Annotated in this window: 58 protein-coding genes (2 of these 58 cut by a window edge); 21 read left to right on the forward strand and 37 right to left on the reverse strand. The window is 72.0% G+C overall.

Going from position 1 to position 56,312, the window contains the following annotated elements; translation table 11 throughout:
* From ACRAKI_RS24190 to ACRAKI_RS24200, 3 genes are all read right to left on the reverse strand, one after another.
* Positions 1-153, reverse strand: partial view of a diguanylate cyclase gene (locus ACRAKI_RS24190; RefSeq protein WP_447002803.1) — the 5' portion only. Its footprint begins 1,173 nt before the window's first position; the window shows 153 of its 1,326 coding nt (coding positions 1-153); it begins with the start codon at positions 151-153; its stop codon lies off the left edge, out of view.
* A gap of 438 nt (positions 154-591) precedes the next feature.
* Positions 592-1,770, reverse strand: coding sequence for an MFS transporter (locus tag ACRAKI_RS24195; protein ID WP_447002804.1), 1,179 nt, complete (start codon positions 1,768-1,770; stop codon positions 592-594).
* A 3-nt stretch (positions 1,771-1,773) separates the two neighbouring features.
* Entirely contained in the window at positions 1,774-2,970 is a 1,197-nt protein-coding gene (locus ACRAKI_RS24200; RefSeq protein ID WP_447002805.1) for an MFS transporter, read from the reverse strand.
* A 147-nt stretch (positions 2,971-3,117) separates the two neighbouring features.
* Between ACRAKI_RS24200 and ACRAKI_RS24205 the strand changes: the two genes are divergently transcribed.
* Complete coding sequence (locus ACRAKI_RS24205; protein ID WP_447002806.1) at positions 3,118-4,056, forward strand: RNA polymerase subunit sigma-70; 939 nt, start codon at positions 3,118-3,120, stop codon at positions 4,054-4,056.
* Positions 4,057-4,310: 254 nt separating this feature from the next.
* Here ACRAKI_RS24205 and ACRAKI_RS24210 read toward each other — a convergent pair whose 3' ends face one another.
* Positions 4,311-4,937 (reverse strand): DJ-1/PfpI family protein, encoded by a 627-nt coding sequence (locus tag ACRAKI_RS24210; protein ID WP_447002807.1) that lies wholly within the window; start codon positions 4,935-4,937, stop codon positions 4,311-4,313.
* A gap of 13 nt (positions 4,938-4,950) precedes the next feature.
* Entirely contained in the window at positions 4,951-5,919 is a 969-nt protein-coding gene (locus ACRAKI_RS24215; RefSeq protein WP_447002808.1) for a GlxA family transcriptional regulator, read from the reverse strand.
* 150 nt (positions 5,920-6,069) lie between these two features.
* Here ACRAKI_RS24215 and ACRAKI_RS24220 point away from each other — a divergent pair, with 150 nt between their 5' ends.
* Positions 6,070-6,822, forward strand: a complete 753-nt coding sequence (locus ACRAKI_RS24220; protein ID WP_447002809.1) for an aminotransferase class IV — start codon at positions 6,070-6,072, stop codon at positions 6,820-6,822.
* 151 nt (positions 6,823-6,973) lie between these two features.
* Here ACRAKI_RS24220 and ACRAKI_RS24225 read toward each other — a convergent pair whose 3' ends face one another.
* Both ACRAKI_RS24225 and ACRAKI_RS24230 read right to left on the reverse strand, forming a co-directional pair.
* Positions 6,974-7,429, reverse strand: a complete 456-nt coding sequence (locus tag ACRAKI_RS24225) for an Lrp/AsnC family transcriptional regulator (protein WP_447008494.1) — start codon at positions 7,427-7,429, stop codon at positions 6,974-6,976.
* Between the two features lie 5 nt (positions 7,430-7,434).
* The gene (locus ACRAKI_RS24230) at positions 7,435-8,562 is read right to left on the reverse strand and encodes a M24 family metallopeptidase (RefSeq protein ID WP_447002810.1); all 1,128 of its coding nucleotides are present in this window, start codon (positions 8,560-8,562) and stop codon (positions 7,435-7,437) included.
* 844 nt (positions 8,563-9,406) lie between these two features.
* On the opposite strand from ACRAKI_RS24230, the gene ACRAKI_RS24235 reads away from it, so the two are divergent.
* Positions 9,407-10,354 carry a 5'-3' exonuclease gene (locus tag ACRAKI_RS24235; RefSeq protein ID WP_447008495.1) on the forward strand — a complete coding sequence of 316 codons (948 nt, stop codon included), beginning with the start codon at positions 9,407-9,409 and terminating at the stop codon, positions 10,352-10,354.
* 101 nt (positions 10,355-10,455) lie between these two features.
* Here the strand turns inward: ACRAKI_RS24235 and ACRAKI_RS24240 are convergent, their stop codons facing one another.
* The 3 genes from ACRAKI_RS24240 to ACRAKI_RS24250 all read right to left on the reverse strand — a co-directional run bounded on the left by ACRAKI_RS24240 (position 10,456) and on the right by ACRAKI_RS24250 (position 15,448).
* Positions 10,456-11,706: a GNAT family N-acetyltransferase gene (locus ACRAKI_RS24240; RefSeq protein WP_447002811.1), complete on the reverse strand. Its 1,251-nt coding sequence runs from the start codon at positions 11,704-11,706 to the stop codon at positions 10,456-10,458.
* A 110-nt stretch (positions 11,707-11,816) separates the two neighbouring features.
* The gene (locus ACRAKI_RS24245) at positions 11,817-12,542 is read right to left on the reverse strand and encodes a DUF4333 domain-containing protein (RefSeq protein WP_447002812.1); all 726 of its coding nucleotides are present in this window, start codon (positions 12,540-12,542) and stop codon (positions 11,817-11,819) included.
* A 140-nt stretch (positions 12,543-12,682) separates the two neighbouring features.
* A complete protein-coding gene (locus tag ACRAKI_RS24250) occupies positions 12,683-15,448 on the reverse strand; it encodes a DEAD/DEAH box helicase (protein WP_447002813.1) in 2,766 nt (921 codons plus the stop codon).
* A 127-nt stretch (positions 15,449-15,575) separates the two neighbouring features.
* Between ACRAKI_RS24250 and ACRAKI_RS24255 the strand changes: the two genes are divergently transcribed.
* Positions 15,576-16,061, forward strand: coding sequence for a hypothetical protein (locus ACRAKI_RS24255; protein WP_447002814.1), 486 nt, complete (start codon positions 15,576-15,578; stop codon positions 16,059-16,061).
* On the opposite strand, the gene ACRAKI_RS24260 is transcribed toward ACRAKI_RS24255, so the two are convergent.
* The 10 genes from ACRAKI_RS24260 to pafA all read right to left on the reverse strand — a co-directional run bounded on the left by ACRAKI_RS24260 (position 16,045) and on the right by pafA (position 24,575).
* On the reverse strand, positions 16,045-16,929 hold the full coding sequence (locus ACRAKI_RS24260) for a diacylglycerol/lipid kinase family protein (RefSeq protein ID WP_447002815.1): 885 nt from the start codon (positions 16,927-16,929) through the stop codon (positions 16,045-16,047). The two genes, ACRAKI_RS24255 and ACRAKI_RS24260, sit on opposite strands and share 17 nt — an antisense overlap.
* Positions 16,930-16,987: 58 nt before the next feature.
* Complete coding sequence (gene tatC / locus ACRAKI_RS24265) at positions 16,988-17,935, reverse strand: twin-arginine translocase subunit TatC (RefSeq protein WP_447008496.1); 948 nt, start codon at positions 17,933-17,935, stop codon at positions 16,988-16,990.
* 120 nt (positions 17,936-18,055) lie between these two features.
* Positions 18,056-18,397, reverse strand: coding sequence for a twin-arginine translocase TatA/TatE family subunit (locus tag ACRAKI_RS24270; protein WP_447002816.1), 342 nt, complete (start codon positions 18,395-18,397; stop codon positions 18,056-18,058).
* A 34-nt stretch (positions 18,398-18,431) separates the two neighbouring features.
* Positions 18,432-18,698 carry a bacteriophage holin gene (locus ACRAKI_RS24275; protein WP_447002817.1) on the reverse strand — a complete coding sequence of 89 codons (267 nt, stop codon included), beginning with the start codon at positions 18,696-18,698 and terminating at the stop codon, positions 18,432-18,434.
* A gap of 18 nt (positions 18,699-18,716) precedes the next feature.
* Positions 18,717-19,688 (reverse strand): helix-turn-helix transcriptional regulator, encoded by a 972-nt coding sequence (locus ACRAKI_RS24280; protein WP_447002818.1) that lies wholly within the window; start codon positions 19,686-19,688, stop codon positions 18,717-18,719.
* Positions 19,685-20,671 carry a helix-turn-helix transcriptional regulator gene (locus ACRAKI_RS24285; RefSeq protein WP_447002819.1) on the reverse strand — a complete coding sequence of 329 codons (987 nt, stop codon included), beginning with the start codon at positions 20,669-20,671 and terminating at the stop codon, positions 19,685-19,687. Before ACRAKI_RS24285 ends, ACRAKI_RS24280 begins: the two co-directional genes overlap by 4 nt.
* A 92-nt stretch (positions 20,672-20,763) precedes the next feature.
* The gene (locus ACRAKI_RS24290) at positions 20,764-21,612 is read right to left on the reverse strand and encodes an alpha/beta fold hydrolase (protein ID WP_447002820.1); all 849 of its coding nucleotides are present in this window, start codon (positions 21,610-21,612) and stop codon (positions 20,764-20,766) included.
* A gap of 83 nt (positions 21,613-21,695) precedes the next feature.
* A complete protein-coding gene (locus ACRAKI_RS24295; protein WP_447002821.1) occupies positions 21,696-22,574 on the reverse strand; it encodes an SRPBCC domain-containing protein in 879 nt (292 codons plus the stop codon).
* Positions 22,567-23,127, reverse strand: coding sequence for a helix-turn-helix domain-containing protein (locus ACRAKI_RS24300; protein WP_447002822.1), 561 nt, complete (start codon positions 23,125-23,127; stop codon positions 22,567-22,569). Before ACRAKI_RS24300 ends, ACRAKI_RS24295 begins: the two co-directional genes overlap by 8 nt.
* An 89-nt stretch (positions 23,128-23,216) precedes the next feature.
* Positions 23,217-24,575 (reverse strand): Pup--protein ligase, encoded by a 1,359-nt coding sequence (gene pafA, locus ACRAKI_RS24305; protein WP_447002823.1) that lies wholly within the window; start codon positions 24,573-24,575, stop codon positions 23,217-23,219.
* A gap of 80 nt (positions 24,576-24,655) precedes the next feature.
* On the opposite strand from pafA, the gene ACRAKI_RS24310 reads away from it, so the two are divergent.
* From ACRAKI_RS24310 to ACRAKI_RS24335, 6 genes are all read left to right on the forward strand, one after another.
* Positions 24,656-26,104: a phosphatase PAP2 family protein gene (locus tag ACRAKI_RS24310; protein WP_447002824.1), complete on the forward strand. Its 1,449-nt coding sequence runs from the start codon at positions 24,656-24,658 to the stop codon at positions 26,102-26,104.
* A gap of 65 nt (positions 26,105-26,169) precedes the next feature.
* Positions 26,170-26,937: an IclR family transcriptional regulator gene (locus tag ACRAKI_RS24315; protein ID WP_447002825.1), complete on the forward strand. Its 768-nt coding sequence runs from the start codon at positions 26,170-26,172 to the stop codon at positions 26,935-26,937.
* A gap of 117 nt (positions 26,938-27,054) precedes the next feature.
* Entirely contained in the window at positions 27,055-27,765 is a 711-nt protein-coding gene (locus ACRAKI_RS24320) for an MIP/aquaporin family protein (protein ID WP_447002826.1), read from the forward strand.
* Between the two features lie 40 nt (positions 27,766-27,805).
* Positions 27,806-29,311, forward strand: coding sequence for a glycerol kinase GlpK (gene glpK, locus ACRAKI_RS24325; protein WP_447002827.1), 1,506 nt, complete (start codon positions 27,806-27,808; stop codon positions 29,309-29,311).
* Positions 29,304-30,845 (forward strand): FAD-dependent oxidoreductase, encoded by a 1,542-nt coding sequence (locus ACRAKI_RS24330; protein WP_447002828.1) that lies wholly within the window; start codon positions 29,304-29,306, stop codon positions 30,843-30,845. The genes glpK and ACRAKI_RS24330 overlap by 8 nt, the downstream gene beginning before the upstream one ends.
* Before the next feature lie 43 nt (positions 30,846-30,888).
* Complete coding sequence (locus ACRAKI_RS24335; protein ID WP_447002829.1) at positions 30,889-31,341, forward strand: acyl-CoA thioesterase; 453 nt, start codon at positions 30,889-30,891, stop codon at positions 31,339-31,341.
* Between the two features lie 106 nt (positions 31,342-31,447).
* Here ACRAKI_RS24335 and prcA read toward each other — a convergent pair whose 3' ends face one another.
* From prcA to ACRAKI_RS24360, 5 genes are all read right to left on the reverse strand, one after another.
* Complete coding sequence (prcA, locus tag ACRAKI_RS24340) at positions 31,448-32,260, reverse strand: proteasome subunit alpha (RefSeq protein ID WP_447002830.1); 813 nt, start codon at positions 32,258-32,260, stop codon at positions 31,448-31,450.
* A gap of 55 nt (positions 32,261-32,315) precedes the next feature.
* On the reverse strand, positions 32,316-33,164 hold the full coding sequence (gene prcB / locus ACRAKI_RS24345) for a proteasome subunit beta (protein WP_447002831.1): 849 nt from the start codon (positions 33,162-33,164) through the stop codon (positions 32,316-32,318).
* Positions 33,165-33,198: 34 nt separating this feature from the next.
* On the reverse strand, positions 33,199-33,393 hold the full coding sequence (locus ACRAKI_RS24350) for a ubiquitin-like protein Pup (protein ID WP_447002832.1): 195 nt from the start codon (positions 33,391-33,393) through the stop codon (positions 33,199-33,201).
* A gap of 84 nt (positions 33,394-33,477) precedes the next feature.
* Positions 33,478-34,971, reverse strand: coding sequence for a depupylase/deamidase Dop (gene dop / locus ACRAKI_RS24355; RefSeq protein WP_447002833.1), 1,494 nt, complete (start codon positions 34,969-34,971; stop codon positions 33,478-33,480).
* A gap of 52 nt (positions 34,972-35,023) precedes the next feature.
* Positions 35,024-37,510 carry an FtsX-like permease family protein gene (locus tag ACRAKI_RS24360; protein ID WP_447002834.1) on the reverse strand — a complete coding sequence of 829 codons (2,487 nt, stop codon included), beginning with the start codon at positions 37,508-37,510 and terminating at the stop codon, positions 35,024-35,026.
* 117 nt (positions 37,511-37,627) lie between these two features.
* Between ACRAKI_RS24360 and ACRAKI_RS24365 the strand changes: the two genes are divergently transcribed.
* Entirely contained in the window at positions 37,628-38,122 is a 495-nt protein-coding gene (locus ACRAKI_RS24365; protein WP_447002835.1) for an NUDIX hydrolase, read from the forward strand.
* Positions 38,113-38,412, forward strand: a complete 300-nt coding sequence (locus tag ACRAKI_RS24370) for a DUF6191 domain-containing protein (protein ID WP_447002836.1) — start codon at positions 38,113-38,115, stop codon at positions 38,410-38,412. The genes ACRAKI_RS24365 and ACRAKI_RS24370 overlap by 10 nt, the downstream gene beginning before the upstream one ends.
* Here the strand turns inward: ACRAKI_RS24370 and ACRAKI_RS24375 are convergent.
* From ACRAKI_RS24375 to ACRAKI_RS24385, 3 genes are all read right to left on the reverse strand, one after another.
* Positions 38,384-39,304, reverse strand: a complete 921-nt coding sequence (locus ACRAKI_RS24375; RefSeq protein WP_447002837.1) for an aldo/keto reductase — start codon at positions 39,302-39,304, stop codon at positions 38,384-38,386. The genes ACRAKI_RS24370 and ACRAKI_RS24375 overlap by 29 nt on opposite strands.
* A 132-nt stretch (positions 39,305-39,436) precedes the next feature.
* Complete coding sequence (locus ACRAKI_RS24380; protein ID WP_447002838.1) at positions 39,437-40,204, reverse strand: ABC transporter permease; 768 nt, start codon at positions 40,202-40,204, stop codon at positions 39,437-39,439.
* On the reverse strand, positions 40,201-41,199 hold the full coding sequence (locus ACRAKI_RS24385) for an ABC transporter ATP-binding protein (RefSeq protein WP_447002839.1): 999 nt from the start codon (positions 41,197-41,199) through the stop codon (positions 40,201-40,203). Before ACRAKI_RS24385 ends, ACRAKI_RS24380 begins: the two co-directional genes overlap by 4 nt.
* 120 nt (positions 41,200-41,319) lie before the next feature.
* Between ACRAKI_RS24385 and ACRAKI_RS24390 the strand changes: the two genes are divergently transcribed.
* On the forward strand, positions 41,320-42,426 hold the full coding sequence (locus ACRAKI_RS24390) for a sensor histidine kinase (RefSeq protein WP_447002840.1): 1,107 nt from the start codon (positions 41,320-41,322) through the stop codon (positions 42,424-42,426).
* Complete coding sequence (locus ACRAKI_RS24395) at positions 42,423-43,067, forward strand: response regulator (RefSeq protein WP_447002841.1); 645 nt, start codon at positions 42,423-42,425, stop codon at positions 43,065-43,067. The genes ACRAKI_RS24390 and ACRAKI_RS24395 overlap by 4 nt, the downstream gene beginning before the upstream one ends.
* A gap of 122 nt (positions 43,068-43,189) precedes the next feature.
* Here ACRAKI_RS24395 and arc read toward each other — a convergent pair whose 3' ends face one another.
* Positions 43,190-44,989, reverse strand: coding sequence for a proteasome ATPase (gene arc / locus ACRAKI_RS24400; RefSeq protein ID WP_447002842.1), 1,800 nt, complete (start codon positions 44,987-44,989; stop codon positions 43,190-43,192).
* 238 nt (positions 44,990-45,227) lie between these two features.
* On the opposite strand from arc, the gene ACRAKI_RS24405 reads away from it, so the two are divergent.
* Positions 45,228-46,043, forward strand: coding sequence for an Rv0361 family membrane protein (locus ACRAKI_RS24405; protein WP_447002843.1), 816 nt, complete (start codon positions 45,228-45,230; stop codon positions 46,041-46,043).
* Positions 46,044-46,112: 69 nt separating this feature from the next.
* Here the strand turns inward: ACRAKI_RS24405 and ACRAKI_RS24410 are convergent, their stop codons facing one another.
* Both ACRAKI_RS24410 and ACRAKI_RS24415 read right to left on the reverse strand, forming a co-directional pair.
* Positions 46,113-46,940, reverse strand: coding sequence for a tRNA (adenine-N1)-methyltransferase (locus tag ACRAKI_RS24410; protein WP_447002844.1), 828 nt, complete (start codon positions 46,938-46,940; stop codon positions 46,113-46,115).
* A gap of 68 nt (positions 46,941-47,008) precedes the next feature.
* On the reverse strand, positions 47,009-47,572 hold the full coding sequence (locus tag ACRAKI_RS24415) for a hypothetical protein (protein WP_447002845.1): 564 nt from the start codon (positions 47,570-47,572) through the stop codon (positions 47,009-47,011).
* 109 nt (positions 47,573-47,681) lie between these two features.
* Between ACRAKI_RS24415 and ACRAKI_RS24420 the strand changes: the two genes are divergently transcribed.
* The gene (locus ACRAKI_RS24420) at positions 47,682-48,803 is read left to right on the forward strand and encodes a sensor histidine kinase (protein ID WP_447002846.1); all 1,122 of its coding nucleotides are present in this window, start codon (positions 47,682-47,684) and stop codon (positions 48,801-48,803) included.
* A complete protein-coding gene (locus ACRAKI_RS24425; RefSeq protein WP_447002847.1) occupies positions 48,800-49,450 on the forward strand; it encodes a response regulator in 651 nt (216 codons plus the stop codon). Before ACRAKI_RS24420 ends, ACRAKI_RS24425 begins: the two co-directional genes overlap by 4 nt.
* On the opposite strand, the gene ACRAKI_RS24430 is transcribed toward ACRAKI_RS24425, so the two are convergent.
* On the reverse strand, positions 49,425-50,555 hold the full coding sequence (locus ACRAKI_RS24430; RefSeq protein ID WP_447002848.1) for a site-2 protease family protein: 1,131 nt from the start codon (positions 50,553-50,555) through the stop codon (positions 49,425-49,427). The two genes, ACRAKI_RS24425 and ACRAKI_RS24430, sit on opposite strands and share 26 nt — an antisense overlap.
* A gap of 267 nt (positions 50,556-50,822) precedes the next feature.
* On the opposite strand from ACRAKI_RS24430, the gene ACRAKI_RS24435 reads away from it, so the two are divergent.
* The 3 genes from ACRAKI_RS24435 to ACRAKI_RS24445 are packed head-to-tail and all read left to right on the forward strand — an operon-like array spanning position 50,823 to position 53,134.
* Positions 50,823-51,689: a RecB family exonuclease gene (locus tag ACRAKI_RS24435; protein WP_447002849.1), complete on the forward strand. Its 867-nt coding sequence runs from the start codon at positions 50,823-50,825 to the stop codon at positions 51,687-51,689.
* Complete coding sequence (locus ACRAKI_RS24440; RefSeq protein WP_447008497.1) at positions 51,686-52,465, forward strand: thioesterase family protein; 780 nt, start codon at positions 51,686-51,688, stop codon at positions 52,463-52,465. The genes ACRAKI_RS24435 and ACRAKI_RS24440 overlap by 4 nt, the downstream gene beginning before the upstream one ends.
* Before the next feature lie 45 nt (positions 52,466-52,510).
* Positions 52,511-53,134 (forward strand): phosphoribosyltransferase, encoded by a 624-nt coding sequence (locus ACRAKI_RS24445; protein WP_447002850.1) that lies wholly within the window; start codon positions 52,511-52,513, stop codon positions 53,132-53,134.
* Between the two features lie 7 nt (positions 53,135-53,141).
* Here the strand turns inward: ACRAKI_RS24445 and ACRAKI_RS24450 are convergent, their stop codons facing one another.
* From ACRAKI_RS24450 to ACRAKI_RS24460, 3 genes are all read right to left on the reverse strand, one after another.
* Positions 53,142-53,429: an antibiotic biosynthesis monooxygenase family protein gene (locus tag ACRAKI_RS24450; RefSeq protein WP_447002851.1), complete on the reverse strand. Its 288-nt coding sequence runs from the start codon at positions 53,427-53,429 to the stop codon at positions 53,142-53,144.
* Entirely contained in the window at positions 53,426-53,689 is a 264-nt protein-coding gene (locus ACRAKI_RS24455; protein ID WP_447002852.1) for a phosphoribosyl-ATP diphosphatase, read from the reverse strand. Before ACRAKI_RS24455 ends, ACRAKI_RS24450 begins: the two co-directional genes overlap by 4 nt.
* 85 nt (positions 53,690-53,774) lie before the next feature.
* Complete coding sequence (locus ACRAKI_RS24460; RefSeq protein ID WP_447002853.1) at positions 53,775-54,212, reverse strand: N-acetyltransferase; 438 nt, start codon at positions 54,210-54,212, stop codon at positions 53,775-53,777.
* 82 nt (positions 54,213-54,294) lie between these two features.
* Here ACRAKI_RS24460 and ACRAKI_RS24465 point away from each other — a divergent pair, with 82 nt between their 5' ends.
* Positions 54,295-55,470, forward strand: coding sequence for a GNAT family N-acetyltransferase (locus ACRAKI_RS24465; RefSeq protein ID WP_447002854.1), 1,176 nt, complete (start codon positions 54,295-54,297; stop codon positions 55,468-55,470).
* A gap of 10 nt (positions 55,471-55,480) precedes the next feature.
* Here ACRAKI_RS24465 and ACRAKI_RS24470 read toward each other — a convergent pair whose 3' ends face one another.
* Together ACRAKI_RS24470 and ACRAKI_RS24475 are read right to left on the reverse strand one after the other, a co-directional pair.
* Positions 55,481-55,672: a hypothetical protein gene (locus tag ACRAKI_RS24470; protein ID WP_447002855.1), complete on the reverse strand. Its 192-nt coding sequence runs from the start codon at positions 55,670-55,672 to the stop codon at positions 55,481-55,483.
* Positions 55,673-56,260: 588 nt separating this feature from the next.
* Positions 56,261-56,312 carry the 3' end of a hypothetical protein gene (locus tag ACRAKI_RS24475; RefSeq protein ID WP_447002856.1) on the reverse strand. The gene runs 455 nt beyond the window's last position, so the window shows 52 of its 507 coding nt (coding positions 456-507); the start codon falls outside the window, past its right edge; its stop codon occupies positions 56,261-56,263.

Below are 56,312 nucleotides of genomic sequence, written 5' to 3' on the forward strand. Positions count from 1 at the left end.
CCAGGACTCGGCCGGGACGGGCCACGCGGTGGTCGCCGCGATCGCGAGCACGGCGAGAAGATCCACCGACAGCACGTACACCAAGGCCTGCTTGGGCAGGGACCATAGTGACCAGCGTCGATCGCCCGACGACGCCGAACGCGCTCTGCCCATGGTTCCTCACGGCCGTCTACCCCGGACGGTCATCGTGTCCGGACGGAGGGTCACAGTATAGGTGACCTGGGCCGATGTCAGCCGCTAGCGGGGTGACCCAAACCACTGGAGGTGATTGCGGTGCGCGACAAGATCTGGTGAAACCGCTGGTCAGGACGCCCGGACGAGAAGGGCGGAGGTGTGGTCGTGCGCGACAAGATCTGGTGATCCCGAGGTGGACCGACTACCGACCGTGAGCCGTGAGGAGAGAGGTGTGCCGCCATGCGCGACAAGATCTGGTGAATCCCCGTGGTGACGGAGTGCGGACCGTGAGCCATGCCGAGGGGAGGTGCGCCGCCATGCGCGACAAGATCTGGTGATGCCCGGTGCGACAGAGAACGGGCGACGACACCCAGGGGCCGGGCCGCGGCGAGACCCCGACTCCCGCGGCCGGCGCGGTCAGCCCAGCCGTGACCGGACCAGCCACAGGCACGCCGTCGCGGCTCCCACGCCGCTGAGCACGAGCGTCGCCCCCAGGCCGACGACCTGGCCGAGCAGCCCGCCCACCAGCGCTCCGGCGGGCGCGGTGCCCCAGACCGCCGTGCGGATGGTCGCGTTGACACGACCGTGCAGGGCGGTCGGCGTGGCCTCGTACCGCACGGGCACCTGGTGCACGTTGTAGACCTGGAGCGCGAACCACATCACCGCCACCGCCGTGAACGGCTCGACCACCACCAGCGCCTGCCCGCCGCCGGTGACGAGGATCGCGGCGACCATGGTGCGGCGGCGGCCCCACCGTTCCCCCAGTCGGGCGGCGACGAGTGCGCCGACCAGCCCACCGACCGCCCCGACGGACAGCGTCAGCCCGGCCTGCGCGGCCGACAGGTCCCGCTCCGACACCAGGTACAGCAGGACCACCACGGTGAAGGCGTTGAACCAGAAGACGTGCGTCGCCGTGCACAGCGTGACGCGACGCAGCGCGTGGTGACCGAAGACGGCGCGGACGCCGTCCCACATCCCCCCGGTCGCCCGGGGCTGCTCCCCCACCACCCTCAGCCGGACGAGCGTCACCGCCGCGACGAGGAACGTGGCCGCGTCGGCCAGCAGCGCGCCGGCGGCCGTGATCACGCCGACCAGCCACCCGCCCAGCGCCGGCCCGGCGATCTGCGCCATGGCCTGACCGACCTCCACCGCGCCCTGCGCCCGCGTCAACTGACTCTGCCCCCCACCATGGGCAGGCACCACCATCGGCACCAACGCCAACCCGGCGATGTCCCCGACCACCGCGAACGCCCCCGCGACGAACGCCACCACCGCCAACAGCGCCACCGACAGCGCCCCGACCGCCGCCGCGACCGGCACCGCCGCCAGTGCCACCGCCTGCCCGACCGCGCACACCGCCGCCACCGCCCGCCGCGGCAGCCGGTCCGCCCACATCCCGGCCGGCAACCCGAACACCAGGTAGGGCAACCGCCCGCACGCCGCGACCACCCCGATCTCCCAGGGCCCGGCGCCCACCGCGAACGCGGCGACCAACGGCACCGCGATCACCGTCACCTGCGACCCGACGAGCGACACCGTGTGCCCGGCCCACAGCAACGCGAACGACCCGTTGCGCCACAGCGGGGTGTCGGGCACGCCTCAGCTCACCGCGGCGGGCGCGACGCGGGACCAGGCCGTGGTGGCGATCAACGCCAAGATCGTGCCCGCGATGCCCGCCACGGCGATCGCCGTGGCCGCGGAGCCCGTCATGGTGGCCAGCAGGCCGCCGCCGGCGACACCGATGCCCTGGGCCGCGACGAGGCCGCTGCGGGCGAAGCCCAACGCCTGCCCTCGCTGCTCGTCCGGCACCAGGCGGACGAACGTCGCTCCCGCCGTCACCTGGTACGCGCTGAACACGCCGCTCACCGCGAGCAGCGCCACCGCGCCGACCAGGTTCGGCGCGAGCAGGTAGCCGACCAGCGGCAGCGCCGTGGCCACCGCCAGCAGGCCGAGCAACCGCACCCGCAGCGACGTCGGCAGGAACCGCAGCAGCACCGTGCCCAGCACCATCCCGGCCGGGTCGGCGGCCAGCAGCAGGCCGACACCCGCCGCGCCCGTGCCGACCTCCGCCGAGAACGGCGCGGCCAACCCCTCCGGCACGACGGTGAACATCGCCAGCCACCCGAGCCCGACGAGCATCCGCAGCCGCCGGTCCCGCCACACCAGCGCCGCACCGGCCCGGATCCGCACGTGCGCGGCGGGCACGGACGCCGGCGCCGGCCGCTGCCGCAGGCCGAACCGCAGCAGCACCGCGGACAACGCGAACGTCACCCCGTCCGCCAGCAACGCCCCGGACGTGCCCAGCCACGCCACCACCAGGCCGCCGCCGGCGAACCCCAGCAGCAACCCGGCCTGGTGCGTGATCAGGTGCACGGACTGCCCGGCCTCGTACCGGTCGCCCAGCACGGACGGCAGCAGCGCGCCCTGCGCGGCGGCGAACGGCGGCTCCGCGAGCTGCGCGACCACCAGCAGCGCCGCCACCAGCGGCAACGGCACGCCCGGGATCGCCATCAAGGCCAGCAGCACGGCGCGGACCACGTCCGCGACCACCATCACGGTCCGCCGCGGGAACCGGTCGGCCAACCCGGTCAGCAGCACGCCCGACACCAGCGCGGGCAGCATCGTCAGCGCGTACGTCAACGCGGTCCACGCCGCCGACCCGGTGCGCTGGAACACCAGCACCGACAGCGCCACCCGGGCCAGCTGGTCACCCACGGTCGACAGCACGGCCGCCGACCACAGCACCCGGAACTCCGGCACCGCGAACACCGCGCGGAACCCAGTGCCCCCGACCACAACCACTACCCCCCAGTCCGACGCGCCACGCTCCGACGCGCCGGATCCGGCGGATCCCGACGCGACCGATGAGTTTCCCGGGCCGATCCGGTCACAAGTTGTGCGGCGTGCGACCGGCACGTCACCGTACAAGCCCGGAGGGTGACGATGAGCGGGGTTCCAGCGATGACGGTTGACTTCACGCGGGAAGCCGAGCGGTACCGGCACGAGCTGCGGGTGCACTGCTACCGGCTGCTCGGCTCGTTCGACGAGGCCGAGGACCTGGTGCAGGAGACGTTCCTCAAGGCGTGGCGGGCGCGGGACACGTTCGAAGGGCGGTCGTCGTTCCGGGCCTGGCTGTACCGGATCGCCACGAACGCGTGCCTCGACGTGATCAACCGCCGTCCTCAGCACGCCACCACCGACGAGATGCCGGCGGCGGACGTGCCGTGGCTCCAGCCGTTCCCGGACTCGCTGCTCGACGCCGAGCCGGACGCGGAGGTGGTGGCGCGGGAGACGATCGAGCTGGCGTTCCTGGCCGCGGTGCAGCACCTGCCGGCCAGGCAGCGGGCGGTGCTGGTGCTGCGGGACGTGCTGGGCTGGCCGGCGAGCGAGACGGCGGCGCTGCTGCACGAGACCGTGCCGGCGGTGAACAGCGCGCTGCAACGCGCCCGCGTCACCATGCGCAAGCACCTGCCGGAACGGCGTGCCGACTGGTCGGGTGGGCCGAACCCCCGGGAGAAGGCGGTGGTGCGGAAGTTCGTCGAGGCCACCGAGCGCTGCGACCTGGAGATGATGGCCGCCGCGCTGCGCGAGGACGCCACGTGGACCATGCCGCCGCAGCCCGAGTGGCACCGCGGCCGGGACGAGCTGGTCGCCCTCTGGGCGCCCGTCGTGGTCGGCCCGGACGCGTTCGGCGAGTGGAAGGTCGTGGTGACCAGCGCGAACCGGCAGCCCGCGCTGGCGAACTACGCCCGCAAGCCGGGCGAGGAGTTCTTCAAGCCGGTGGCGCTGGACGTGCTGCGCGTCGAGGACGACCTGATCGCCGAGGTCATCACGTTCGGGCCGGACCGGTTCCCGCTCTTCGGCCTGCCCGCGACGCTGTGAACTTCGACGTCCGCGTGGTCACCGTGGCGGGCTCGCTGCCCTACGACGCCGCCGAGTGGCGCGACGCGCTGGTGATCGTCCTCAGTGGCGTCCTGGACGTGGACGGCGAGCTGTTCCCTGAGGGGTCGGTGTTGGCGCTGACCGGGTTGGCGTCCAAGGGGCCGGCGCCGGCGGGGCTGCCGCTGACCAGGCTGCCGCTGGAAGTCCTGCGCCAGCACGGCGGACGGCCCGCCGTGCTGGTCGCGGTGACCCGGTCAGCCCGCGCTGAACACGCCGCGGGCCAGGGCGAGGAGTTCGGCGGACGGCTCCTCCGGGACCTCGACCTGGTAGGGCGGCTCGGGGTCGTACTCGATGAAGAGCTGGACCAACCGGGCCCGCTCCTCACCCCAGATCCACCCGGCGAGCGCGAGCGCCATGTCGATCCCGGCCGACACCCCGGCGGCGGTGACCACGGACCCGTCGACCACCACCCGATCCGTGCTGACCACCGCGCCGCACGCGGCCAACGCGTCGCGCAAGGCCCAGTGCGTGGTCGCCGGACGGCCGTCGAGGATGCCGGCCTGCGCCAGCAACGTCGACCCGCTGCACACCGACGTGGTCCACGTCGCGGTCGGGTGCGCTTTGCGCAACCAGTCCGCGACCACGCCCTCCTCCAACGCCTCCGCCCAGCCCCCGGCGCCGGGCACCACGATCACGTCGGCCCGGTCCAGCTCGGCGAACGTCGTCGTCGGCACGATCACCAGCCCGGCGTCGGTGACCACCGGTTCCCGTGACGCCGCGACGAAGTGCGAGGTCACCTCCGGCTGGTGGCCCAGCACCTCGTACGGCCCGACCAGGTCCAGCGCCGTCATCCGCGGGTAGAGCACAAAAGCGATGTCCATCCGATCCCCCTCCTCACGCCGCACCGGTGGTGCGGAACCTGTGGCGGTAGCCGCCCGGCGTCACGCCGAGCACCCGCAGGAAGGCCCGGCGCATCGTCTCCGCCGAGCCGAAACCAGTGCGTCGGGCGACGACGTCCAGCCCTTCGTCGCCCGACTCCAACAACCCGGCCGCCGCCTCCACCCGGACCTGCTCCACGTACCGGGCGGGCGGCACGCCGACCCGGCGCGGGAAGACGCGGGCGAAGTGCCGCGCGCTCATCGCGGCCCGCCGGGCCATCTCCTCGACCGTCCAGCCGGCGGCCGGGTCGTCGGAGATCGCGTCCAGCACGGCGCGCAGCCCGGGTTCCCGCACCGGCCGCACCCGTGACCGCACGCTGAACTGCGACTGGCCGCCCGGCCGCTGCAGGAACACCACCATCCAGCGGGCGACCAGCCGGGCCAGCGCGGCGTCGTGGTCCCGTTCCACGAGCGCCAGCGCCAGGTCGATGCCCGCCGTGACGCCGGCGGACGTGGCCACCCGCCCGTCCTGCACGAAGATCGCGTCCGGCACCACCCGCACCGACGGGTGTTCGTCGGCGAGCCGGTCGCAGTACGCCCAGTGCGTGGTGGCGCGGACGCCGTCGAGCAACCCGGCCCGCGCCAGCACGAACGCGCCCGTGCACACGCTCGCGACCCGCCGCGCGCCGTCGGCCACCCGGCGCACGTGGTGCAGCAGCTCGGCGTCACGCGCCGCCTCGGTGAACCCGAAACCCCCGACCACCAGGACCGTGTCCACCCCTCCGGACACGTCCCGCAGGTCCTCGGCCTCCATCCGCAGACCACCGGACACCTCGAACCCGCCGCCGACCGCCGCCAGCCGCACCCGGTACCCGTCACCCCGTTCGCCGCGCGCCGCGGTGGCCCCGGCGAACACGTCCACCGGGCCCGCGACATCGGTCATCGTCGTCCCCGCGTACCCGACGACCAGCACCTCTCGTTCCACACCGCCCACCTTCTCCGCCCGCCGCCGTGGCAGCAACGACCCATGACCCTCGATTCCTGCCACGCCCCGGTCGACTACGCCCCGGTCCGCCGCGTTCGGTCTGCCGCGTTCGGTCGGCCGCGCCACGGTCGGCCCGCTACGGTCGGCTCCGTGCTGAGGATCGAGATCGACGGCGAGCCGCCCACCACCGACCACTTCGTGCCCGGCTTGCTGGCGAACTACGGCCACTTCACCGCCATGCAGGTCCGCGACCGCCGGGTGAAGGGCCTCGACCTCCACCTGCGCCGGCTCGACGCGGCCAACCGCGAGCTGTACGGGAAGGACCTGCCCGGCGACCACGTCCGCGCCCTGATCTCCCGGGCGCTCCGCCACGACGTCCGCGACGCGGCCGTCCGGGTCGTCGTGTTCGGAATGGACACACCCTCCGTGATGGTGGTCGTCCGCCCGCCGACCACTCCCCCGGCGACGCCGCGACGCTTGATGTCCGTCGCCTACGCGCGCCCGCTGCCGCACGTGAAGCACATCGGCGGGTTCGGGCAGCTCCACTACGGCAAACTCGCCGAGCAGTCCGGTTACGACGACGCGCTGCTCACCGCCGACGGCCTGGTGGTGGAGAGCGCGATCGCCAACATCGCGTTCCTGGACGACGCCGGCGACGTGGTGTGGCCGCGAGCCGCCTGGCTGCACGGCATCACCATGCAGCTGCTGGAACGGGAACTGCCGGCCCGCCGGGAAGTGGTGCGGCTGACGGACCTCGGCCGATACCGACGCGCGCTCCTGACCAACTCGATCGGCGTGGTCCCGGTGTCCCGGATCGACGACGTCGAGTTCGCTGTGGACGGTCCGGCGCACGCGCGGGTGCGGGACGCCTACGACGCGATCCCCGCCGACCCGCTGGATTGAGCAGATCCGCCGATGCCCGCCGAGCCGGCCGCGCGGGACGTGCTCGGCCGCTTCGCCGGCACGTGGGCCCGTCCGGTGTAGCCCGCCGGGGTAGGCGGACCGGTGCGGGCCGGTCGGTGCAAGCCTGCCGGGGTGGTTCAAACCGGGTGGTTCAGACGGCGGGCGGACGGTCCTCGTACGGCGTGGACAGCACCACCGTCGTCGTCGTGGACAGCTTCCCCGCCTCACGGATCTGCCTCAGCAGCTCCTCCAACGCCGTCGGCGAGGCCACCCGGACGCGCACCAGGTACGAGGCGGCGCCGGCGACCGAGTAGCAGGCTTCGATCTGCGGCAGGTGCTCCAGGCGTTTCGGGTAGTCGTCCGGGGCCGCCGGGTCGATCGGGGTCAAGGAGATGAACGCGGTCAGCGGGAGGCCGATCTCGACGCCGTCCAGCCGTGCCGCGTAACCGCGGACCACGCCGCGCTGCTCCAGCCGCCGCACCCGTTGGTGCACGGCCGACACGCTCAGCCCGACCCGTTCGGCGAGGTCCGTGAAGCTGCACCGGCCGTCGGCGGCCAGTTCGCGCAGGATCGCCCGGTCGGTGGGCTCCAGGTTGGGGTGCGACAGGTTCGTCACGCGGGCAGCACCACCAGTTCGTGCGGCTGGTTGTTGACGCTCTCCACGCCGTCCTCTGTGGTCACCACGATGTCCTCGATGCGCGCGCCCCACCGGCCGGGGAGGTAGATGCCGGGTTCGACGCTGAACGCCATGCCCGGTTCCAGCGGCAGGTCGTTGCCGCCGACGATGTACGGCTCCTCGTGGACGTCCAGGCCGATGCCGTGACCGGTGCGGTGGACGAAGTACTCGCCGAAACCGGCGTCGGCGATGATCTCGCGTGCGGCGGCGTCGACCGCCTCGCACGTGACGCCGGGCCGGACCGCCTCGACCGCCTCGCGTTGCGCCGCCTGGAGGACCGCGTAGGTCTCCCACACGTCGGCGTCGCGCGGCTCGCCCAGGACGTAGGTGCGGGTGGAGTCGGAGTTGTAGCCCTCGGCGATCGGCCCACCGATGTCGATGACGACGACGTCACCGGCCTCGATCACCCGGTCGGACACGTCGTGGTGCGGTGACGCGCCGTTCGGTCCGGAGCCGACGATCACGAAGTCCGCTGCGGTGTGGCCCTCCGCGACGATGGCGGCGGCGATGTCCGCGCCCACCTCGGCCTCGGTCCGCCCGGTCCGCAGCCATTCGGCCATCCGAGCGTGCACCCGGTCGATGGCCGCGCCCGCCGTGCGCAACGCGGCGACCTCGGCAGCGTCCTTCCGCATCCGCAGTTCCCTCAGAACGGGTCCCGCCAACACCTGGTCCCCACCGACCACATCCCGCAACCGCAGGGTGTGCAGCGCGGGCATCATGTCCGAGACAGCCGTCCGAGAGCCCTTCACCGCCTGCTTGACCAGGGCGTACGGGTCTTCCCCGTCGACCCAGGTAGCGACCTCGACTCCCAGTTCACCGGTCGGGATGCCCGCGTACCCGGGCTGCTCCAACTTGGGCACCACCAACACAGGCGCGCCACCGACCGGAAGGACCAGACACGTCAACCGCTCGAACGACGTCCCACCCGCACCGATGAGATAGCGCAAATCCGAACCAGGCGCGATCAACAGCGCATCCACACCCGCGACGGACGCCGCAGCAGTGGCCCGATCAAGGCGCGCGCGCAACGCATCCACATCGACGGGCCCAACTTGGGTCGACATATCAGCCAGCCTAGTGGTCCCCACCCCACAGAACACGCCACGCCACACACACCGTTCCCACCTCTACTCCGCCCCTCCCCCACTCACCCCCTTTCCCACCCACTCGTCTCTCCACCCACGTCCCCGACTCCCCCACTCCGCCTAACCTCCCCCACTCCGCGCGCTTCCCCTCCCCCGCCCTCTCCTCCCGCAATACTGCCGATTTCCTCCAGCCCTGCGACACTCCTTCTCCACAGGCCCCACCTGCGAGGACGGCCTGCGAACACCTCCACAACCACCCCAGCGAGAGGCTCCGCACAACGACCCTCCGAGAAACACCATCGGGTGATCCTCACAATCCCACCTCAGAAAACACCGTTATACTCAACCTGAAACGTCGGTTGAAACAACGAGGCCGCGCCAACCACCCCGTACCCCAAACGGGCGAAAGGCGACCGGCCCGCAATGTCAGTAGCCCGGATGCCGGCGATCTACCACCACTGGCCCCCTGCACTCAGCGGCCCAAGCACTCAACGGCCGGCCGTCGGGTCCGTACAGACTGCGCGGCCCCGGCGTTGACAGCCGGCCGGTAGCCGGCCAGCCGTCAGTACCCGGTGATTGGTGGCCCGGCGATCGCCGCCGGCAGTCAGCGGGCCTGGCAGTCAGCGGGTCTGGCAGTGAGCGGGTGAGCCGTCAGTGGTCCCGCCCGGCCAGTGCGCAGCCATCACGTGGTCCCGCCCAGCCGGTGGCCCAGCCGTCAGTGGTCCTGGCCAGCCGTTGATCCTGCTGCCAGTGACCCGGCATCAGTCGCCCACGCCTCGCGGCGGTCTCCGGCATGTCGGTGGTCTCTGGCAAGCTGTCCAGGGTGAGCAACCCGCTGGTCCTGATGGACGCCGCCAGCCTGTACTTCCGGGCGTTCTACGCGCTGCCCGAGTCGATGACCGCGCCGGACGGAACGCCGGTGAACGCCGTGCGCGGGTTCGTGGACACGATCGCCAAGGTCATCACCGACCGGAAGGCCGGACGCGTGGTGGCGTGCCTGGACGCGGACTGGCGGCCGGAGTTCCGGGTCGCCGCGCTGCCGTCGTACAAGGCGCACCGCGTCGCCGAAGGCGCCGCCGAGGGTGAGGAGGAAGTCCCGGACACCCTCACGCCGCAGGTGCCGATCATCCTCGACGTCCTCGACGCGGTCGGGATCGCGACGGCCGAGGCGGCCGGGTACGAGGCCGATGACGTGATCGGCACCCTCGCCGCCCGCGAGACCACCGATCCGGTCGAGGTGATCACCGGGGACCGTGACCTGTTCCAGGTCGTGCGCGAGGAGCCCACGCCGGTGCGCGTCCTGTACTTGGGGCGCGGGTGGGCGAAGGCCGAGCTGCTCGGGCCGGAGGAGTTGGCCGCCAAGTACTCCCTGCCGGTGCACGACGCGGGCCGCGCGTACGCCGGGATGTCCGTGCTGCGCGGCGATCCGTCGGACGGGCTGCCGGGCGTGGCCGGGATCGGGGAGAAGACGGCGGCGAAGTTGATCAGCGAGTTCGGGTCGTTGCAGGCCGTGCTGGACGCGGTGCACGACGGCAGGGATCGCAAGCTCACCACGCGCGCTCGCACTGCGTTGCTCAACGCCCAGGACTACCTCGCCGTCGCACCTACGGTGGTCAACGTGGCGACCGACGCCGAGATCGTCATGGACCGCCCCGACGCGGTGCCCGCCGCGCCGGTCGATCCGGACCGGGTCGCCGAGCTGACCCGGCGTTGGGGGCTCGGCAGTTCGCTGCCCCGTCTGCTGGCCGCTATGGAACGCCGGGTCCACTAGAGCCGCGTCCACTGGAGCCGGACCCGGTCGGAGACGCCGGGTCCACTTAGGGCGGTAGCCGACCGGAGGTGCGGCCGCGAGAAGGCTGTGCGGGCGGGTGGTCAGAAGTACGAGCCGCACCAGGGGACTTCGGACACGGCGAACAGGGCGTCGGCACGGGCCAGTGCCGCGGGCTCGACCACGTCCAGTCGGCGAGCGGCGGCCAGCGTCGAGAAAGTCACGTCACCGAGGTACGCCGACGCGAGCACGTCCACGTCCAGCACCAACTCGGGCGCGGCCTCGACGCGCGTCACGCCGTCCGCCGCGACCCGGTACGACCCCGAGTTCTCCGGCAGGTACACGTCACGCACGCCGAGCACCACCGGCTCACCCTCGCGATAGGTGCGCGCGGCCAGGGCGGTGGGGACATCCAGCAGGCGCAGCCACGTCTCGTCGAACTCGTCCGGGACGCGGCACGCGCGCGGGTCGCCCAGCAGCCACTGCACCGGCTCGTCCATCGGACGTCCCACCGCCGACACCTCGTCCACCAGGTCGACGCCCAGCACGAACAGCCACAGGTCGGCCCACGCCTCCGCGTTCCCCGCCCACAGGTCCAGCACCGTCAGCTTGGTCTGCTTTCCCCGGCGCGGATCGTCCTCGCCGGGTTCGACCTTGTACACCACGTAGCCGTCGTCAACCGGAGCGACCGGAGCGACCGGAGCGGACGAAGAGGAAGCAGAGACGGCGGGTGAACGGACGGCGATCTTCAGGTTCTCCTCGGCCGCCACCCGCCGGACGTTCAACGTCCACCACGCCGGCCACCGCGAGATCGTGCCCGCACGCCGCAACGTCAGCTCGTCGAACAACTCCCGCGCGACCCGCTGCCCCGCCTCACCCTCCACGAACCGCACCCGACCCACCGGACGCGACCGCGGCACGGCCCGGCGCCGGTCGATGTCCAGGTACCGGAACCGCGTCGCCACCCCGTACCCGTACCGCCCGTAGATCACGGTCTCCGACGCGCGCAGCGACGCCACCACGTCACCCGCCGACCGCATCGCCCGCAGCTGCGCCCGCTGCAACGCGGTCAGCACACCCCGACGCGTCCAGTCCGCTCGCACCCCGACCCGGCTCACCGCCGCATGCTGCACGACCGCCCCACCCGGCACGGCGAACCGCGACGAGAACGACTGGACCGTCCCCACCATCTCCCCGTCGGCGAACGCACCCAGCGCACGCTCCGGCGAGTACGACTCCCGCGCGAACTCCCACTGCTCGTCGGGCGCCGGCGGGCTGTGCAGCGTGCCGCGGAACAGGGTGTGCGCGGTCCGGTACTGGGAGTCGTCCAACCCCCGGATGTCGTAGTCGGTCACCCCCGCATAGTGCCGGAGAGGTCGCTCGCCTCGTTAACGACTTTCCGTGAACACGCCGAGGCCGCCCCACCACAACATGCGGGGCGGCCTCGGGGAGCGGACGACGCGGATCAGCCGGCGGGCTGGCCGACCTCGTACTCGCCGTCGTCGGTCTTCACCGTGATCTTGACCGTCTTGTCCTCGCCGCCGACCTTCACCGTGCACTCGAAGGTCGTGTTCGGCTTGACCTCCTGGTCCGCGGGGCAGGTGGCGCTCTCCACGTCCTTGATCTTGTAGTCGTCCTTGAGGATGCCCACGACACCCTGCTGAACGGCCGCGTTGTCGAACACCTTCGTGGTGAACCAGCCCGGCGTCACGAAGCCCAGGATGCCCACCGCCGCCACCAGCAGCACGACCACGGCGACGACGACCCACACCATCGCGCTGGACTTCTTCGGCGGCGGCTGCTGCTGGCCGTACCCCGGCTGACCGAACTGGCCCGGCTGCTGCCCGTACTGACCGGGCTGGCCGTACTGGCCCGGCTGCCCGTACTGACCGGCCTGCGCCGGCTGCCCGTACGGGTTCGACTGCGGGTTGTTCGGGTCGTACCCGGCCGGGTACTGCTGCGGGTACGGCTGCTGCTGGGGCTGCTGCCCCCACTGCTGCTGCGACGGGTCGGGCTGCCCGTACGGGTTGGGCTGCTGCGACGGGTCCGGCTGCCCGTAGGGGTTGGGCTGCTGAGCGGGGAAACCACCCGACGGCGTGCCGGGGTACCCACCACCACCGTAGGGCTGTTGTTGCTGGCCCCACTGCGGCTGCGGGTCGTTCCCTCCGGACGGTCCGTACGGACTGGTCATGCTCGGCCTCCGACGGTCGGTCTGGAAACGGTCTCGAAAACGGTCTCGCGCTGTGCCGGCCCGAAAGCGGTGTTCAAGCCTTGCGGGCGCGATCAAACCACAGCCATGCGGACGGTACCCACCCACCCCGCAAAGCTTTGTCAAACGGTGGCCATCGCCACCACCCCGCGGCGCAACGCCTCCACCGCCTTCCGGGCGGCCGCGCCCACCGGGTCACCGCCGCCGACCACGTCCCGGATCTGGTCCAGGAAGTCGATCACCTGCCGGCACCAGCGGACGAAATCGCCCGCGCCCAGCTCGGCGCCGTTCTCCTCGGCCGCCGACAGCACCTTCTCCAACGACTCGCCGCGCGCCCACCGGTACACCGCCCACGCGAAACCCGGGTCGGGCTGACGGGTCCGGTCGAGCCGGTGCCGGCGCTCGTCGTCCTCCAGCTCGGCCCACAGCCGCGCCGTCTCCGTCAACGCGTCCCCGACCTTCCCCGGTGGCAGCCGCGCCTCCAGCGGACCGTCCCGCCGCGCCTCGTACACCAGCGCCGACACCACGGCGGCCAGCTCGGCCGGGTCGAGGCCACGCCACACGCCGTGCCGCAGGCACTCCGCCGCCAGCAGGTCCGACTCGCTGTACAGCCTGGTCAGCCGCTTGCCGTGCTCGGTGACCTCCTCGCCCGGACCGTTCTCCTCCACGTGCAGGTAACCGCGCTCCCGCAGCAGGCCGCGGATCCGGTCGAACTCGCGCGCCAACGAGTGCGTCGTCGCCGCGACCTTCCGCTCGACCTGCTCCGTCTCGGCCAGCAACCGGTGGTACCGCTCGCCCCACCGGGCGTGCTCCTCGCGCTTCTCGCAGCCGTGGCACGGGTGCGCCCGCAGCGCCCGCCGCAACGTCGCCAGCTCCGCGTCGTCGTCCGCCGTCGAACGGCGCTTGCGCATCGCCGGGGCCACGATCCCGGTGGCGCGCAGCGACGCCGCCAGGTCGCGCCGCGACTTCGGCGACCGCGTGTCCACCTGCTTCGGCAGCCGCATCGTGCCCAGCACCTCGACCGGCATCGGGAAGTCCGACGACGACAGCCGACCGGCCCACCGGTCCTCCGTCACCACGAACGGGCGCGCCTCGCCCAGCGGCTCCAGGCCCGGGTCGATCACCACCGCGATCCCGGACCGGCGCCCGGACGGCACCGCGATCACGTCGCCCTTGCGCAGCCGCTCCAACGACTGCGCCGCCTCGGCCCGCTTCGCCGAGGTGTTCTGCCGCGCCAACGCCTTCTCCCGCTCGGCGACCCGGCGGCGCAGCGCCGCGTACTCGGAGAAGTCGCCCAGGTGGCAGGTCATCGCCTCGGCGTAGCCGCCCAGGGCTTCGCGGTTGCGCTCGATCCGGCGGGCCAGGCCGACGACCGACCGGTCCGCCTGGAACTGCGCGAACGACTGCTCCAGGATGTCCCGGGCGGCCGACGCGCCCAGCTGGTTCACCAGGTTGACGGCCATGTTGTAGCCGGGCCGGAACGAGGAGCGCAGCGGGTACGTGCGGGTGGACGCCAGGCCGCCGACCGCCTTCGGGTCGACACCCGGCTGCCACACCACCACCGCGTGGCCCTCGACGTCGATGCCGCGACGCCCGGCACGGCCGGTGAGCTGCGTGTACTCGCCCGGCGTCAGGTCGACGTGCGCCTCGCCGTTGTACTTGACCAGCTTCTCCAGCACGACCGTGCGGGCGGGCATGTTGATGCCCAGCGCGAGCGTCTCGGTGGCGAACACGACCTTCACCAGACCGCGGACGAACAGCTCCTCCACGGTCTCCTTGAACGCGGGCAGCAGACCGGCGTGGTGGCTGGCGATGCCGCGTTCCAGCGCCTCGCGCCACTCCCAGTAGCCCAGCACCATCAGGTCGCCCTGGGGCAGGTCCTTGGTCTTCTCCTCGATGACCTCGCGGATCTGCTCGACCTCGTGGTTCGAGTTGAGCCGCAGTCCCGCCCGCACGCACTGCAGCACCGCCGCGTCGCAGCCCGCGCGGCTGAACACGAAGTCGATCGCGGGGAGCAGGCCCGCGCCGTCCAGCCGCTGCACGATGTCGACCCGTGACGGCGGCTTGAACCCCGAACCGCGCGGCGGCCGGCCCCGCTGGTCCTTGTTGTTGCGGTTCCGGCTCCACGGCACGTGGTAGCGGGACAGGTCCTCGGTGTGGCGCAGCAGCTGCGGGTTGATCCGGTTGTGCCCGTCGGGTCCTTCGCCCGCGAACAGGTCCATCATCCGGCCGCCGGCCATCATGTGCTGCCACAGCGGCACGGGTCGGTGCTCGTCAACCACGACCGTCGTGTCGCCGCGCACCTCGACCAGCCACTCGCCGAACTCCTCGGCGTTGCTGACGGTGGCGGACAGGCCGACGAGCCGCACCGACTCGGGCAGGTGCAGGATCACTTCCTCCCACACCGGGCCGCGGAACCGGTCGGCCAGGTAGTGGATCTCGTCCATGACCACGTAGGCGAGGCTCGTCAACGTCGAGGAGCCCGCGTACAGCATGTTGCGCAGCACCTCGGTGGTCATCACCACGATCGGCGCGTCGCCGTTGACGGACGTGTCGCCGGTGAGCAGGCCGACCTTCTGCTGGCCGTACCGGGCGACGAGGTCGGCGTACTTCTGGTTGGACAGCGCCTTGATCGGAGTGGTGTAGAAGCACTTGCGGCCCTCGGACAGGGCCAGGTGCACGGCGAACTCGCCGACCACCGTCTTGCCGGCGCCGGTGGGCGCGCAGACGAGCACGCCGTGCCCGTCCTCCAGCGCCTCGCACGCGCGTTGCTGGAACGGGTCGAGCTCGAACGAGAGGACCCCGAGGAAATCGGTCAGCTTGGGCCAGGTGGAGCGGCGGCGGGAATCCGCGTACGCCTCGGCCGGGGACCGCGAAGTGCTTGACACCTCTCCAGGCTGTCATACGGGACCGACAAAATCGCTCCGGATAGCGGGCGGACCGGCGAACACTTTGTTTAATCCACACTGAAGCTATAAAGACCACCGGGGCGGATCATGGGGCACACTCACGGTCGTGGAGGCGATTCCGTTGGCGGAGGGCGACCTCCGGTGGGTGTTCCCCGGCCTCATCGACGTGGACCCGGTGCTCGACGTGCTGCGGCAGGCCACCGCGCGGGTCGAGCGACTGGCCGGCCACCTGGGCAGACCGGGCCCCGGCCTGGTGTTCGACCACCTGCCCGGCGCGCCCTACGCGGGTCTGTCCGCCCTGGCCGAGATCGACGAGGTGGCGTTCCGCGTCCTGGTGTCACCGCCGCGCGACCCGCACCGCCACGTGCTCGCCCTGCCGCCCCCGTGGCAGGTGGAGGGCGAGATCTCGGTCCGCTGCGACGCGATCCGGGACTGCGGCAGGCACGAGATCGAGACGGTCGAGTCGGCGCACGGCACGCCGCTGGACGCCGCCGACGGCGTGCTGACCGTCGCGGGGTGGCTGTACGACCGGGGCACGACCGAGCCGCACCCCTCGTGGCGCAGGCGGGACGTGCTCAGCCGCCACCGCTGACGACCGTGAGCGCGCCCGGCACGCACGTCGTGGTCAACGGCACGTCGCTCATCCGCTCGCCGTCCGCGTAGGCCACCCAGGACGTCCCGGACAGCCGCACGGACCGCGCCCGCAGCGTGCGCACCGCCGGGTGCTCCACGTGCCGCCCGGTGCGCAGCGTGGGCAGCATCCGCAGCAGGGTGCGCCGCGGCGCGGCCCCCACCACGGTCAGGTCGAACAGGCCGTCGGCGGGCAGGGCGTCCGGGCACACCGGGATGCCGCCGCCGTAGCTGGTCGTGTTGCCGACCGCGACCAGCAGGGCGTCCAGTTCCAGCACGGCGTTCTCGGTCTCGACCACCAGCCGCTGGGGTCGGAGGGCGGCCAGTTCGGCGAGGATCGCGAGGTCGTAGCGCCGGGGACCGGCGGGCCAGCGCATCGAGTTGGCCCGCTCGTTGACCGCCGAGTCGAACCCGGAGCACAGCACGGTGGCGAACCACGGGCCGTTCTCGACCCGTCCCAGGTCGATGGTGCGGCGGCTGCCGTCGCGCAGCGCGCTCACCACGGTGTCCACCGACGTGGCGCCGAGCGCGGTGGCCAGGTCGTTCCCGGTGCCCGCGGGCACCACGGCCAGGGCGGTGGAGGACTGGGCGCACGCCTGCACGGCCAGGTGCGCGCCGCCGTCACCGCCGAGGACGACCAGCACGTCGACGCCATCGGCCACCGCTTGTCGCGCCATCTCGGCCGTGCCCGCCGCCGAGGAGGCCACGTGCAGGTCGAGGCGGTCGGCCACGTCCCGCAGCCGGGCCGCGACGGTGCCCGCCACGCGCCCGGCCCTGCCCTTGCCCGAGGTGGGGCACACCAGCAGGGCCACCCGCGTTGACGTCGACATGGTCGGGAAGCCTACAAACATGCCACCCGTTCAGGTGAGGCTGATCAGGTGACGCTGATCAGGTGACGTCGTCGTAACGGACGCGACCGGGCGGCTGCTGCCCGGCGTCGGGCGGCTGCTGCCCGGCGTCCGACGCCGAGGGCCCCGGGCCCGGCGTGGGCAGCGGCTCGGGTTCCTCCACGGCCGTCGGCGTGTACTCGAACGGGGCGGCCTCGTCGTCGGACAGGTCGTCCAGGCCCTCCGCCTTGCGCCGACGCTCGATCCGCCGGTCGTGGACGCGGGCGATCTGGATCGCCACCTCGAACAGCAGCACGAGCGCGATGGCCAGTGCGACCATCGAGATCGGATCGGTGCCCGGGGTCGCGACGGCGGCGAAGACGACCAGGGCGAACGTGAGGCCGCGGCGCCATCGGCGCAGCTTGTCGTAGGTGAGGATGCCGACCTGGTTGAGCATGACCACGATCAGCGGCAGCTCGAAGCTCACCCCGAAGATCAGCAGCAGCGCCATTACGAAGCTGATGTACTCGCCCGCCGTCAACGCGGTGATGAACTTCTCGTCACCGAAGCTGACCAGCACGGACAGGCCCTGGGGCACCACGTAGAAGGCGAGCGCCGCACCCGCCACGAACAGCGCCGACGCGAAGGCCACGAACACGACCGCGAACCGGCGTTCCTTGGCGTACAGGCCGGGCGCGATGAACCGCCACACCTGGTAGAGCCACAGCGGCGCGGTGAGGGCCATGCCCGCTCCCGCGCCGACCTTCAGCCGGATCATGAAGATCTCGAACGGCTTGGTCTGCAGCAGCTGGCAGCCCGCACCGCCCTGGGTGAGCCGCTGCTCGACCGGGATACCGCAGTAGGGGGCGATCACGATGTCGCCGAGGCTCGGCAGCCCGAAGATCCGCCAGCTCCACCAGAACCAGCCGAAGACCGCGCCGAACGCGATGATCAGCAGCGCCAGGCCGAGGCGGTGCCGGAGGTCGTAGAGGTGATCCTTCAACGACATGGTGCCGTCGGGGTTGCCCCTGCGGCTCGTGATCTTGCGGCGCTCCCGGCGCTGGGACCACCACCGGACCGGACTTGCCCCCACCGTGCGGACCGTCCTTCGGTTCTCGTTGACGCGGCTCTAGTTGGAGTTCTGCTTGTTCTCGAGGTTCTGCTGGGACTGCTCGATGGGCTGCGCCACCTGCGGCTGGGCGACCTGCGGCTGGGCGACCTGCGGCTGGACAGGCTGGACCGGCTGCACGGCGGGCTGCTGCACGGGCGGCTGGGCGACCTGCGGCTGAGCGGGCGGCAGCTGCTGCGCCGCGGGCATCTGCTGCGCGGTGGTGGCGCCCGGCTGAGCGGTCTGCTGCGGGTCGTCCTCGCTGCGCAGACCCTTGGTCTCGGCCTTGAGGATCTTCGCGGAACGGCCGATGGAGCGCGCCATGTCGGGCAGCTTCTTCGCGCCGAAGAGGAGAATGATCACCACGGCGATGATGATCAGTTCGGTTGGTCCGAGGTTACCCACGGTTGTCCTCCTGTCTCCCCCGGTCCACCGATGGTACGCGGGGCTCGCCCTCACGGGCCTGGTCCGGACGCCGTTCGGCGAAGGCCACCTCGAGCGCGGCGAACCGCGCCCGCAGCAGACCCGCGTCGTCACCGACCCTGTCACCCACCAGAGTGCTGGCGGCGCGGAAGCGGCGCAACGATCCGATGACTCGGAGTCCGGTCGCCACCAGCACGACCAGCCCGAACAGGACCAGCACCAGGATCGGGAAGTACGGCACGGCACCACCGTACTTGGCTCAGGTTGCCAGGAGGTGATCCGCCCGGCGCAACGCCGCTTCGGCCTGCCGGGCGACCGCCGCCACCAGGTCGGGCGGTTGCTCGACGTGCACGTCACCGCCGAGGCCGAGCAGCAACCGCACCATCCAGGGGGTGTCGGCGTACCGCATGAGCACCCGGGCGCGGCCTTCGGGGAGCTCTACCAGACCATCGGTCGGGTAGTACTCGGCCACCCAGCGGGCGTCCGGTTCCAGGACCAGCACGGCCGTCCGCTGCGACGGGTCCGGCTGGAACAACCCCTCCGACGTATCGGTGGGCGTGGCGTGCGGCGGCGGGGCCGCGGGCTCGTCCAGCACCCGCACGACGTCGATCCGGTCGAGCCGGAACAGCCGGACGCCGTCCGCGGCGCGGCACCACGCCTCCAGGTAGCCGCGGCCTTCGACCAGGAGCATCCGCATCGGGTCGACCACGCGGTCGGTGATCTCGTCCCGCGACGGCGTGTAGTAGCGCAGGTGCAGGGCACGGCCGCGCAGGACGCCGTCCGACACCGCGTCACGCACGCGAGCCGTCTCGGGCGCCTCCCGCATGGCCAGGCCGACGGCCACGCCGGCTGGCTGCGCCTGACCGACCGCGGCCTCGATCTTCGCCACCGCCCGCTGCACCGCGGCCTGGTCCGCGACGCCCGGCGTCTCCGCCAGCGCACGCAGCGCGACCAGCAGCGCTGTCGCCTCGGCCGCGGTCAGCCGAAGGGGGCGGCTCATGCCCGCGTCGAACGTGACGGTGACCGTGTCGCCCTCGAACGACAGGTCGATCAGGTCGCCGGGACCGTAGCCGGGCAGGCCGCACATCCACAGCAGTTCGAGGTCGCGGCGGATCTGCTTGGGCGACACCTCGAAGTCTTCCGCGACCTCGTCGATCGGCACGCCCGGCCGGGCCAGCAGGTACGGCACCAGGGCGAGCAGCCGGGGCAGCCGGTCGGTGGCGGCGTTCACGCGCGCACCCCCGCACCGCGCAGCGCGCCCAGCAGCTTCTCCCGCACGGTCTTGGCCAGCACTTCGGGCTCCAGCACCACCACGTCGGGGCCGAACCCCGCGATCCACGCGGCGGCCGAGTCGGGGAACCTCAGGTCGATCTCCAGCAGGTCGCCGGGCTCGCCGTCGAACTCCCGCGTGCCGACGATCCGCGCCCTCCGGCGCACGCCCTGCGCCCGGCCCTCGGCCACCCACAGCGTGGCGGTGGCCACCACCTGGTCGGCGGCGGGCTGGGTGCGGGTGACGAATGAGAGCAGGTCGAGCTGGTCGGGCCGCTGCACCGCGCCGGGCTTGCCGATCACGCGGACGTCGCCCGCGATGCGGGACAGCCGGAAGCAGCGCGGCGCGTTCCGGTCTCGGTCGTGGCCGACGAGGTACCACCGGCCGCGCCAGGCGACCACGCCCCACGGCTCGACGGTGCGGGTGCCCACCTGGGCCGGCACCGGGCGGCGGTAGTCGAACTCGACCACGCGCCCCTCCTGCACCGCCGCGAGCAGCGGCGGGAACGCCGGTTCGCTGGTGCGGACCTTCGGCTCGACCGGCACGTGCACGTCCTGGTCGACGTCGACCCCGGCCGCGCGGAGCTTGATCAGGGCGCCGTGCGCGGCGCCGGTGAACTGCGGCGAGTCCCACAGGCGGGCCGCCAGCGCGACCGCGGCGGCCTCGTCCGGCTCCAGGTCGATGTCACCGAGCTCGTAGTCGCGGCGGGCGATGCGGTAGCCGTCGATCGCGTCGAAGCCCGCGCTGCGGCCTGTCTCCAGCGGCACGCCGAGATCGCGCAACTCGGTCTTGTCGCGTTCGAACATGCGGAAGAACGCCTCGTCCGTCGCGGCGTCGGCATAGCCGGGGACGATGGCGCGGATGCGCTCGGCGGTCAGGTACTGCCGGGTCGAGAGCAGGCACAGCACCAGGTTGACGAGCCGTTCGGCACGTGCAATGGCCACCCCGGAACCCTAACCCCGGACGAACGCCCAGTGACGCCATCCCCGCCCGCAACGCGGATGAATGGACCATTCAGCCGATTGCGGACCCGGTGTCAGCCGGTCGCCGCGAAGAATCCGCGCAGCTCGGCGACCAGTTCCGCCGGAACCTCCTCCGCCAGGTGGTGCCCGCAGCGCAGCCCTCGACCGCGCAGGTCGTCCGCCCAGTCCCGCCACACGCCGAGCACGTCGCCGTAGAGGTCGGGCAGGTCGTCGCCCTCGGCCCAGAGGACGAGCACCGGGCACCGGACGCGCCGGCCGGCGGCCAGGTCCGCGTCGTCGTGCGCGCGGTCGACGCCGAGGCCGGCGCGGTAGTCCTCGACCATCGCGCGCACGGTCGCCGGGTCGTGCATCGCGCGCAGGGTGTCGTCGTCCACCGGTCTGGTGTCGGTGTGGTACCAGGCGTCGGGGTCGGCGCAGATGACCCGTTCCGGCACGTCGGGCTGCGCCAGGAAGAACCAGTGCCACCAGCGCCGCGCGAACTCGGGCCCGCAGCGGGCCAGGGCCGACCCGATCGGCACCACGTCCAGCGCCACCAGGTGCGTGACCACCTCCGGGTGGTCCAGCGCGAGCCTGGTCGCCACGTACCCGCCGCGGTCGTGGCCGACCACCGCGAACCGCTCGTGCCCCAGCTCGCGCATGAGCGTCACGAGGTCCCGCGCCATCACGCGCTTCGAGTAGGGCGTGTGGTCGGGCGTGGTCCCGGGCTTGGAGGACTCGCCGTAGCCGCGCAGGTCGGGGCACACGACGGTGTGGTCGGCGGCGAGCAGGGGCGCAACGTGCCGCCACGTGGTGTGCGTGCGCGGGTGGCCGTGGACCAGGAGCACGGGCGGGCCGGAACCGCCCGTGCGCACCCGCAGCTCCGCGTCACCTGTGTCGATCCGGGTGAGGGTGAAGTCGTCCACAACGGCCCGGTACCCACGCCCGTCGACGCCCAACCACCGGCCCGGCCGCCGGTTCGACCGCCGTTGCCGGCCACCGGTCCCGGTCAGCCGCCGGTGAGCGTCCCGTCGGGCAGGCCGGGCACGTCCGGCTGGAGCCAGATCGGCCGCCAGTCCGCCAGCTCGTGGTAGCGGCGCAGTTCCGCCACCCCCGACAGCCAGCCCGCCCACGCCCCGTACGGCGGCCGGCCCGTGTCGAACCCGCTCTGCACGAACGTCAGCCGGGTGCCGCCGCCCGACTCGGCCAGCTCCCACGTCGACACCATGCCGCCCCAGTCGATGCCCATCCGCTTGCCGGGCTCGAAGTCGACCACCTTCGCGGGTTCCGGGTTCGCGTCGAAGCCGCCCATGGCGACCCGGCCGCCCTCCCACGCCTCGATGTCGATCTTCGCGCCGAACCACCGCGTGTACTGCTCGGCGTCGACCAGCGAGTGGGCCACCGAGTCGACCGGCGCGTCGATGAGCACCTCGCCGCGCATCTCGGCAGTGCCGAAGTCCACCATCGATGTCAACGGGCGGCCCTCGACGTGGTCGACCAGGTTCGCCAGCGACAGGCACCAGTAGGTGGACAGGTAGCCGAGCACGCTGGTCGCCACGACGGCCACCTCCCCCCAGCCCGGGAAGTGGCTCTGCGAGAGCGTGATGACGGTGTCGCCGTCCTCGACGGTCCAGCCGATCTCGACGGTGGTGTCCTCACCGCCGACCCTCCAGTCGAACCTCAGCGAGTGGTCGTCCACGTGCCGCAGGGTCTGGTGCGGCACGTGGCCCTCGGGCGTGAACCGGCCCCAGAACTCGAACCGGTCGGGCAGCTCCACCGCCGCGTGCTCGGCCAGCCACGCGCTCAGCTCGCCCGCGTCGGTCAGCGCCCGGCGCACCCGGTCGACGGGCGCGGTGGTGCGGGCGCGTAAAACCAGGGTCTCACTCATCGGTCTCCTCCGTCATGGGGTAGCACGCCACGGCCAGCCGGAAAGCGTCGCCCTCCGCGCCGCCGTAGCGGGCGAACAAGTCCTGCAAGGTCGTCTTCAGGTCGTCGAAGAACTCCTGCCGCTGATCGGGCCGCAGCCTGATCTCGCCGGACACGCCGAGCGACGGCAGTTCGGGCCGGGTCCGGTCGAGGCCCGCGATGTCCGCCTGGACCTGCTCCACGAGGTCCAGCAGGAATCCCAGGCTCAGCTCGTCCTTCGCGCGGCGCAGCCCGAGCCCGCCGACCAGCCCCGGCGACAGCCAGTACGAGCGCGCGCTCGCCTGGTACACGCCCTCGTTGATGCCACGCACCCGGCGCTCGCTCACCAGCGTCACCAGACCGGCTTCGACCAGGCGTTTCACGTGGTAGTAGACCCGCTGAGGGGTCTGGTCGAGCGCGGCCGCCACCTCGGTGCACGACCGCGGCTCGGCCAGCTGCCGCAGCACTTCGATGCGCTGCGGCTTGAGCAGTGCCTCGGCCTGCTCGATCTGCTCCAGGTACAGGACGTCTCTCATCGCGAAAATCATGTTGTACGTAAAAATTGATTTTGTCAATTGAGCCGAAGAAGACCCCGGGCCACTCGGCCCGGGGTCTTCCCGCTCGGCTACAGCGAGGCGATCAGCCGTTCCACGCGCTCGTCCACCGCGCGGAACGGGTCCTTGCACAGCACGGTGCGCTGCGCCTGGTCGTTCAGCTTCAGGTGCACCCAGTCGACCGTGAAGTCACGGCCCGCGGCCTGCGCGGCGGCGATGAAGTCACCGCGCAGCTTGGCCCGCGTGGTCTGCGGCGGGGTGTCCTTGGCGGCCTCGATCTCGCCGTCGTCGGTCACCCGTTCCACCTGGTCCTTGCGCTGGAGCAGGTCGAAGATGCCCCGGCCGCGCCTGATGTCGTGGTAGGCGAGGTCGAGCTGGGCGATCCGCGGGTTGGACAGGTCCATGCCGTGCTTGGCCTGGTAGCGCTCCATCAGCCGGTACTTGATGGCCCAGTCGATCTCGCGGTCGATCTTGGACAGGTCCTCGGCCTCGACCGCGTCCAGCGTGCGGCCCCACAGCTCGAGAACCCGCTCGGCCATCGGGTCCGGCGCGCGCTTGGCCACGTGCTCCACCGCGCGCTCGTAGTACTCGCGCTGGATGTCCAGCGCCGAGGCCTCCTTGCCGCCCGCGAGGCGGACGGTGCGGCGGCCGGTCAGGTCGTGGCTGATCTCGCGGATCGCGCGGATCGGGTTGTCCAGGCTGAAGTCGCGGAACTGGACGCCCTGCTCGATCATCTCCAGGACCAGGTTCGCGCTGCCCACCTTGAGCAGCGTGGTCACCTCGGACATGTTCGAGTCGCCGACGATGACGTGCAGCCTGCGGTAGCGCTCCGCGTCGGCGTGCGGCTCGTCGCGGGTGTTGATGATCGGCCGCGACCGGGTGGTGGCGCTGGACACGCCCTCCCAGATGTGCTCGGCCCGCTGCGACAGGCAGTAGACCGCGCCGCGCGGCGTCTGGAGCACCTTGCCCGCGCCGCAGATGAGCTGCCTGGTCACCAGGAACGGCAGCAGGACGTCGGCGATGCGGGAGAACTCCCCCGCCCGCGCGACCAGGTAGTTCTCGTGGCAACCGTAGGAGTTGCCCGCCGAGTCGGTGTTGTTCTTGAACAGGAAGATGTCTCCCCCGATGCCCTCGTCGGCGAGCCTGCGCTCGGCGTCGACGAGCAGGTCTTCGAGGATCCGCTCACCAGCCTTGTCATGCGTGACGAGCTGGGCGAGGTCGTCGCATTCCGCCGTGGCGTACTCGGGGTGCGAGCCCACGTCCAGGTAGAGCCGAGAGCCGTTGCGCAGGAAGACGTTCGACGAGCGTCCCCACGAGACGACCCGGCGGAACAGATAACGCGCGACCTCATCCGGGGACAGCCTGCGCTGCCCGTGGAAGGTGCAGGTCACCCCGAACTCAGTCTCAATGCCGAAGATCCGCCGCTGCATCCCTCAACAGTAGGCGCATTCGGAACTTTCCTCAGTGATCCAATCGGGCGTCGCGTGGTTTTCGCGGATAACGTTCGGGTGTGCTGCGCCGAGTGAACCGCCTGGACCTGGCCCTCGTGAGGCGCTCCGGCGCCTTGCGCCCGTCTCCTGTAGATCATGGATTGAAAAGGTTGTCGCGTGCCGCCAACCACAGCGTGTTGTGGCTCGTGATCGCTGGTGTGCTGGCCACTCGGAAGGGCGCGCCCAGGCGTGCCGCGTTGCGCGGGGTGGCGGCGATCACCGGCGCGAGCTTCAGCTCGAGCCTGGTCGCGAAACGGCTGTTCCCGCGCCGCAGACCGGCCGCTGACCTGCTGTTGGCGCCGCGACGGCTGAGCAAGCGGCCGACGTCGTCGTCGTTCCCGTCCGGGCACGCGGCGTCGGCGGCGGCGTTCACCACGGCTGTGGCGATGGAGTCACCCGCGTTGGCGCTGGCGGTCGCACCGGTCGCGGCGGCGGTGGCGTACTCACGGGTGCACACGGGGGTGCACTGGCCGTCCGACGTGGCCGCGGGGGCCGCGATCGGGATCGGCGCCGGGCTGTTGACCAGGCGTTGGTGGCCGTTGGGGCGGGCCGAGCGCGCGACGGCGCGGGAGCACCAGTCGTTAGCGGCGCTCGTCGACGGCGAGGGCCTGGTCGTCGTCGTGAACCGGAGCGCCGGTCTGGGTGCGACGAGCCTGGGTGCCGAGGATCCGACCGAGGCCGTGGTGCGGGAATGGCCGAAAGCCACGATCGTGGGAATTGATGATCTCGACACGGTGATCGACGATTACGGTCCGAAGGCACTCGCGGTGGCGGGCGGTGACGGCTCGGTGGCCGCGGTCGCCGCGGTGGCGGCGACGCACCGGCTGCCGTTCGCGCTGGTGCCCTCGGGGACGTTGAACCACTTCGCCCGGGACGTCGGCGCGCACGGGCTGGACGACACCGCTCGGGCGGTCGCGGACGGCGAGGGCGTGCTGGTGGACCTGGCCGTCGTGTCGGTGGACGGCGCCGGGCCGCGCTGGTTCGTCAACACGGCGAGCCTCGGCGGCTACCCGGACATGGTTCGCCTGCGGGAGAAGCTGCAGGACAAGTGGGGCAAGTGGCCGGCGGCGGCCATCGCGCTGGCCGGCGTGCTGCGCACGGCCCGGCCGATGCGGGTGGAGCTGAACGGCGAGCCGCAGCTGATCTGGATGCTGTTCGTCGGCAACGGCCCGTACCGGCCGAAGGGCTTCGCGCCGACCATGCGGCCGGCGTTGGACGCGGGGCTGATGGACGTCCGGTACATCCGCGCGAACACCCGGTTCTCCCGGGCGAGGTTCTTCGTCGGCGCCCTGCTCGGCGCCCTGCACCGCAGCCGGACGTACCGGCACCTGGAGACGCGGTGGCTGGACGTCCGGCTGCTCGACGGCGCGGTGGCGATCGCGACGGACGGCGAGGTCGGGCCGACCGGCTCCACATTCGAGTTCCGCTCGCGCCCGGCGGCCCTGGCCGTCTACCGGCCGCAGGAGTGACGTCGCTCCGCTCTCACCCCCGCCGCATTCGACATGGTCGAACGATTCCGCGCTAAGGTGATCGCGTGCCCGGTCCCATCCAGTCCATCGAACGGGCAGCCGCAGTGTTGCGGCTGCTGGCCAGTGGTGCGCGGCAGATGGGGGTCGCGGAGTTGGCACGGGCCCTGGAGCTGCCCAAACCGACCGTCCACGGCATCTTGCGGACGCTCCAGCTGGTCGGGTTCGTGGAGCAGTCGCCCGACACGGGCAAGTACCAGCTCGGCGCCGCCCTGTTCCACATCGGCAGCAGCTACCTCGACGGCAACGAACTCCGCACCCGCGCGCTGAACTGGTCGGACTCGCTGGCCTCGCGGAGCATGGAGAGCGTCCGCATCGGCACCCTGCACGAGAACCAGGTCCTGGTCGTGCACCACGTGTTCCGCCCGGACAACTCGCGCCAGGTCCTCGAAGTCGGCGCTCTCCTGCCCTCCCACGCCAGCGCGCTGGGCAAGGTCCTGCTCGCCGACGACCCCGTCGGCCCGGGCTTCGCCGACGACGAACCGCTCAAGGCCTACACCGCCGCCACGATCACCGACCCCGCCCGGCTCAGCGACGCGTTGGAGCAGGTCAGGCAGCGTGGCTGGGCGAGTGACGTGGAGGAGCTGGTCGACGGCGAGGTGTCGCTGGCCGCCCCCATCCGGGACCGCCGCGCGGTGACCGTGGGCGCCGTCGGCATCTCCGGGCCGGTCGAGCGGCTGTGCGACGAGAAGAAGCAGCCCCGCACCGAGCTGGTCTCCTACGTCCGTGAGGCCGCGCGGTCCATCTCGCGCGAGCTGGGCGCCATCCCCTGGTAGGCCCTGTCCGGTTACCGGACCGCTTCGGGAGGGTTGACATCTTGTGAGCGTCGGCACAGGATTCACGCGCAGCGTACGACATTGTCGAACGGCATTCAGGTCAGAGGGGGCGCGTGGATGACCAACCAGTCGATCTTCATCGGGGAGTTCCTGGGCACCGCACTGCTGTTGCTGCTCGGCAACGGCGTCGTCGCGGGCGTGGTGTTGGCCAAGTCGAAGTCGAACGGCGCGGGCTGGGTGGTCATCACGTTCGGCTGGGGCTTCGGCGTGCTCGCGGGCGCCTACGCCGTCGCGCCGCTGTCCGGCGCGCACCTCAACCCGGCCGTGACCGTCGGCCTGGCCATCCACAACGGCGACTGGGCCACCGTCCCGCTCTACGTGACCGCGCAGCTGCTCGGCGCGTTCACCGGCGCTGTCCTCTGCTACCTCGCCTACCTCGGCCAGTTCCGCGCCAACACCGGCGAGGTGCTCGGCATCTTCGCCACCGGCCCCGAGATCCGCCACCGCGCCCAGAACCTGACCACCGAGGCCATCGCCACGTTCGTGCTGGTGTTCGTCATTCTGGCGACCGGCCAGAGCAAGGGCCTGGAGACCTCCGGCACCGGCGTGCTGGTCGTCGCGCTGCTGGTCGTCGGCATCGGGCTGTCGCTCGGCGGCCCCACCGGCTACGCCATCAACCCCGCGCGCGACCTCGGCCCCCGCATCGCGCACGCCGTCCTGCCGATCCCCGGAAAGGGTGGATCGGATTGGGGCTACGCCTGGATCCCCGTCGTCGGTCCCCTGGTCGGCGGAGCATTGGCCGGGCTCGTCGACATCGCCGTCTACTGACGCCGTCTACTGACATCGCCGTCTCCTGAGGAGTGACACCGTGACCACCTACTCAGCCCAATCCTTCGTGGCAGCGATCGACCAGGGCACGACCTCCTCGCGCTGCATCGTCTTCGACCACGGCGGCGCGATCGTCTCCGTGTCGCAGAAGGAGCACCGGCAGATCTTCCCCAGGCCCGGCTGGGTCGAGCACGACGCCGAGGAGATCTGGGCCAACGTGCTGGACGTCGTGCACGGCGCGCTGCAGAAGGCGTCGCTGACCGTGCACGACCTGGCCGCCGTCGGCATCACCAACCAGCGCGAGACCACGCTGGTGTGGGACAAGGCCACCGGCAAGCCCGTGCACAACGCGATCGTGTGGCAGGACACCCGCACCGACCAGCTGGTGAAGGAACTCGGCGAGCAGAACCGGTTCCGGGAGAAGTGCGGTCTGCCGCTGGCGACCTACTTCTCCGGCCCGAAGGTCCGCTGGCTGCTCGACCACGTCGACGGCCTGCGCCGCCGTGCCGAGGCGGGCGAGGTGCTGTTCGGCACCATGGACACGTGGCTGATCTGGAAGCTCACCGGCCGCCACGTCACCGACGTCACCAACGCCAGCCGCACCATGCTGATGAACCTGGAGACGCTGGACTGGGACGACGAGCTGGTCGACGCGATCGGGGTGCCCCGGGCGATGCTGCCGGAGATCCGGTCGTCCGCCGAGGTGTACGGCACCGCGACCGGCACGCTGGAGGGCGTCCCGGTGGCGTCCGCGCTCGGTGACCAGCAGGCCGCGTTGTTCGGCCAGACCTGCTACGCGCCCGGCGAGGGCAAGTGCACCTACGGCACCGGCAGCTTCCTGCTGGTCAACACCGGTGACAAGCCCGTGGTCTCGGAGAACGGCCTGCTGACCACCGTCGGCTACAAGATCGGCGACCAGCCGGCGGCGTACGCGCTGGAAGGCGCGATCGCGGTGACGGGCGCGCTGGTGCAGTGGTTCCGGGACAAGATGGGGCTGATCTCCAGCGCCGCCGAGATCGAGACGTTGGCGCGCACCGTGGAGGACAACGGCGGCGCGTACTTCGTGCCCGCGTTCTCCGGTCTGTTCGCGCCGCACTGGCGGTCCGACGCGCGGGGCGTGATCGCGGGCCTCACCGGCTACATCGACAAGGGCCACATCGCCCGCGCGGTGCTGGAGGCGACCGCGTGGCAGACCCGCGAGGTCGTGGACGCGATGAACGCCGACTCGGGCGTCGAGCTCGTGGCGTTGAAGGTCGACGGCGGCATGACGGCGAACAACCTGCTCATGGGGTTCCTGTCCGACGTGCTGGACGTCCCGGTGGTGCGGCCGATCGTCGCCGAGACCACGTGCCTGGGCGCGGCCTACGCGGCCGGGCTGGCGGTCGGCTACTGGTCGGACACCGAGTCGTTGCGGGAGAACTGGCACAAGGCGGCCGAGTGGCTGCCGACGATGGACGCCAAGGCGCGCGACAAGGGCTACCGCAAGTGGAAGAAGGCGGTCGAGCGGACCGTGGGCTGGATCGACGAGGACGACAACGATGAGTGAGCAGCGGGACAGGGCGCGCGAGGCGCTGGGGCAAGGGGCGTTCGACCTGGTCGTGATCGGCGGCGGCGCGCTGGGCATCGCCACCACGTGGGCGGCGGCGCGGTCGGGGCTGCGGGTGGCGCTGGTGGAGGCGGGCGACTTCGCCGGCGCCACGTCCAGCGCGTCGTCCAAGCTCGTGCACGGCGGGCTGCGGTACCTGGCGATGGGTCCGGGCGCGGTGCCGATGGTGCGGGAGAACCACGCCGAGCGGCGCGCGTTGGGCGACCACCTGGCGCCGCACCTGGTCCGGCCGCTGCCGTTCCTGGTGCCGGTGTACCGGGGCGGGCCGCACTCGCGGCCGGTCCTCGGGGCGGGCGTGGTGCTGTACTCGGCGCTGTCCGGGTTCGGCGACGGCGTGGGCAAGGTGCTGTCGGCGCGGCGGGCCTCCGAGTACGTGCCGCACCTGCGCACGGAAGGGCTGCGCGGGGCCGCCCTCTACTACGACCACCAGATGAACGACGCGCGTGTGGCCATCACGGCGGCGCGTGCGGCGGCCGAAGCCGGTGCGGTGCTGCTGAACCACGTCGAGGTCTTGGGGCTGCGCAAGCGCGGTTCGCTGGTCACGGGTGTGGAGCTGCGGGACGGCGTGGACGGGTCGGCGTTCGGGTTGGACGCGTCGGTCGTGGTCAACGCGACCGGGCCGTGGCTGGACGAGCTGCGGCGGATGGAGGACTCGTCGGCCGCGCCGAGCATCCGGCTGTCCAAGGGATCGCACCTGGTGCTGAAGACGGACACGCCGTGGCGGGCGGCGCTGACCATCCCGTTGGACGACGTGCGGGTGTCGTTCGCCATCCCGTGGGAAGGGCAGCTGCTGCTGGGCACGACCGACGAGGCGTACGAGGGCGACCCGGCCGACGTGCGGTGCTCGCAGGCGGACATCGACCAGATCCTCGGTGAGGCGTCGGTCGGCATCGACCCGGGAGCCCTGGACCGGTCCCGGTTGGCTTACACGTTCGCCGGGCTGCGCGTGCTGCCGGGAGGATCGGGCGACACCAGCCACGCCAAGCGCGAGACGGTGATCACCAGCGGGCGCGGCGGGATGATCAGCGTGGCGGGCGGCAAGTGGACCACGTTCCGGCGGATCGGCGCGTCCGTCCTGGCCCGCGTCGGCGAGGCCCTGGGGCGCGACCTGACGCACGCGTTCGACGGCGTGCCGGCGGCGTTGCCGGGCGCGTCGCTGCCCGAGCGGGTGAGCGCGCAGCTGGGTCGGGAGCTGCCGTCGCTGCCGGACGACGTGATCAGCCACCTGGCCACGCACTACGGCACGGTGAGCCACGAGGTGCTGGCGCTGGCGCTGGACGACCCGTCGCTGCTCGACCGGGTGCACCCGGACGGGCCGGACATCTGGGCGCAGGTGGCGCACGCGCAGCGGTACGAGTGGGCGACCGAGGTGGACGACGTGCTGCGGCGGCGGACCACCGTCGTGGTGCGCGGGCTGGACACGCCGTCCGTCCGCGAACGCACGGGTCGGCTGCTGGCCAAGGCCATCGCGTAGCCGGCCGTACGGGTGGTGCGGGTGGGATCGGCATACTCGAACCATGCCCTTCACCAGCACCACCCACGTGCGCTGGCCGGATGTCGACCCGAACGGCCACATGCGCACCACCGCGTACCTCGACGCGGCCGAGGACAACCGGATGCAGTTCTTCGCCTCGACGGGCTTCCCGGTCAGCGAGCTCACCACCCGCCGCATCGGCCCCATCTCCCACGGCGACGACATCCGGTACCGCGCCGAACTGCGCCTGCTCGACGTCTTCACGGTGGAACTGCGCCTGGGCGGGCTGGCGTCGGACGGCGCGCGGTTCCGCCTGCACAACCGGATCGTCAAGGCGGACGGCCGGACCGCCGCCACGATCGAGACCACCGCCGGGTGGCTCGACCTGGACACCCGGCGGCTCACCGCCCCGCCGGCCGACCTGCTCGCCGCGCTCGGCACCCTGGAGCGCACCAAGGACTTCGCCGACCTTCCCTCACCCCTCGCCCACGTCTGAGCCCGCACTCCGGGTCAGCACGATGACGGTCAGGAACACGACCGTCAGGACATGACGAAGGCCCCCGGCACAGCGCCGGGGGCCTTCCGTGTCGTGCGCGCGGAACCTACGCCTTGTCGTCGTTCGGGGGCAGGTTCACGTCCGTCACCGGCTTCTTCCGACCACCCTTGGCAGGCGGGGTCGCCGGTTCCTCGGCTTCGGCCGCCGCCGGGTCGTCACCGGGGAGCAGGGCCGCCAGGGCGGCGCCCGTGATGCGGCGGAACGCGCGGCGCGGGCGGTCGTGCTCCAGGACCGCCACTTCGAGCTTGCCGCGGTCCAGGAGGTCGGGCTTGCCGTTGCCGGTGGTGGTGCTGCCGGCGCTCAGGGCCTTCACCGCGACGCGCACGGCGTCGGCCAGGGGCAGGTTCTCGGCGTACGCGTCCTTCAACGCGGTGCCGGTCGCCTCCGCTTGGCCGCCCATCACGACGTACTGCGGCTCCTCCACGATCGACCCGTCGTAGGTCAACCGGTACAGCGTGTCCTGCTCGGGCGTGGCGCCGACCTCGGCCACGCAGATCTCCACCTCGAGGGGCTTGATCTGCTCGGCGAAGATCGAGCCCAGGGTCTGGGCGTACACGTTCGCCAGGGACCGGCCGGTGACGTCGCGCGGGTCGTTCTGGTACCCGCGGATGTCGGCGAACCGGATGCCCGCCTGCCGCAGGTTCTCGAACTCGCTGTACCGGCCGACCGCGGCGAACGCGATCCGGTCGTAGATCTCGGAGACCTTGTGCAGCGTGGCGGACGGGTTCTCCGCCACGAACAGCACGCCGTCGGCGTACCGGAGCACGACGACGCTCCGGCCGCGGGCGATGCCCTTCCGGGCGTACTCCGCGCGATCGCGGAGGATCTGCTCGGGTGAGGCGTACAACGGCATCGTCACTGCTGCGGCTCCCGGGCTCGGCGGATGCGGGTGGGGATGGTGGTCGACACGGTGCTCAGCCCGCCGGCTTGATCCGGCGGCCCTCGACGACCGACTCGGCCAGGGTCGCGGTCCGCTCGTCGGAGAGGTGCGCGGCGCCCTCGGCGGTGATCGTCACGACGACCGGGTAGATCTTGCGGATCACGTCCGGTCCGCCGGTGCCCGAATCGTCGTCTGCGGCGTCGTACAACGCCTCGATCGCGGTCCTGGTGGCCAGTTCCGCGTCCGCGTCGGGGTTGTACAGCTTCTTCAGCGCGGACTTCGCGAACAGCGAGCCGGAGCCGACGGCCTGGTAGCCCTGCGACTCCTCGTAACGCCCGCCGGTCACGTCGTAGGACACGATGCGGCCCGCGCGCTCCGCGTCGGGAGCATCGATGTCGAAGCCCGCGAACAGCGGCACCACGGCGAGGCCCGCCAGCGCGGCGTCCAGGTTGCCCTTGATCATCGCGGAGAGCCGGTTCGCCTTGCCGTCCAGGGACAGCGAGACTCCCTCGATCTTCTCGTAGTGCCGGAGCTCGACCGCGTAGAGCCGGACGATCTCGACCGCGATGCCCGCCGTGCCCGCGATGCCCACCGCCGAGTAGTCGTCGGTGATGAACACCTTCTTCATGTCGCGCTGGGCGATCACGTTGCCCATCGTGGCGCGCCGGTCGCCCGCGATCACCACGCCGCCCTTGAACGTGAGCGCGACGATGGTGGTGCCGTGCGGGGCCTGCACCGCGCTGCCCTCCGGCAGCTTGCGGCCCGAAGGCAGCAGTTCGGGGGCCTGCGCGCGAAGGAAATCGGTGAACGACGACGACCCCGGCCTGAGGTAGGCCGGGGGCAGCGACGCGGCCGGGTAATGCCCGGTCGAGCTGTGGTCCATGTGTGGGTTCTTCTCCTGTCCCGCCGGTGGCTTTCTACTCGCCGCCCTTTTGCACGTACGCGCGGACGAAGTCCTCGGCGTTCTCCTCGAGCACGTCGTCGATCTCGTCGAGGATCGCGTCGACGTCCTCGCCGATCTTCTCCCGGCGCTCCTGGCCGGCCGCCGCCGCGCCGTCGCCGTTGTCGTCGCCGTCACCGCCGCCTTGGCGCTGAACCTGTTCCTGGGCCATGTCGACCTCCCGGTCTTCGGGTCCTGCGACTCAAACACTACCTACCAGGGCCGACATTGTGTGCCTGCCACTCGGGTCGGATGATCAGCCCCTGGTCAGCGCCTCCACCAGCTCCTCGGCCGTCTCCGAGGCCTCCAGCAGGGCTCCGACGTGCGCTTTCGTCCCGCGCAGCGGCTCCAGGGTGGGAATCCGAACGAGTGATTCACGGCCCAGGTCGAAGATCACCGAATCCCACGAGGCCGCCGCCACGGACGTGGGGTAGCGCTCCAGGCACCGGCCGCGGAAGTAGGCGCGCGTGTCCTCCGGGGGCGAGAGGACGGCCGCACGCACCTCCTCCTCGTCGACCAGGCGCTTCATCGAGCCCCGGGCCACGAGCCGGTTGTACAGGCCCTTGTCGAGCCGCACGTCGGAGTACTGCAGGTCGACCAGGGAGAGCCGGGGCGAGCCCCAGGCCAGGCCGTCGCGGTCGCGGTAGCCCTCCAACAGCCGCAGCTTGGCCACCCAGTCGAGCCGGTCGGCGCACTCCTGCGGGTCACGGGCCAGCGCGTCCAGCACCTCGCCCCACACGCGGAGCACGTCGCGGTCGCCGTAGCCCTCCTGCTCCACGAACGCGGAGGCGCGCTCGTAGTAGGCGAACTGGAGGTCCAACCCGGTGAACTTGCGCCCGCTGGACAGCTCGACCTTCACCTTGAGCGTCGGGTCGTGGCTGATCTGGTGCACCGCGCGGACCGGGTCCTGCAGCCGCAGGTCGTCGAACCGGCGGCCGGCCTCGATCATGTCGAGCACCAGCGACGTGGAGCCGCACTTGATGTACGTGGAGTACTCGGCGAGGTTCGCGTCACCGATGATGACGTGCAGCCGGCGGTACTTGTCCGCGTCGGCGTGCGGCTCGTCGCGGGTGTTGATGATGCCGCGCTTGAGCGTGGTCTCCAGGCCGACCTCGACCTCGATGTAGTCCGAGCGCTGGGACAGCTGGTAGCCGGTCTCCTCGCCCGCCGCGCCGATGCCGACCCGGCCGGAGCCGACGATGACCTGGCGGGACGCGAAGAACGGGGTGAGCCCGGCGATCACCGCGGTGAACGGCGTGCTGCGCTGCATCAGGTAGTTCTCGTGGGTGCCGTAGCTGGCGCCCTTGCCGTCCACGTTGTTCTTGTACAGCTGGAGGCGGGGCTGGCCGGGCACGGTGGCCGCGCGCATCGCGGCCTCCTCCATCACCCGCTCCCCCGCCTTGTCCCAGATCACCGCGTCGCGCGCGTTGGTGACCTCGGGCGCCGAGTACTCGGGGTGCGCGTGGTCGACGTAGAGGCGCGCGCCGTTGGTGAGGATGACGTTCGCCGCGCCCAGGTCCTCGACGTCGTTGTCGCTCGGGTGTCCGCCGGGCGTGCCGAGGTCGAAGCCGCGCGCGTCGCGCAGCGGCGATTCCACCTCGTAGTCCCAGCGTGCCCGGCGCGCCCGCGGTATGTCGGCGGCAGCCGCGTAGGCCAGCACCACCTGGGTCGAGGTGAGCACCGGGTTCGCCGTAGCGTCACCCGGCACCGAGATGCCGTACTCCACTTCGGTTCCCATGATCCGCCGCATACACGCAGCCTACGACCAACCACCGACAGACCGCCCGTGCCCCGGTCACGTTTCAGCCGGCGGCCAGTCCCGCGGCGGGTCGGATCCGGGAGGCGCCCCGGGCCGGCCCGAAGGCCGCGACCACCGCCAGCACGACCACTCCGGCGCCGCCGACGAGCAGCGGGAGCACCGAGGCGGTGGGCCACGTGAACACGCCGACCGCGACGAGCGTCAGCTCCGCGTAGACCAGACCCAGAACACCACCGCCCAGCACGCCTACCAGCGCCAACAGCACCGCCTCGGCCACCACGCCACCCTGCAGCCCGCCCTTGGTGACGCCGAGCGCGCGCCGCAGCGCCAGCTCCTTGCGGCGCTCCTGCACGGAGATCGTCAACGCGGTCCCGATGCCGGTCACCGCGACCGCGACCGAGAGTCCCAGCAGCACCATCAGCATCAGGATTCCCAGGTCGAGGTACCGCTGGTTCTGCGCGGTCGCTTCGGCCTTCGTCTTCACCAGAACGGTCGGCGCGCCGGTCAGGGCCGCCCGCACGCCCTTCTGGTACGCCTCCGCGTCGGCTCCCGGCCGGAACTTCACCAGCACCTTCGACGCCGGGGCCAGGTCCGGGTCGGGCAGCACCACGTCCGCGTCGTCGAGCAGCGAACCGGTGAACGTGCCGGCGACCGTGGCCGTGCGCGGCCCACCGGGCAGGCCCTGGACGGTGAACGGCCGGCCGACCACCGCGCCGAACCGCTCGGCGTACCACTCGCTGAGCAGCACGGTGCCGGGGCCGAACCCGGCGGCGTTCGCGTCCTGGCTGGTCAGCCACTCCCGCATCGTGTCGGGGTCGGCGCCGACCACCTGCGTCCGGAACCTGTGGCCGTCCGCATCCCGCTGCTCCACGTCGAGGCCGTGCACGACGACCGTGGACGCCGCTTCCGGCCGGTTGGCCGCCGCGCCGACGGCGCCGCCGAGCACGCGCCCGCCCGAGTCCACCACCACGGCGTCGGGTTTCGGCTCGTTGCTGAACTCGTCCTCCACGCGCTGGGCGGAACCGACCGTGACGGCGAAGAACGTGACCATCGCGGCGGCCAGGAGCAGCGGCATCGCCACGGACGCGGACCGCTGCGGCACCCGCCGCACCTCGGCCGCGGCCAGCTTCCACTGCGCGCCGCCGAACCGGCTCGCGACCGAGCCGAAGATCCGGCCGAGCGCGGGCACGATCACCGGTCCGAGCACGCCGAACAGGCCGAACACGGCGGTGATGCCGGAGAACAGGACCAGGAAGATCGCCGCCATCGACCCGTTGGCGATCACGGCCGGCACGGCCATCACCGCCGCGACGGCCACCACGCCGATGCCGAACCGGCGCCGCCGGCGCACCACCGCCCGGTCGGGGGTCTGGCCTTCGGACGTCCGCAGCGCCGCGAGCGGGGAGATGCGCGCGGCGGCCAACGCGGGTCGGACGGCGGCGAACGCGCTGAGCGTGGCGGCGGTGACGACCCCGATCAGGAGCTGACCGGACGTGGGCAGCAGCGACGGGCTCAACTGCACCGCGCCGAGCAGCGAGGACAGGCCGGTGGCGTCGAACAGCCTGGCCAGCAGCCACGCCACCGACCCGCCGAGCACCGCGCCCACCACGCCCGCGACGGCGCCGGTGAGCAGCGCTTCGAGGAGGTTCGCCCAGACGAGTGGTCCACGGTGAGCGCCGAGGCAGCGCAGGAGCGCGGTGTGCCGCTGGCGTTGCGCGTAGACGGCGCGGTAGGTGGCCGAGGCGACGAACACCGACGTGGCCAGCGCCAGGATGCTGAACGGCAGCAGCACGTCCGCCAGGTCGTTGTCCGGCGGCTCCGCGGCGACCGCCGCCCTGGTGTCCACCCGGAAGCCGGGGCCGGCGGCCTGGGCGACGGCGTCCCGGTCCCCGCCGACCACGTGCAGCGCGTCCAGCCGGGGCGTGCCGCCGAGCTTGGCCGCCAGCCCTTCCCCGACCACGAGCTGCGGTTCCTCGGCGACCGAGCCGCGTTTGGTGATGCCCCGGACCACCACGTCCAGCGGTTTGCCGGCCGCGTCGGCGAGCTTGACCGACGCGCCGGGCTTGAGGCCGTGCTCGTACGCGGTGACGCGGTCGATCGCGACCTCGCCGTCCCGACCGGGTGAACGGCCCTCCAGGATCGGCACCCGGCGCAGGCCGTCCCGGTCCGGTTCGACGGAGGCCGTGGTCCGGCGGTCGTCGGCCCGGCCGCCGTCGATCAGGAGGTCGACCCGGACCTCGCGGACCGGGAGCACTCGGGTCACTCCCGAGGCCTGCGCCACACGATCGGCGGTCGCCTGGTCGAGGGCCATGTCCGAGCGCACGTCCGGGCGCACGTCCGGGCGCACGACGAGGTCGACTCCGGCGGGCACGACCGGCGCGCCTTCGTTGGTGGCGCGGACCATCGCGTCACTGAGCATCAGGGCGGCCAGCAGGCAGGCGACGCCGACGACCAGGGCGACGCCGGGCAGCACGGCGCGACCGGGCCGGTTGCGGAACTCGGCGACCGCGAGCCGCAGGGATGTGGGCACAACTCCTCCTCGTGACGCGAACGCCACGACGGTAGGAAGCCGGGCCGTCGGCGGGCGTCGGCCCGGGGTAGCACCCGCCGGTAGTACCCGGGGAGGATCTCGGGGAGGATCTTCGGAATGGAGCTCGTAACGGTGGTCGACCCGGACGGCACTCCGATCGGCACGGCGACGCGCGCCCGGATGCGCGCGGAAGGGCTGTGGCACGCGTGCGCGGCCATCGTCGTGCGTTCTCTCGACGGGACGCGGGTGTACGTGCACCGGCGCACCGACACCAAGGACGTCTACCCCGGTCTGTACGACCCGACGTGCGGTGGTGTGGTGGCGGCGGACGAGACGCCCGACGAGTGCGCGGTGCGTGAGCTGGCCGAGGAGCTGGGCATCTCGGCGGTGCCGGAGTTCCGGTTCAGGACACCTTTCGTGGACGGAACCATCCGGTACCTGGCGCACGTTTACGACGTGCGCAGCGACGGACCGTTCACCCACCAGCCGGAAGAAGTGGCCTGGGGCGGCTGGATGGACCTGGACGACGTGCGGGTGAAGGCGGAAGACCCCGGGTGGCCGGTCGTGCCGGACGGTCGGGCCCTGATCCGGGGGTGGTTCAGATGGGCATGATGTTCGCGATGTCGATACCGGGGCTGGCCGTGCTGCTGGTCGTGCTGGCGACCGGTGAGCAGGTCTGGAAGGCGGTCCGGCGGCGCAAGGGCGAGCACCCGGTGGTCTCCGCCGCCGCGGTGGACGAGTTCACCACGCTGTTCTCCGGTGGCAAGCACATCGAGCTGCGGCAGCGCGAGGTGACGCTGATGCTCGGCGAGGACGAGGAGTCCGGCGCGCCGCCCCGCGGGCCGGTCGACCTCGACTCGGGCCGGGTCCGGCTCATTCCCAAGGCAGGGACGACCGGGTAGCCCAGTACTGCTCGGCCGGCTCGGCGCACGCCGCCAACTCGTCCGGCGCCAGGTCCACGTCGCGGGCCTCCAGGTTGGCGTGCAGCTGCTCCGGGCTCGCCGCACCCGACAGGACCACGTCGGCCCACGGTTGCGCGCGCACGGCGGCCAGTGCGATCGCGTCCGGCCCGACGCCGTGCTCGGCAGCCAGTTCGCGCACGCGTGGTGGCGGGTCGACGGCCAGCCTGCCGTTGGCCAGGCACTCCTTGACGAACACCTCCGCTCCCGACTCCTTGGCGGCTGCCAGCTCCGGCCCCACCGACGGCTCCAGCACGTTCCAGGTCGACTGGACGCTCTCGAACAGCTGCCGCCCCTCCACTTCCAGCTCCAGTGCCCGCCGCACCGTGCCGGCCTGGTCGGGGCCGGACGTGGAGAACCCGAGCCGGACCCCCGAGTCCCGCAGCTCGCCGAGGGCGAGCAGCAGCTCCGGATCGCCGAACAGCGGGCTGTCCGACGTCAGCGAGTGGACGTTGTACAGGCCGACGTGCGCGCCGAGCAGCTCCTGGGTCTCCTGCCACTGACGGGTGAACCGGTCGAGCGAGTGCTCCTTCACCTCGTGCGTGGCCACGTCCCGCCGCCAGTCCGCGACGTACGCGTAACCCCACTTGCTGGACACCCGGACGTCCCGGTGGCCCCGTGCGGCCAGCCACTGGCTCAGGAACTCCTCCGCCCGCCCGTAGGAGCGGGCCGCGTCCACCCGCCGCACCCCCGCCGCGTAGGCGGCGTCCAGGACGGCGTGGCACTGGGCGCGCATGGCGTCCACGTCCCGGTGGTCGGGCAGCGCGTGCTCTCGGCCGAGGTTGATGTAGGCGGGGCGGCCGAGCGCGGCCAGCCCCAGCGCGAAGTCGGGCACGTCCGACACCGTAACCGCCGGCCCTGGGAGACCGCCGGACCACACACGGCGGAGACCGACCACCACGCCCTGCATCGCAGCCTGCGTGTCGCCCTAGGTGCCGTCCGGTGTGCCGCCCGGTGTGCCGAGGCCTCATGCGTCACGACGCAGCAGCACGGCGGCACCGGCGCCCAACGCCACGACCAGGTACGCGACCATCACCAGACCGGCCCCCACGGGCGACAGCGGCGGGTCCGGCAGTTCACCCGACAGCTGCGGCGCGAGGACCGGCAGCATGACCGAGTACGTCCGGTCGTTCCACGGGTACGGGAGCAGCAGCGTGAGAGCGGGCAGCACGAACAGCAGGCCGCACAGGGTCACCAGCGCACCGGCCGTGGACCGGAGGAGGAAGCCCAGCCCGAGGCCGACCAGGGCGAGCAAGACCAGCGACGCGGTGTTCGCCAGCAGCGTCGGCACGGCTTCGCCTAACGAGTCGTACGCCGAGATCGGCTTCGGCCGGTCCCCGGTGATCAGCTCGCCCGCCAGGTAGGCCACCAGGGTGGTGACGAGGGCGACGACCGACGACACGCCGGCCACCACGAGCGTCTTGGCCGCCAGGTAGGCCTTGCGTCTCGGAACGGAAACCAAGGCGGTGCGGACCATTCCGCTGCCGTACTCGGACGTGATGGCCAGCGCGCCGAGCACACCGAGGCAGAACTGGCCGAACGGGACCACCATCACGCCCGGATCGGCCGCCGCGAACTTCTGCTGGAGATCCGGCGGCGAGGTGTCCCAGTCGGCCGTCATCAGGTACGAGACCAGCGCGCCGCCCAGCAGTGCGATGGCGATCGCGAGCAGCACGTAGCCGGTCGAGCGGACCGAGCGGAGCTTCAGCAGTTCGGAGTTCAGCACGTCGGTCATGGGGAGGTCTCCGTGGAGGGGTGTTCGGCGGCGGGCTGGTGGGCGGCGGTGCGCCGCCCAGCGGGGCGGCGCACCGCAGGGCCACGGTCGGCGGGACGCTCGGTGGTGCGGTACTCGACGCTGTTCTCGGTCAGTTCGAGGTAGGCGTCCTCCAGGGACGCGCTGCGCGGGGTCAGTTCGTGGATCGCGATGCGGTGGTGTGCGGCTAGGCCGGCGATGCCCGGTGCGTCGAGGCCGTGCACCAGCAGGGCGCCGTCCTCCGGTCTGGCCGTGGCACCCGCCGTGCGGAGGACGGCGGCCAACGCGTCCGGCGTCGGCGAACGCACCAGGACGTCCTTCTTGAACCTCTCCTGGATTTCCCGCATGGACGCCTCCAGGATCAACTTGCCGCGGCCGATCACGATCACGCGGTCCGCCGTGAGGGCCATCTCGCTCATCAGGTGGCTGGAGACCAGGACCGTGCGCCCCTGCCCCGCCAGGTCGCGCATCAGGTGGCGGATCCAGCGGATGCCTTCCGGGTCCAGTCCGTTCACCGGCTCGTCGAACAGCAGCACGCCCGGATCACCCAGCAGGGCCGCCGCCACGCCGAGGCGTTGCTTCATGCCCAGCGACAGCGTCCCGACGCGCCGTCTCGCCACACCCGCCAGGCCCACCTGCTCGATGGTCGCGGCGACCCGGCGATCCTTGATGCCGTTGCTCCGGGCAAGCACGCGCAGGTGGTCGTAGGCCGACCGGCCGCCGTGCGCCGCGCCCGCGTCGAGCAGCGCGCCGACGTGGTGCACCGGGCGGCGGATGTCGGCGTACCGGCGGCCGTCGACCAGGGCTTCGCCGCTGGTCGGGCGGTCGAGGCCGAGGATCGCCCGCATGGTGGTGGACTTGCCCGCGCCGTTGGGGCCGAGGAAGCCCGTGACATGGCCGGGCTCGACCTCGAACGTGAGGCCGTCCACGGCCCGGGTGGTGCGGTAGCGCTTGGTCAGCTGCCTCACTTGGATCATGGGATGAGCGTGCTCGGCCGGCGGGCTCGGCGGATCGGACCGGGGTCCGGGATCCGATGTCGGACCGCGGTCCGACGCCGGCCGCCGGATCGCCGATTACCGTCCCGTCGTGTGCCGATCGTGACGCCTCGACTCCTGCGGTTCCTGCCGACGGCGTACCTGTACGCGCTGGACATCGCCGCCGCCGTGGTGGTGGTCCTGGTGTACCTGACGTTCGCCGAGATCAGCCCCGCGCCGCCGTGGTTGGGCTACCCGCTGGCGGTGCTGGTCGGCGCGCCGTTGGCGATGCGGCGGGGCCGGCCCCTGCTGACGCTCGGGATCGTGCTGACGGCGCAGACCGCGGCCACGGTCGCCGACATCACGCTGGAGCCGTACGGCGCGACCGCGTTCGCGATGTACACGGTGGCGTCGACCTGTCCACGGCGGGTCGCGGTGGGCGCGTTGGCGGGCTCGCTGGCGTTGGCCGCGGTCGCGGTGTTCATCGCCGAGCCGTGGCCGGACGACGTCGGGCTCGCGCTGTTCGCGGCTCTGGCCATCGGGGCGGCGTGGGCACTCGGCCGGACCACCTGGATCCGGCGGTCCTACGAGGCCAGGCAGGCGGCCGAGGCGGCCTCCAGGGCCATCGCCGAGGAGCGGATGCGGATCGCCCGCGAGCTGCACGACGTGGTCGCGCACAGCCTGAGCCTGATCACGGTGAAGGCCGGTGTCGCCGCGCACGTGGCGTCGTCGCGGCCGGAGCGGGCGCAGGAAGCGCTCCGGGTGATCGAGGACGCGTCCCGGGGCACCCTGGTCGAAATGCGGCGCTTGCTGGGCGTGCTGCGGTCGGAGGACATGTCGGCGGAACTGGCGCCCATGCCCGGTATGGGCGATCTGCCCGAGTTGGTGTCGCGGGTGGAGTTGGCCGGGGTGTCGGTGGAGCTGACGGTGTCCGGCGAGCTGCCCGACGGCCTGGGGTTGACCGCGTACCGGATCGTCCAGGAGTCCGTCACCAACGTGGTCAAACACGCCGCGCCGGCCTCCTGCACGGTCTCGATCGTCGTAGGGGATGCTTCCGTGGTGATCTCGGTGGTCGACGACGGACCAGGGGAACGGGTGTTGGCCGGTCGCGGCGGAGGGCACGGGTTGATCGGGATGCGGGAACGGGTGGCGGTGTACGGCGGCACGTTCGCGGCAGGGCCGCTGGCCGGCGGCGGTTTCGCCGTGCGCGCCGAGGTGCCGCTGTCGTGATCTCGGTGGTGGTCGTGGACGACCAGGCGCTGCTGCGCGGCAGTTTCCGGGTGCTCGTGGACTCGGCGCCCGACCTGCGCGTGGTCGGCGAGGCGGGTGACGGCGCCGAAGCGGTGTCCGTGGTCCGCTCGGTGTCGCCCGACGTGGTGCTGATGGACGTCCGGATGCCCGGGGTGGACGGGATCGCGGCCACCCACGAGATCTGCTCCTTCTCGACCACCCGGGTGCTGATCCTGACCACGTTCGACCTGGACGAGTACGTGTACTCGGCGTTGCGGGCCGGTGCGAGCGGTTTCCTGCTCAAGGACACTCCCCCGGCCGATGTGCTCGCCGCGGTCCGCGTGGTGGCCGCTGGCGACGCCCTGCTGGCCCCTTCGGTGACCCGCCGACTGGTGGCCGAGTTCTCCCGCACACCGGAACCCCGTACGGTCCGGCTCGACGGGATCACCGAACGTGAGCAGGATGTGCTGATGCTGATCGCGCGCGGGTGCTCCAACACCGAGATCATGGGCGAGCTGCACCTGTCGGCCGGCACGGTGAAGACCCACATCGGCCGCCTGCTGCACAAGCTCCAGGCTCGCGACCGGGCCCAACTGGTGATCGCCGCCTACGAGTCCGGGCTGGTCACCGCCCGGTCGTGAGCCGCGGGCCCGCACAGACTCCGGGGACCTGAGGCCCCGGACGCGGAACGCCCGCCCGGCCATTGCGGCCGGGCGGGCGTTCCAGGCGGGTTGCGTTGTCGGCGACTGCGGTACTGCGGGTGTTACAGGTACTGACCGGTGTTGGTGGCCGTGTCGATGGCGCGACCCGACTCCTGGTTCTTGCCGGTCACGAGCGTGCGGATGTACACGATCCGCTCGCCCTTCTTGCCCGAGATCCTGGCCCAGTCGTCGGGGTTCGTGGTGTTGGGCAGGTCCTCGTTCTCGGCGAACTCGTCCACGATCGCGTCCAGCAGGTGGCGCACCGACAAGCCCGGCTGCTTGGTGTCCAGCAGGCTCTTGATGGCCGCCTTCTTCGCGCGGTCGACGATGTTCTGGATCATGGCGCCGGAGTTGAAGTCCCGGAAGTACAGGACCTCCTTGTCACCGTTGGCGTAGGTGACCTCCAGGAACCGGTTCTCCTCGGACTCCTCGTACATCCGCTCGACCGTGTGCTGCACCATCCCGTCGATGCAGGCCACCGGGTCACCGCCGAACTCGGCCAGGTCGTCGGCGTGGATCGGCAGGTCGGGCGTGAGGTACTTGAAGAAGATGTCCTTCGCGCCTTCGGCGTCCGGACGCTCGATCTTGATCTTGACGTCGAGCCGGCCCGGCCGGAGGATCGCCGGGTCGATCATGTCCTCGCGGTTGGAGGCGCCGATCACGATCACGTTCTCCAGGCCCTCGACGCCGTCGATCTCGCTGAGGAGCTGGGGCACGATCGTGGTCTCGACGTCGGACGACACGCCACTGCCGCGGGTCCGGAAGATCGAGTCCATCTCGTCGAAGAACACGATCACCGGGGTGCCCTCGGAGGCCTTCTCCCGGGCCCGCTGGAAGATCAGCCGGATGTGGCGCTCGGTCTCGCCCACGAACTTGTTGAGCAGTTCGGGGCCCTTGATGTTGAGGAAGTAGCTCTTGGCTTCGCGGTGGTTCTCGCCGCGGGCGGCGTGAACCTGCTTCGCCAGGGAGTTCGCCACCGCTTTCGCGATGAGCGTCTTCCCGCAGCCGGGAGGGCCGTACAGCAGCACGCCCTTCGGTGGGCGGAGCTTGTACTCGCGGAACAGGTCGGCGTGCAGGAACGGCATCTCCACGGCGTCGCGGATCTGCTCGATCTGCCGGAACAGGCCACCGATGTCCTCGTACCTGACATCGGGCACCTCCTCCAGCACCAGGTCCTCGACCTCGGCCTTCGGCACGCGTTCGTACGCGAAGCCCGCCTTCGAGTCGACCAGCAGGGAGTCGCCGGCCTTCAGCGGCGAGTCCATCAGCGGCTGCGCCAGCCAGACGACCCGCTCTTCGTCGGCGTGTCCGACGACCAGGGCGCGGCCGATCGAGCTGTCCTCGATCTCGGAGTGCAACACCTCACGCAGCGTGCAGACCTCACCGGTGCGTTCGAAGTCGCCGCCCTCGACCACGGTCAACGCCTCGTTCAGGCGCACCGATTGGCCCAGGACCAGCGACGGCGCCTCGACCGCCGGTGAAACCGAGACCCGCATGCGACGGCCGGAGGTGAACACGTCGACCGTGCCGTCGTCGAATCGGGCGAGAAACACGCCGTAACCGCTGGGCGGCTGCGCGAGCCGGTCCACTTCCTCGCGCAGCGCGAGGAGTTGGCTCCGTGCCTCTCGAAGGGTGTCGATCAGCTTCGTGTTGCGCTCGGTCAGTTGGCTGACGCGCTCAGTCGCCTCCGCCAACCGCTGCTCCAGCAGGCGGACGTGTCGTGGGGATTCCGTCAACTTGCGGCGCAGCAACGCGATTTCGTCCTCAAGGAACCGGATCTGCGCAGTCAGCTCACCAGAGTTGTTGCCCTTGTTCAGCTCGCCGCCCTCATCGGGCCGGCTGCCGGGATGACCGTGCTGCATGTCGGCACCCTCCTCCCGTGTTCGTCCCACGACGATACCGGCGATCACCGACAAAAGCCGACACCCTGCGAGTTCCCGGGCGTCACGTGATCACACATACCGCCCACTCGGCCGGACCAACTGCTCCAATCCGGTGTCAGCCGGCACCTCCCACCCGCTACCGTGCGTCGAACAACAGTCACACGAGAGTGGTCCGGGCAGTGTCACTGCCACCAGCGGAAAGTTCTAGGAGAACGTGATGTCCGTCCCGCCGCAGCAACCGGGTCCCCACGGTCAGCAGCCGGGCCAATTTGGCCAGCAACCAGGTCAATTCGGCCAGCAGCCGGGCCCCGGACAGCAGCCCGGCGGCTTTCCGCCACCTGCACCGGGCTTCCCACCAAGTGGACAGCAGCCCGGTTACGGCCCGCCTCCGGGTGGCTACCAGCACCATCCCGGTCAGCCGGGCCAGCCGGGCCAACCCGGTTACGGCCAGCAGCCGTACGGCCAGCCCGGGCAGTTCAACCAGCCCGGTTACGGCCAACCGGGTGGTTTCGGCGGCCCATCCGGCATGCCGCCCAAGAAGAGCCCGCTGCCCTGGATCCTGGGCAGTGCCGGCGCCCTCGTCGTGATCGTCGTGGTGGTCGTCCTGATCGTCACGATGGGCGGTGGCGGCAACGGCACCGCGAAGGACGCCGCCGACTCGTACGCGGCGGCCATCAACGCGAAGGACTTCGACAAGGTCCGCTCGCTGACCTGCACCGAGCACCACGACGAGATCGAGGACATGCGGAAGCTCTACGACCCCGCGACGATGAGCGCGGAGATCGAGAAGCAGCTCGAAGGCCTGCCCGCGGAGATGCGGGAGGAGGCCCAGAAGTCGATCGACAAGGCGAAGGACGTCAAGGTCACCCTCGCGGTCGACAACGTCGTCGAGAAGTCCGACACGACGGCCGAAGCCTCGATCTCGGTCAAGTACGAGAACGTGCCCGACGACATGAAGGCGCTCATGAAGGACCAGAGCGCCGCGAAGATCCCGTTCAAGAAGACGGACGGCGGCTGGGTCGCCTGCGACTGAGCCCTCCCGTGCCGGAACGGCCCGCGCACCACTGTGGTGCGCGGGCCGTTCCGTCGGCGAAAGGCCTGGTCAGCCCTTGGACGGCCGGCGCTGCGGCCGGAGCGGGGTGACGCCGTCGGCCAGCCTGCGGGTGGTCAGCAGGAACGCCGTGTGCCCGATCATCCGGTGCTCGGGCCGCACCGCCAGGCCCACCACGTGCCACGGCCGGACGAGGGTCTCCCACGCGTGCGGCTCGGTCCAGTGCTGCTGCTCCCGGATCGCCTCCGTGACCTTCGACAGCTGGGTCGTGGTCGCCACGTACACGACCAGCACGCCGCCGGGGATGAGGCTGCGGGACACGGCGGGCAGCACGTCCCACGGCGCGAGCATGTCCAGGACGACCCGGTCGACCTCGCCCTCGTGCTCGTTCACGTCGGCGACGGTGAGCGACCAGTTGCCCGGCCGCTCGCCGAAGAACTGCTCGACGTTGCGGATGGCGTGGTCGGCGTGGTCCTGGCGGACCTCGTACGACGTCACGCTGCCCTTCTCGCCCACCGCGCGCAGCAACGAGCAGGTCAGCGCACCCGACCCGGCGCCGGCCTCCAGCACCCGCGCGCCCGGGAACACGTCCCCGTACATCACGATCTGCGCGGCGTCCTTCGGGTAGATCACCTGCGCGCCGCGCGGCATGGACAGCACGTAGTCGGACAGCAGGGGCCGCAGCGCGAGGAACGACGTGCCGCCGACGGACACCACCACGGACCCCTCGGGCTGCCCGATCAGCTTGTCGTGCGACAGCGCGCCGCGGTGGGTGTGGTACTCCTTGCCCGGTTCGAGCACGATCGTGTAGTGCCGCCCCTTCGGGTCGGTCAACTGCACCCGGTCACCCGGTTGGAACGGACCACTGGCGGTGCTCACCGCGGCGAACCTCCTGCATAAACGCGCGTGTCAACAGCGCACGATGGTCCCACGGTGCCGGCGCCGCCCTACTGGCGGGACTTCTCCGCCGGGTTCACCAGTTCGGCGACCGAGTGGTAGACGGGCCAGCCGAGCAGCCAGACGACGCCGACGATCGTCAGGCCGGACATCTGCCCCCACAGCGCCCGGGTGCGTTCCGGCGTGCCGACGACGAACATCAGCAGCAGCATCACCGCGCAGGCGATCGCCCAGGCCACCGCGAACTTGCCGAACTCGCGCCACTCGTGGCGGACCTTCGCCGGTCCGCTCTTGGGCGGCGTGGTGGGCGGCGGCCCGCCGGCGAACCGGTGGGCGACCCGCTGGTCGGCCCACCGGAGCATGCTGTGCCCGAACGCCACGCTCACCCCCAGGTAGATCGCGGCCAGCCCGTGCACGGACTTCGCCTCACCCCCCGACCGCAGGTCGAAGACGGTCGCGACGAGCAGCGCGACGTCCACCACGGGCGTGCAGAAGAGCAGGACCGCGCCGAGCCTGCGCATCTTCAGCGCGTACCGGGCCAGCAGCCCCGCGCCCAGCACGACCCAGAACCCGATCTCGCACGCCACGATGAGGACGACCAGCGGTTCAACCACGGCTCCAGCGTGCGGGCCGGGCGCCCTCCCGCGCGTCGTCGGGCAGACCGACCGGGGGTCATCAGTTCGTAGGACGCCGGTGCACCGCCGCCTGTGCTGTGATGGCGGCGTGGAGCTCCGTCGTGCACACCGGGACGCGCTGGTCACGGCGGCGTTCTTCACCGTGGGGGCGGTGGTCTACGGGCTCGGCATGGACCTGGTGGTCGGCGGCCGGGACGCGCACACGCCGTTCGCCACCCGGCTGCTGATCCTCGCGGTGGCGTGCGCCGGCCAGCTGTTCCGCCGGTCGATGCCCGTGGTGGCGCTGCTCGTCGTCACCGCCGCCACGCTGGCCGACCTGTACTGCGGGCTGAGCATGCCGGTGGTGGTGGTCGCCATCGACGTGCTGTTCGTGGCGGCCCTGCACGGTCCTCGCCGGCTGCACCGGGTGCTCGTGGGGGTGGTGGCCGCGGCGACGGTGGGCGTGGCGGCGGCGGTCGCCGTGGTGGGCGACTGGCGGCTGTCGTTCTACGCCGGGTTGCAGGTGTTCTCGCTGCTCGTGGTGCCGGTGTGGTGGGCGACGAACGTGCGGCAGCACCGGGAGGGCGCCGAGCAGATCGCCCTGATCTCGGAGCTGGACCGGCGGGCGTCGGTGAACGCCGAGCGCAACCGGATGGCCCGTGACCTGCACGACGTGGTCGCCGGGCACCTGTCGGCGATCGCGATCCAGTCGGAGGCGGTGCTGTCGATGCGCGAGGGGGACCCGGAGACCGTGCGCACGGTGCTGAAGTCGGTGCGCGAGAACAGCGTGCGGTCGCTGGAGGAGATGCGGATGATGATCGACGTGCTGCGGGCCGACGAACCGGTGGACGAGCCGGTCGCGGTGCGCCTGTCGGACGTGGGCAGGCTGGTCGAGTCGGCCGCCGCCGGCGGGCTGGACGTCGGGTTCCGCGGCGCGAACGTGGCCGGGCTGCCGGTGGCGGTGGACGTCGCCGCCTACCGGATCGTGCAGGAGGCGTTGACGAACGCCCTGAAGCACGCGCCCGGCTCGCGCACGTCGGTGACACTGGAACGGCAGGTCAGGAGGCTGGTGGTGGTCGTGCGGAACACCGTGGGCCGCACGGCGGGCGGGTCGGAGGGCTCGGGGACGGGGTTGGTGAGCATGGCGGAACGCGCGCACGTGGTCGGCGGGACGTTCGCCGCCGGACGCGACGGCGGCGGCTGGGTCGTCCGGGCGGAGCTGCCGCTGTGATCCGGGTGCTGGTGGCCGACGACCACGCGGCGATCCGCGCGGGCCTGGTGATGATCCTCGGCGGCGCGGACGGCATCGAGGTGGTCGGCGAGGCGGGTGACGGCGCCGAGGCGGTGCGGTTGGCGACCAGCGCGCGGCCGGACGTCGTGCTGATGGACATCCGGATGCCCGGGGTGGACGGCATCGAGGCGACCCGGCAGCTCAGCGGCGTGTGCGAGGTGCTGGTCCTGACCACGTTCGACCTGGACGAGTACGTGCACGGCGCGCTGCGGGCCGGTGCGGCCGGGTTCCTGCTGAAGTCGGTGGAGGCGCCCGCGCTGGTGGACGCGGTGCGGCAGGTCGCGGCGGGTGACGGTGTCCTCGCACCCAGCGTGACCCGGCGGGTGATGCGGGAGTTCGCGACGGCCGCGCCCCGGTCCCGTCCGGCCGGCTTGGACTCGCTGACCGAACGCGAGGCCGACGTGCTGCGCTGCCTCGGTGAAGGGCTGTCGAATCACCAGATCGGGCGAAGGCTGCACATCGGCGAGACGACCGTGAAGACGCACGTGTCGCGGGTGTTGACGAAGCTGGACCTGCGGTCGCGGGTGCAGGCGGCGATCCTGGCGCAGGAGGCCGGCTTGCTCAACGGCGGTCCAGCGCGGCCTTGAGGTCTTCCCGGCGCAGCACGCCCGCCGGTCGGCCTTCCAGGTCCACGACCAGGTACTCCCAGGCGGCGGTGCCGCGCACGCGTTCCACCACTTCGGCGCCGCTCTCGTTGGCCAGCAGCACGGTCTCCGGCCGGATCGGCACGGCCGCCTGCTCGGCGGGCGCGTGCGGCGAGGTGCTGGCCAGCCGGCGGGCCATCTCCCGGTCGAGCAGGCCGGCCGCGACACCGTCCGCGCGGACCAGGACCACGCCCCGGCCGGCGGACGCGGTGAGCGCGCCCGACACCGGGCTCTCGGCCGGCAACTGGAGGACGGGGCGGACGAGTTCGCCGAGCGTCAGGCCGTCCGGCCAGGTGTTGCGGCGCTCGGCGGTGAACTCGCCGCGGGCGCCGGCCAGCACGAACCACGCGGTCAGCAGGCACACGCCGAAGCGGAGCCAGCGGTCCTCGGCGCCTTCCATGACGCCCCAGACCGCCCACACGACGAGCAGCGCGGCCACCACGCCGCCACCGATGACGGCGGCTTTCGTGCCCGCCGAGCGGCGGCCCGTGAAGGCCCACACGCCCGCGCGCAGGATCCGGCCGCCGTCCAGCGGCAGGCCGGGGAGCAGGTTGAACACCGCGACGGCGGCGTTGGCGAAGGCGGTCTGGGCGATCAGCAGCCAGACGGCGTCCGGGTACGGGATGGCGGCGGCGGCCAGCGCGAACACGCCGGCCAGCGCTATGGAGACGATCGGGCCGGCGGCGGCGATCGCGCCTTCGTGGGACGGGCGGGTCGGGGTGCGCATCACCTCGGACACGCCGCCGAGCAGGAACAGGCGCAGCCGGCGGACCGGCAGGCCGAGGCGCAGCGCGACCAGGCTGTGGCCGAGTTCGTGGGCCAGCACCGAGAGGCCGAGGAAGATCGCGAAGGTGGCGGCGAGGAGCACGCCGGTGAGGCCGCCCGTGCCGGGTGCGATGCGGCCGACGAGCGGCGCGTAGAGGACCACGATGGCCGCCGAGCCGAGCCACCACGAGGGCGCGAGCAGCACCGGGATCCCGGCCGCGCGGAACAGCGGCAGCCCACCGTCCCGACCGACCTGCCGCCGCCAACTACCCGTCGTCGCCACGGAGCGAGCCTAGGGGCAGGGATGTATCAGCGGCGTGTTGGATCGCCGCTGCTCCGCGCGTGTCCGACCCTGGCGCGGAGGCCGTCGGGGATGAGGCGTCCCGTGTCACCGCCCGGTGTCTCCGCCACCTGCTCGGCCTGATGCTCAGACGGGCCGAACATCACCGACGACATCCAGGCCGAGGACTACGCCACGGCCGCTGTGCAGGCGCTGATCGCGCTCCGCGGGAGACGATCTTGTCGGGGGGTTGGCCTATGGTTCTGGGCCATGGCAGTGCCGACGATCACCGAGCGCCCTGTTCGCAGGCCAGCGCTGTCGCCCTCCCGCGCGGGCGACTTCAAGCAGTGCCCGCTGCTCTACCGCTTCCGCGCCGTCGACCGGCTCCCCGAGAAGCCGACCAGGGCGCAGGTCCGCGGCACGGTGGTGCACGCGGTCCTGGAGGACCTGTTCGGCCTGCCCGCCGCCGAACGTGTGCCCGAGACCGCACGGGCACTGGTCGGCCCGGCTTGGGAACGGGTGCGGGCGGAGCGCCCGGAGTTCGCCGAGCTGTTCGCCGAGGGCGATCCCGAGCAGGACGAGTGGCTGGCGTCGGCGGAAGGCCTGCTGGACGGCTACTTCGGCCTGGAGGACCCGCGCCGGTTCGACGCGGACGCCCGTGAGCTGCTGGTGGAGTGGGAGCTGCCGTCCGGTGTGCTGCTGCGCGGGTACGTCGACCGGGTGGACGTGGCGCCGACCGGCGAGATCCGGGTGGTCGACTACAAGACGGGGGCCGCGCCGCGCCAGGTCGGCGAGGCCAAGGCGTTGTTCCAGATGAAGTTCTACGCGCTGGTGCTGTGGCGGCTGCGGGGTGCGGTGCCGCGCCAGCTGCGGCTGATGTACCTGGCCGACCGGCAGGCGTTGGCCTACCAGCCGGACGAGGCCGAGCTGACCCGGTTCGAGCGCACGCTGGAGGCGATCTGGGACGCCATCCTGCGCGCGGCGAAGTCCGGCGACTTCCGGCCGAACCCGAGCAAGCTGTGCGACTACTGCGACCACAAGGCGCTGTGCCCCGCGTTCGACGGCACACCGCCGCCGTACCCGGGTTGGCCCGAGCCGGACGCGGGCGTGGAGACGGTGTTGGACCGGGCGGACTGATGGACGCCTTCTACGAGCGGTTGGACGACGACAGGTTCGCCTCCACCGCGCACACCGCCGGGCCGTGGAGCAGCGAGAGCCAGCACCTCGGGCCGCCTTCGGCGCTGCTCGTACGGGCGTTGGAGCGGTGCGCGCCGCGGCCGGGGACGATGCTGTCGCGGGTGACGTTCGAGGTGCTGGGGCCGGTGCCGGTGGCGGAGCTGACCGTGACGGCGTCGGTCGACCGGCCGGGGCGTTCGGTGGAGCTGCTGGCGGCGGAGCTGGCGCACGAAGGCCGGCCGGTGCTGCGGGCGCGGGCGTGGCGGACCGTCACCGGTGACACGACGGCGGTGGCGACCGGGCCGGGCGAGCCGTTGGCGTCGCCGCACGGTTGTGCGCCGATGGCCGTCCCGGAGCAGTGGCGGATCGGCGGCTACCTGACCGCGATGGAGTGGCGTGCGGTGAGCGGCGGCATCTTCACACCGGGGGACGGAGCGGTGTGGGCGCGACCGGTCGTGCGGGTGGTGGCGGGTGAGGAGCCGAGCGCGGTGCAGCGCCTGTTCACCGTGGCGGACTCGGCGAGCGGCGTGTCCAGCCGGGTGGACATCCGCGAGTGGTACTCGATCAACACGGACCTGACCGTCCACCTGCACCGGGAGCCGGTCGGCGGTTGGTACGGGCTGGACGCGCGGACGGTGATCGGGCCGTCCGGTGTCGGCGTGGCGACGAGCGTGCTGCACGACGAGCACGGACCGGTGGGGCGGACGACGCAGTCGCTCTTCGTGCGGAAGCGCTAGGGGTCCCTGGTCGCAGGTACCGTCCGACGCGCGCACCATGGGGGTGTGAGGTTCACCGATCGTTCCGACGCCGGCCGGGTGCTCGCCCGGACGTTGGCCGACGAGACCTGGACCGATCCCCTCGTGCTCGGCCTGGCGCGCGGCGGGGTGCCGGTGGCGGCGGAGGTCGCCTCGGCGCTGGGCGGTGAGCTGGGCGTGGCCGTGGCACGCAAGATCGGCGCGCCCGGTCAGCCCGAGTTCGGCGTCGGCGCGGTCACCGCCGGTGGCGAGCCGATCTTCAACGAGGAGGCCATGACGGTCCTCGGCCTCACCCGGGCGGACATGGCCGACACCTGCGAGGCGGAACGGCGTGAGGCCCGGCGGCGGCTGGAGCTGTACGGGGACGGCCCGATGCGGCTCGAAGGACGTGACGTGCTGGTCGTGGACGACGGCCTGGCCACCGGCGTCACCGCCCGTGCCGCGCTGCGCGAAGCACGGGCCCAGAACCCCCGCTGCCTGGTGCTCGCGGTGCCGGTGGGCGCGGCGGACTCGGTGCGGGCGCTGGAAGCCGACGCCGACCTGGTGGTGTGCCCGCACCCCCGCACCGACTTCCGCGCGGTCGGCCGGTTCTACCGGCACTTCGACCAGACCACCGATGACCAGGTCATCGAGCTGCTGCAACAGCACTGAGGGGCGTTCAGAGCTCGCGGTAGTGCTCCACGGTCGGGAACGGGTCGTAGAAGTGGTGCAGCAGCGCCTTCCAGCGCGGGTACAGCGGCCCCTGGCGGAAGCCGACAGTGTGGTCCTCCAGCCGTTCCCACCCCACCAGCAGGAGGTACCGGGACGGCTGCTCGACCGAACGCCGCAGGTCCAGCGAGACGAACCCGGGCGACTGCGCGATGAGCCCGCGCGCCTCCGCGAACGCCAGCTCGAAGTCCGCCTCCAGACCGGGGCGGACGTCGAGCGTCGCGGCTTCCAGGATCACAGGTGCTTGTACACGTCTTCGAGGCTCAGTCCGCGGCCGAGCATGAGCACCTGCACGCGGTACAGCAGCTGGGAGACCTCTTCGGCCAGGCGCTCGTCGGACTCGTGCTCGGCGGCGATCCACACCTCGCCGGCCTCCTCCAGCACCTTCTTGCCCTGCGCATGCACCCCGGCCTCCAGAGCCGCGGCGGTGGCGGAGCCCTCAGGGCGGGTGCGTGCGCGTTCGCTCAGCTCGGCGAACAGCTCGTCGAAGGTCTTCACGGGGTCTGATCCTCGCATCCCCCGAACGGCCGCAGGCAGGCAGACCCCCGGATCGGTCGCGGGCGCCTTGCCGCCACGGCCGGCGCTAGATCCCGTAGCGCGGGTTGGTGAACGGCCACACCTCGGCGATCCACTTCGGCACGAACTCGTCCAGCGCGCGCTCCAGGTCCGTGCCCACGTACTCGTCCACGACCCACCACGAGATCAGCGCGTCGTCGGCGGGGTCGATGTAGACGCACCCCAGCAGCTCGGTCTCGTCCGCGTTGAACAGCGCGTAGTTGAACGACTCGTGCGCGTCCTGCTCACGCTCGTGCCGGGCCAGGTCGACGCGGTCCTGCTCGTGGGTCATGTCGGCGGGCGGCCAGCCCCACTGCTCGCCGTACAGCGACCACAGCCGCTCCCGGGAGCCCATCACGGCCGGGTAGTCGATGTCCACATCGGACTCGCGGATGGGCCGCAAGTGGTGTCCCCCGTCGAGCGGGACGCGGGTCGGGTGGGCGAAGTCAGCGGGGAGCCACGGCATGCGCGGATTCTGCGGTGGCGCGGGCCGGAACGCCAGCGAAAAACCGATGGCGCGGCGTGCGGCACACCGTGACACTGCCCGGATGATCGATGGACTGGTGCTGCGGACCGCACGACCGGGAGACCTGGACCAGATCGGCGCCCTGCTGACCGACCGCGGCGAACCGGCCGACGCGGTCGACCACCGACTGGTGGTCGAGGACCCGGACGCGGGCTGGGAGGCGTGCGCGGTCGTCGTGGACGGCGACAAGGTCGTGTCCACCGCGACCCTGCTGGACGAGACGCTGGTCCTGAACGGTCTGGAGATCCCGGCGGGTCAGGTCGAGCTGGTCGCCACCGACCGCGCGTACGAGGGCCGTGGGCTGGTGCGCGCGTTGATGGGCTGGGCGCACGAGCGGTCGGCCGCGCGCGGTCACCTGGTGAACGTGATGCTCGGGATCCCGTACTTCTACCGCCTGTTCGGCTACTCCTACGCGATCCCGATCTCGGCCACCCGTCCGGTGACGGGCCGACCGGACGGCGCCGGCCACACCCTGCGTGAAGCGACGGCGGACGACATCCCGGCGATGGTCCGCCTCCAGGACGCCGAGCAGGCGCGCGCGGACCTGCGGATGCCGCACTCCCCCGGTCTGTGGCGGTGGCTGGTGGCGCGGGACGGCAGCACCGAGTGGCTGGTCGAGCGGAACGGCGTGCCGGTGGCGACCGGGCGCACCACCCCGCCGGACGAGGGCGTCCTGCTGTGCGAGGTGGCGGCCGTGGACGAGGCCGGCGCGCACGCGCTGCTCGCGTTGACAGGGGCCAGCGAGGTGAACGAGCGGCCGGGCACGCTCGCGGGCGCGGCGTTGGAGCCGTTCCTGGGGCCCGCGCCCGAAGAGGCGAACTCCTACTACGTGCGCATCGGCGACCCGATCGCGTTGTTGGACCACCTTCGGCCGGTGTTCGGGCGGCGGTTGGCGGACAGCGGTCTCGGCGATCAGGAGGGCGAGGCGGTGGTCTCGTTCTACCGGTCGCACGTGCGGCTGCCGTTCAAGGCCGGTGAGGTGGGGCCGATCGTGCCGGGCGGCACCATGCAGGCGCCGGGCGCGGCGGGTGGTGCGGGCGTGGCGCCGGACCTGCTGGCGTCGCTGCTGTTCGGTCCGCACGGCATCAAAGGTCTGACCGCGCGGGAGCCGGACGTCTACCCCGGTCCGAACGCCGAGCTGATGCACACCCTGTTCCCGCCGGTGCGCGGCGACCTGATGACCTTCTACATCCCTTGACGTGCGGTGATCAGATCCGGTGCAGACCCGGGTACGCCGCCCACGGCAGGAAGACGACGCTGGCGGACAGTGCTGCCAGGCCGAGGCTTGGCCGTTGCCCGCGCCGGGCGGCGATGGTGGATGCCGTCGCGACCAGCACGCCGACGGCCGCGAACTGGAGTGCCGGCCATGGGAGCGGTCTGCCGAGGGCGCTCGACCGCACGCCCGTCGCCGCACGGCTGAGGCTTCCGGGTGTGCCGGGAACGCCAGGAGCATCACGATCACCGGGATCGCGTGCAGCCACGGGGATTCGTGCCGGCCGAGCGGTGCGACAGGTCCGCTGTGGAGGGGTTGGGCAGGTGGCGCGTCGGCGGACGTCGACGGCGGACCGTCGCCGAGGTCGTTGATCCACGACGTCATGAGGTCGAGGTAGCCGGGGACGAAGTCCGCCGTGTGCCCGAGTGGGCCGATGAGGTCGGCCTTCACGCCCGCGTCCACCCCCGGTCGGCTGCGCAGCCACCACGGCTGGGCTCCCGGTCGCGCTGTCCGGGGTGAGGATGGTGCCGTGCAGGTGTGATCGCCGCTGGTGACGGTGACATCGGCGCTGGTCGGGTCGTCGGGCGCGGCGGTGGCCGGCACTGTGCCGGTGCGCAGGCGACGGCCAGGGCGAGGACGGCGATTTGTGTGCGGGCAGCACGAAATGCTCTCCTGTCGGAGGAAGTGCGGTGACTTCGGTGCTCGCCCGGTGGGCGAGGTGTGACGGCTTCCATGCCCGGACCGTCGAGGGGGCAACTCGACGGTCCGGGGCTACCTAGGCGGTGTGCCTGGTGTCGTCCTCCGGCTTGGCGTCGGCCTCGGGGTTG

The organism is Saccharothrix isguenensis, assembly GCF_052936305.1.

Excerpts from the sequence above, each read along its gene's own strand:
- ACRAKI_RS24370 (WP_447002836.1), top strand. The coding sequence starts at position 38,113 with ATGGGCATGATGTTCGCGATGTCGATACCGGGGCTGGCCGTGCTGCTG.
- dop (WP_447002833.1), bottom strand. The coding sequence starts at position 34,971 with ATGCGGCGGATCATGGGAACCGAAGTGGAGTACGGCATCTCGGTGCCG.
- arc (WP_447002842.1), bottom strand. The coding sequence starts at position 44,989 with ATGCAGCACGGTCATCCCGGCAGCCGGCCCGATGAGGGCGGCGAGCTG.
- ACRAKI_RS24435 (WP_447002849.1), top strand. The coding sequence starts at position 50,823 with ATGGCAGTGCCGACGATCACCGAGCGCCCTGTTCGCAGGCCAGCGCTG.
- ACRAKI_RS24365 (WP_447002835.1), top strand. The coding sequence starts at position 37,628 with ATGGAGCTCGTAACGGTGGTCGACCCGGACGGCACTCCGATCGGCACG.
- ACRAKI_RS24230 (WP_447002810.1), bottom strand. The coding sequence starts at position 8,562 with ATGTCGACCCAAGTTGGGCCCGTCGATGTGGATGCGTTGCGCGCGCGC.
- ACRAKI_RS24300 (WP_447002822.1), bottom strand. The coding sequence starts at position 23,127 with ATGAGAGACGTCCTGTACCTGGAGCAGATCGAGCAGGCCGAGGCACTG.
- ACRAKI_RS24260 (WP_447002815.1), bottom strand. The coding sequence starts at position 16,929 with ATGTCGACGTCAACGCGGGTGGCCCTGCTGGTGTGCCCCACCTCGGGC.
- ACRAKI_RS24380 (WP_447002838.1), bottom strand. The coding sequence starts at position 40,204 with ATGACCGACGTGCTGAACTCCGAACTGCTGAAGCTCCGCTCGGTCCGC.
- ACRAKI_RS24405 (WP_447002843.1), top strand. The coding sequence starts at position 45,228 with ATGTCCGTCCCGCCGCAGCAACCGGGTCCCCACGGTCAGCAGCCGGGC.
- ACRAKI_RS24460 (WP_447002853.1), bottom strand. The coding sequence starts at position 54,212 with ATGCCGTGGCTCCCCGCTGACTTCGCCCACCCGACCCGCGTCCCGCTC.
- pafA (WP_447002823.1), bottom strand. The coding sequence starts at position 24,575 with ATGCAGCGGCGGATCTTCGGCATTGAGACTGAGTTCGGGGTGACCTGC.
- ACRAKI_RS24205 (WP_447002806.1), top strand. The coding sequence starts at position 3,118 with ATGAGCGGGGTTCCAGCGATGACGGTTGACTTCACGCGGGAAGCCGAG.
- ACRAKI_RS24330 (WP_447002828.1), top strand. The coding sequence starts at position 29,304 with ATGAGTGAGCAGCGGGACAGGGCGCGCGAGGCGCTGGGGCAAGGGGCG.
- ACRAKI_RS24295 (WP_447002821.1), bottom strand. The coding sequence starts at position 22,574 with ATGAGTGAGACCCTGGTTTTACGCGCCCGCACCACCGCGCCCGTCGAC.
- ACRAKI_RS24335 (WP_447002829.1), top strand. The coding sequence starts at position 30,889 with ATGCCCTTCACCAGCACCACCCACGTGCGCTGGCCGGATGTCGACCCG.
- ACRAKI_RS24350 (WP_447002832.1), bottom strand. The coding sequence starts at position 33,393 with ATGGCCCAGGAACAGGTTCAGCGCCAAGGCGGCGGTGACGGCGACGAC.
- ACRAKI_RS24245 (WP_447002812.1), bottom strand. The coding sequence starts at position 12,542 with ATGACCAGTCCGTACGGACCGTCCGGAGGGAACGACCCGCAGCCGCAG.
- ACRAKI_RS24320 (WP_447002826.1), top strand. The coding sequence starts at position 27,055 with ATGACCAACCAGTCGATCTTCATCGGGGAGTTCCTGGGCACCGCACTG.
- tatC (WP_447008496.1), bottom strand. The coding sequence starts at position 17,935 with ATGTCGTTGAAGGATCACCTCTACGACCTCCGGCACCGCCTCGGCCTG.
- prcB (WP_447002831.1), bottom strand. The coding sequence starts at position 33,164 with ATGGACCACAGCTCGACCGGGCATTACCCGGCCGCGTCGCTGCCCCCG.
- ACRAKI_RS24385 (WP_447002839.1), bottom strand. The coding sequence starts at position 41,199 with ATGATCCAAGTGAGGCAGCTGACCAAGCGCTACCGCACCACCCGGGCC.
- ACRAKI_RS24210 (WP_447002807.1), bottom strand. The coding sequence starts at position 4,937 with ATGGACATCGCTTTTGTGCTCTACCCGCGGATGACGGCGCTGGACCTG.
- ACRAKI_RS24465 (WP_447002854.1), top strand. The coding sequence starts at position 54,295 with ATGATCGATGGACTGGTGCTGCGGACCGCACGACCGGGAGACCTGGAC.